We start from the raw sequence: 56,222 nt of genomic DNA, 5'->3' as shown, positions 1-56,222 counted from the left end.
CGGTGGCGGGTATCGCCGCAGCCGCGCTCGCCCTGACCGGCTGCGTCCAGAGCCAGCGCGACGATGACGGCGGTGGCGACGGATCCGACGCCGCGGTCGACTCGACCTTCACCTTCGCCTCGTCGTCCGACCCGGCGGGCCTCGACCCCGCCTTCGCGAGCGACGGCGAGACCTTCCGCATCTCGCGCCAGATCTTCGAGGGCCTCATCGGCGTCGAGCCGGGCAGCGCCGACCCCGCCCCGCTGCTGGCCGAGGAGTGGGAGCAGAACGACGAGGGCACCGCGTTCACGTTCTCCCTCAAGGAGGGCGTCACGTTCCACGACGGCACGGCCTTCGACGCCGAGGCTGTCTGCGCCAACTTCGACCGCTGGTACGCGTGGACCGGCGTGGCCGCGACCGAGAGCCTCTCGTACTACTACAACAGCCTCTTCGGCATCCCCGGCTCGGCCGACAACCCCCTCTACGATTCCTGCAGCGCCGATGACGAGCTGACGGCGACGGTGACCCTCACTCGCCCGTGGGCGGGCTTCATCGCCGCCCTGTCGCTGCCCGCCTTCGCCATGCAGAGCCCGACGGCGCTGGAGGAGTACGCCGCCGACGAGGTCGGCGGCACCGAGGACGCGCCCGTCTACAGCGAGTACGCGGAGGCGCACCCGGTCGGCACCGGTCCGTTCCGGTTCGAGTCCTGGGCGCCCGGCGACCAGGTCGTCCTCTCGGCCTACGACGACTACTGGGGCGAGCAGGGCCAGGTGCAGGAGGTCGTCTTCCGCGTCATCGACGACCCCACCGCGCGCCGCCAGGCGCTCGAGTCCGGCTCCATCGACGGCTACGACCTCGTCGCCCCGTCCGACACGGCGGCGCTCGAGGAGGCCGGCTACACGGTCATGCAGCGCGACCCGTTCACGATCCTGTATCTCGCCTTCAACCAGGCGGTCCCGGAGCTGCAGGACCCGCTCGTGCGCGAGGCGATCTCGCACGCGATCGACAAGGAGGCACTGGTCGAGCAGGTGCTGCCGGAGGGCACCGAGGTGGCGTCGCAGTTCATCCCGCCGGTCGTGAACGGCTGGAACGACAGCGTCACCACCTACGACTACGACCCCGAGCGGGCGCAGGAGCTGCTCGCCGAGGCGGGCCTGGAGGACGGGCTCACGCTCACGTTCAACTACCCCGTGAACGTCTCGCGGCCCTACATGCCGAACCCCGACCAGATCTTCGCCGCGCTGGCCAGCCAGCTCGAGGAGGTCGGCATCACGGTGGAGCCGGTGGAGAACGAGTGGGTCGACTACCTGGACCTCATCCAGGGCAGCGAGAACCACGGCATCCACCTGCTCGGCTGGACCGGCGACTACAACGACACCGACAACTTCGTCGGCGTCTTCTTCGGCCGCCAGTCGCTCGAGTGGGGCTTCGACAACCCCGAGCTGTTCTCGGCGCTCGACGAGGCGCGGCAGATCGCCGATCCGGACGAGGCCACGGCCGCGTACGAGGAGATCAACGCGCAGATCGCCGACTTCATCCCGGGCGTGCCGCTCGCGCACCCGGCGCCGTCTCTCGCGTTCGACGAGCGCGTCACGTCGTACCCCGCGAGCCCGGTGAACGACGAGGTGTACAACCTGGTCGAGCTCAGCGAGTAATCCCCGACGACAGACGGGTGCCGCGGGGTCGGCATGACCCCGCGGCACCCGTTCGCCGCCCCAGACTCACCGCAGGAGCACCGTGCTACGCACCATCGGCAAGAGGATCTTGCTTCTCGTCCCCACCCTGTTCGGCCTGACGATCCTGCTGTTCGCCTGGGTGCGCTCGTTGCCCGGAGGGCCGGCGGCCGCCCTCCTGGGAGAGCGGGCGACGCCCGACGCGGTCGCGCGCATCAACGAGGCGTACGGATTCGACAGGCCGCTCATCGAGCAGTACTTCACCTGGCTCGGCCGCCTGCTGCAGGGCGACTTCGGCGCCTCGATCAGCTCTCGGAGGCCGGTGCTCGAAGAGTTCGCGAACCGGTTCCCGGCGACGCTCGAGCTCTCGATCGCGGCGTTGCTGATCGCCGTCGCGATCGGCATCCCGGTCGGCTACTGGGCCGCCCGCAACTACGGTCGCGCCGCCGACCACGTCTCGGTCGCCGCCAGCCTCGTCGGCATCACGATCCCCGTGTTCTTCCTGGCCTACATCCTGAAGTTCGTCTTCGCGGTGCAGCTGGGATGGCTGCCGTCGGACGGCCGTCAGGACAACATCCAGGCGACGCGGGTCACCGGGTTCTACGTGCTCGACGGGCTGCTGACGGGTGAGCTCGACGCGTCCTGGAACGCGATCCTGCATCTGATCCTGCCCGCGATGGCGCTGTCGACCATCCCACTGGCGATCATCGTGCGCATCACGCGCGCGTCGGTGCTCGAGGTGATGAACGCCGACTACGTGCGCACGGGACGCGCGAAGGGCCTGCCGAAGCCGCAGATCCGCGACCGCTTCGTGCTGCGCAACGCGATGCTGCCCGTGGTGACGACGATCGGGCTGCAGGCCGGCCTGCTGATATCCGGCGCCGTCCTCACCGAGACCGTCTTCGCCTTCCACGGCGTGGGCGAGTTCCTCGCGACCGCGATCTTCCAGCGGGACTTCCCCGTGCTGCAGGGCTTCGTGCTGTTCATCGCCGTCGCGTACGCCGCGATCAACCTGATCGTCGACATCTCGTACAGCTTCATCGACCCGAGAGTGAGGATCCAGTGAGCGCTCCGGTCCTTCCCCCCGCCGGCGGCCTGGGCGGCGACGCCACGTCCGTCGACCACGCGGCCCTCGAGGCGCGCCGCAGCGGCGGATTCTGGCACGACGTGCTGCGCCGGCTTCGCCGCAACCCGACGGCCTGGATCGGCGCCGTCATCGTGGTGCTGTTCGTCCTCGTCGCGGCGCTCGCGCCCGTGCTGGCGCCCTACGGCGACCTGTCCGCGCCCGGACGCGAGCACATCCGTCCCACCTCGCTGCCGGGGATCGGCGAGCTGCCGGAGTTCCCGCTCGGCATCGACCGCTTCGGCGGGGACGTCCTGTCGAAGCTGATCTGGGGCGCGCAGGCGTCGCTCGTGATCGGCATCGTGTCCACCCTGTTCGGGCTCGCCGGCGGCATGTTGCTGGGCGCCCTCGCCGGAACGTTCGGCGGGTGGGTCGACAACGTGGTGATGCGCATCGTCGACATCCTGCTGTCGGTGCCGAACCTGCTGCTGGCGGTCTCCATCGCCGCGGTGCTCGGGCGCACGCAGCTCGCCGTGATGATCGCGATCGGCGCCGCGCAGGTCCCGATCTTCGCGCGGCTCCTGAGGTCGTCGATGCTGCAGCAGCGCGAGACCGACTATGTGCTCGCGGCGGGCACCCTCGGGCTCGGCCGCGGACGCATCACGATGACGCACGTCCTGCCGAACTCGGTCGGCCCCGTCATCGTGCAGGGCACGCTGACGCTCGCGACCGCCGTGATCGACGCCGCCGCCCTGTCGTTCCTGGGCCTCGGCGGCGGCCGCCCCGAGACGGCCGAGTGGGGGCGCATGCTCACCTACGCGCAGTCGGAGCTCGCGATCGCGCCCCAGCTCGCCTTCCTGCCGGGTCTGTGCATCATGATCACGGCGCTCGGCTTCACCCTGTTGGGCGAGGCGCTCCGGGAGGCGATGGATCCGCGCACGCGGGCACGCTGACGGCGTCGGCTCGGCCGGCCCCGGCCCCGGCGACGCGGGCCGGCCGCCGGCCCGCGAAGCGGCTCAGGAGGCGATGTCCAGCTCGTTGCCGGGGATCGACGCGAGAAGGTTGCGCGTGTAGGGGTCGCGCGGGTTGGTGAAGATCTCCTCGCTGGTCGCCGCCTCCACGAGACGGCCGTTCTTCATCACGCACACGTAGTCGCTGATGAGACGCACGACCGCGAGGTCGTGCGAGATGAACAGGTAGCTCAGTCCGTACTCGGCCTGCAGGTCGCCGAGCAGCCGCAGGATCTGGTCCTGGACGAGCACGTCGAGGGCGGACACGGGCTCGTCGCACACCAGTACCTCGGGCGACAGAGCAAGGGCTCGGGCGATCGCGACGCGCTGCCGCTGCCCGCCGGACAGCTCCGACGGGTAGCGGCGCGCGGTGTCCGCGGGCAGTGCGACCTGGTCCAGCAGCTCGCGCACCCGCTTCTGTCGCTCGACGCGCGACCCCCTCCCGTAGAACGCGAGCGGCTCCTCGACGATGCGCTCGATCGTGAACATGGGGTTGAGCGACGAGTACGGGTCCTGGAAGACCGGCTGCACCTTCTGGCGGAACTCGCGCTGCTCGGCGCGGCTGAGCGAGAAGACGTCCTTGCCCTCGAACCGCACGGTGCCGGAGGTCGGCTCGACGGCCTTCAGCAGCATGCGCGCGGTCGTGGTCTTCCCCGAGCCCGACTCCCCCACGATCGAGACGGTCGCCCCGCGCGGCACGGCGAGCGACACGTCGTCGACGGCGAGGAACGGCTCGCGCTGGCCGCGGATCCGGTACTCCTTGGTCACGTTCTCGAACTCGACGACGTGGTCGGGTGCAGCATCGGAGTCGGGCGCCGCTACGGGGCGATCGGCCGTCGTCGTGCGGAAGTCCTCCGGGCGCAGCCTCGCGGCCGCCACGGACGGGGCCGCCTGCACGAGCGACTGCGTGTAGGGGTGCTGCGGGTCCTCGAGGATCTGCCGGGCGGGCCCCTGCTCGACGACGCGCCCGCGGTGCATGACGACCACGTGCTGGGCGCGCTCGGCCGCCAGCCCGAGATCGTGCGTGATCATCAGCACGGCCGTGCCGAGCTCGCGCGTCATCTGGTCGAGCTGGTCGAGGATGGTGCGCTGCACCGTGACGTCGAGGGCGCTCGTCGGCTCGTCGGCGATCAGCAGGCGCGGGCGGCACGCCAGCCCGATCGCGATCAGGGCGCGCTGGCGCATCCCGCCGGAGAACTCGTGCGGATACTGCCGCGCCCGACGGGCGGCGTCCGGCAGGCCCGCCGCCGCGAGCGTCTCGACGACCTTCTCGTCGACGTCCTTGCGGGTGGCCAGCCCATGGGCGAGCAACGTCTCCCCGACCTGCGTGCCGATCCTCGACACCGGGTTGAGGTTCGACATCGGGTCCTGCGGCACGAGACCGATCTGACGCCCGCGGATCCCGCGCAGCTTCGCATCGGACGCGCCGACGAGCTCCTGGCCGTCGAACCGCACGCTGCCGCCCGTCACCCGGCCGTTGCCCGGCAGCAGCCCGATGACGGACATCGCCGTGGTGGACTTGCCGGAGCCGGACTCGCCCACGATCGCGACGGTCTGCCCGGCGCGGAGCGTCAGGCTCGCCTCGTGCACGGCCGTCACCGGTCCGTCCTGCGTGGAGAACTCGACCCGCAGACCCGAGATCTCGAGCAGCGGCACGTCTTCCGCGGTGTCCGTCATTCCCCCATCCTGCCGCGCGCGGCCCCTCCGCGCGCCTCCCATCCCGATCCGTAACCGGTACGTAACGCACGACGGTGCACACCACCCTCTGTCAAGCGCGCGACGTCCTCAGGGCCGATCCGGGAGGATGGAGGCATGACGACTCCCCCTCTCGGACTGCTGCTCGACGTCGACGGGCCCCTGGCCAGCACCGTGACCCGGTCTCTGCGCGTGCCGTCGATCGCCGACGACCTGGTGGCGATCGCCCGAGCGGGCTGCCCCGTCGTGTTCAACACGGGCCGGTCCGACGCGTTCCTCGCCGAGCAGGTCGTCCCAGTGCTCGTCGCCGCCGGTCTTCCGAGCGATGCTCCCGTGTGGGGCATCGGTGAGAAGGGAGCCACATGGTTTCCGGTCGTCGACGGCGCGATCGGCGAGGTGCAGGAGGACGACGCGCTGCGCGTCCCGGAGCGGCTGGTGCGGGCCTGCCGCCGCATCGCCGACCGTCATCGCGACCTGATGTTCTGGGACGAAACGAAGCGCACGATGGTGTCCCTCGAGCAGAACGTCGAGGCCGACAACGCGACCTACCTCGACCGTCAGCCCGCGGTCACGGCCGAACTCGACGCGGCGATCTCCGACCTCGCGCTCGGCGACGAGTTCCACACCGTGCCATCGATCATCTCGGTCGACCTGGAGCACCGAGACGCGGGCAAGGCCATCGGTGCGTCGCGGGCCGTCCGCCTCGTCGGCGAGCGGATGGGCGTGCCACGCCGCTGGTTCACCGCCGGGGACTCGACCGGAGACTACGACATGGCCGCCTGGCTCCACGACGCCGGCTATGACGCGACGCATCTGGACGTCCGTCCGGACGGCGACCAGCCGAACACCCCCTACGCGGTCCTGCGCGAGATCCCCACGTTCGCCGAGGGGCACGCCGAGGACGACATCACCGCCGCGTACCTGGCCCAGTGGCGCGCGGAGGTCGCGGTCTGATCCCGCCGGTTCGCGGATGAGCAGGGTCCGGACGCTCCTTCCCTCGGTCTGGCGCGGGCTGACCTACGGCCCTCGCGTCGCGCTCGCGCTGCGCACCGCCGTCGCCGCGGGCGTGGCCTGGTACCTCGCGCCCTCCGTGCCGTTCGCCGAGAACGAGTACTCCTACTACGCGCCTCTCGGCGTCCTGGTGAGCATGTACCCGACTCTCGCGCGCTCGGCCCGCTCCGGTATGCAAGCGCTCGTCGGTCTCGCCCTCGGGATCGTCCTCGGCTTCGGCGGGATCGGCCTGGTCTGGCTCGGCGCTCCCGGCATCGTCGCCCTCGCTGTCGTCGTCGGGGTCGGCGTGTGGCTCGGGGGCATCGAGCCGCTGCAGGTGGGCCGCGAGTGGATCGCCATGGCAGGCCTGTTCGTCCTGCTCCTCGGAGGCCCGACGCCGGACGACTTCTCGGTGTCGTACCTGGTCACGATGGCCTTCGGCGTCGCCGTGGGCCTCGTCGCCAACCTTCTGCTGGTCCCGCCGCTGCGTCTGCAGCGCGCGGCGGCACGGCTCTCGGAGCTGCGCGACGCCCTCGCGCGTCATCTGCACGACATCGCCGAGGCCGTCGAGAGCGGCAGCCTCATGGCGGACGACCTCGACGCCGCGGCACTCGAGCTGGACGGCACCATCGCCCAGGTGGCGGAGGCCGTGCGCGACGCGGATGAGAGCAGCCGCGCCAACCCGCGGGCGCGACGGCACGTCGACGACCGGGACCTCAACCAGCAACGGCTCCGCGCGCTCCGCAGCGCCGTGTTCTCCGCCCGCGATCTCGCCGACATGCTCGCTCGCGCCGATGCCGAGCACAGGGCGTCGCTCCCGGAGGGCGCGTGGTCGCGACTCGCGGAGGCGATCCGCGGCGTCGCCGACCTGACGGCGCAGCCGCCCGGCGACGAGGGCACCGCCGAGCGGCTGCGGCACGCCGAGGCCGCCCTGGACCGCTACACGTCCACGTTCGACGCGCACGCACAGCCGTCGCAGCTCATCGACGACCTCGCGATCGCCGTCTGCGTGCGCCGGATGATCGACGCGGCACGTCCGTTCGCGTGAGAGGTCGCTACGCGACGCCGGCGGCGACCGGCACGACGACCCGCTCTGCGCCCGCGTAGACGTTCATCGTCTCGCCCCGGAGGAAGCCCACGAGCGTGAGGCCCTGCTCCGTCGCCAGCTCCACCGCGAGCGAGGACGGCGCCGACACGGCCGCCAGCACGGGGATCCCCGCCATGATCGCCTTCTGGGCGAGCTCGAAGCTCGCCCGGCCGGACACCATCAGCACGTGGCGGCGCAGCGGCAGCCGGTCGTTCAGCACGGCCCACCCGACGACCTTGTCGACGGCGTTGTGACGCCCCACGTCCTCGCGCAGCACGACGAGCTCGCCCGTCTCCGCATCGAAGAGGCCCGCCGCATGGAGCCCGCCGGTCTTCTCGAACACGTCCTGGTGGGCGCGCAGCTCGTCGGGCAGCGCGGCGAGCATCTCGGCGGTGACACGCACGTCGTCGACCGACACGTCGTGGGCCGACACCGTCGCGACCGCTTCGATGCTGGCCTTTCCGCACATCCCGCACGAGCTCGTCGTGTAGAAGTTCCGCGCCAGGTCGGTGCTGGGCGGCTCCACCCCGGGGCCGAGCGCGACGTCCAGCACGTTGTACGTGTTATCGGCACCGCCGGTGCCCGGTCCGCCGCAGTGGATCGCGGACCGGAAGTCGCCGCCGGTGCGGACGACGCCCTCCGACACCAGGAACCCGGCGGCGAGCTCGACGTCGTGGCCGGGGGTGCGCATCGTCACGGCGAGAGGCTCGCCCGCGATGCGGATCTCCAGCGGCTCCTCGACCGCGAGCGTGTCGGGGCGACGAGAGGTCCGTCCCGACAGCGCGATCTTGACGACCGGACGCCTCTGCGTGATGCGGCCCATGATGATCCGATCCCTCCGGTGCTCGTCAGACGGAGGCGACGCGCTTCTCGAGTCGCACGACCACGGCCTTCGACGTCGGCGTGCCGCTGACGTCGGCGGTCGAGTCGAGCGGCACCAGCACGTTCGTCTCGGGGTAGTAGGCGGCGGCGTTGCGGCGCGGGGTGTCGTACGGCACGAGCCGGAACTCCTCGGCCCGACGCTCCTCGATCCCCGAGGGGCCGTTCCACTCCGAGACGAGGTCGACGATGTCGCCCTCCGCGAACCCGAGCTCGCGGATGTCCTCGGAGTTGATCAGCACCACCCGGCGCCCGTCGTGGATGCCGCGGTACCGGTCGTCCTTGCCGTAGATCGTGGTGTTGTACTGGTCGTGCGAGCGCAGCGTCTGCAGCAGCAGCCGCCCCTCGGGGATCACGGGGTACTCGAGCGGGTTCGCCGTGAAATTGGCTTTGCCGTTCTCGGTCGTGAAACGCCGCTCGTCGCGGGGACCGTTGGGCAGGAAGAACGTGCGCCCCTTGTCGATCCGCTCGTCGTAGTCCTCGAAGCCGGGGATCACCCTCGAGATGTGCCCCCGGATGGCCGCGTAGTCGCTCTCCAGCCCGTGCCAATCGGCACGCGGCGCGTCGTCGCGGTCGGCGAACACCAGCTCGCAGAGGCGGGCGAGGATCGCCACCTCGCTCAGGATGTCCTCCGACGGTGGTGCGAGGCGGCCGCGGGAGCCGTGCACGGCGCCCATGGAGTCCTCGACCGTCACGCGCTGGTCCCGGCCGCCGCGCCGGTCGCGATCCGTGCGACCCAGCGTGGGCAGGATGATCGCGCGACGCCCGTGCACGACGTGCGAGCGGTTCAGCTTGGTGGAGACCTGCACCGTGAGGCCGACGTTCGCCATGCCCTGCTCGACCACGCGCGTGTCGGGGGTGGCGCTGACGAAGTTGCCGCCCATCGCCATGAACACCTTCACCTTGCCGTCGCGCATCGCGCGGATCGCCTCGACCGTGTCGTAGCCGTGCTTCCGGGGCGAGGCGAACTCGAACTCGCGGTCGAGGGCCTCGAGGAACGCCTCGGCCGGCTTCTCGTAGATGCCGACGGTGCGGTCGCCCTGGACGTTCGAGTGCCCGCGGACGGGGCAGACGCCCGCGCCCGGGCGGCCCATGTTGCCCTGCAGGAGCAGGACGTTCACGACGTCGCGCAGCATGGGCACCGAGTGCTTGTGCTGCGTGAGCCCCATGGCCCAGCACACGATGGTCGACTTCGACGTCCGGACCTGCTCGCCGATCTCGCGCAGACGCTCCTCGCTCATCCCGGTGGCCTCTTCGAGGGCCGCCCACGGGACGTCCCCGACCTGCGCGGCGTACTCGGCGAAGCCCGCCGTGTGGGCGTCGATGAAGTCGTGGTCGAGCACGCCGCCGTCGCGCGCCTCCGCCTCCAGCAGGTGCTTGCCGATGGCCTGGAACAGCGCCTGGTCGCCGCCGAGGCGGATCTGCACGAAGTCGTCCGCCAGCTTCGTGCCGCCGAGCAGCACGCCACGCGGCGTCTGAGGGTTGCGGAACTGGAACAGGCCGGCCTCGGGCAGCGGGTTGACCGCGATGATCCGCGCGCCCTTGTCCTTCGCCTTCTCGAGCGCGCTGAGCATGCGCGGGTGGTTCGTGCCGGGGTTCTGGCCCGCGACGATCAGCAGATCGGCCTCGTGGATGTCGGTGATCGACACCGTGCCCTTCCCGATGCCGAGCGTCTGGTTCAGCGCGGATCCGCTCGACTCATGGCACATGTTCGAGCAGTCGGGCATGTTGTTCGTGCCGAGCCCCCGCACCAGCAGCTGATAGAGGAACGCCGCCTCGTTCGACGTGCGACCCGAGGTGTAGAACACGGCCTCGTTCGGGTCGTCGAGCCCGCGCAGGGCGGTCGCGACCTCGGCGAGAGCCGCCTCCCAGCTGATCGGGCGGTAGTGCGTCCCGCCCTCTTCGAGGACCATCGGCTCGGTCAGCCGGCCCTGCTGCCCGAGCCAGTAGTCGTCGTGCTCCTCCAGCTCGGCGACGCTGTGCTGGGCGAAGAACGAGGCGCCCACCCGGCGGAGGGTGGCCTCCTCGGCCACCGCCTTCGCGCCGTTCTCGCAGAACTCCGCGGCATGGCGCCGGTCCTCTTCGGGCCAGGCGCAGCCGGGACAGTCGAATCCGGACTTCTGGTTCACGCGCAGCAGCGTCTGGGCGCTGCGCACCACACCCATCTGCTCGACGGAGATCTTGAGCGCGTGCAGCACGGCGGGCACGCCCACGGCATAGTGCTCGCGCTCGTCGACGCGCAGTCTCGTCTCGTCGATGTCCTCGGTCGGGGGCTTCGTCGCCATGCCGCCATGGTAGACCCGCTCGCAGCCGGGCGCTCCGCGACGGCCCGCCGAGTGGAATCCGCGATCGACCCATCCGATCCCGCGGGGGCTCCGAAACACCTGGGACACGGAAAGCCCGTGCAGAAACGGAGACATCGCATGCGTACCTCACCCAACCGGATCGTCGGCACGGTCTTCGGGGCCGTCTACCTGCTCGTCGGGCTGCTCGGATTCGCGGTCACCGGCGGCGTCGGCTTCATCGCCACGGACGGCGGACTGCTGCTCGGCCTGTTCCAGGTGAACCCGCTGCACAACATCGCTCACCTCCTCATCGGCGGCGCGCTGCTCGTGGCAGGGCTGAGCGGGATCCGCCCGGCGAAGGCGACCAACGGCGTCGTCGGCGCCGCCTACCTGCTGCTCGGCATCGCGGGCTTCTTCCTCGCCGGCACGGCGCTGAACATCCTCGCGCTGAACACCGCCGACCACTTCCTGCACCTCGCCAGTGCGATCGTGCTGCTGGGCACCGCCCTCGCCGCGGATCGCGCAGAGGCCGGGCGCACCTCGATCGCGTGATGCTGACGCGCATCTGGCCCGCCCTCGCCGCTTGGGGGGCGGGCCTCCTGCATCTCGCGGTGGCGGCGGGCTGCCCGCCGCCCGTCCTGCTCGCCCTCGCGGCGCTCGGACTGGCGGAGCTCGCGTGGGGCGCGGTCGTCCTGCATCGCGGCCGCCTGGTGATGCCGCGCGTCGTGCTGGGCGCAGCGGTGGCCGGCGTCCTCGTCTCCACGGCGGTCGCGCTCGGCGGAGGGATGGGGCTCATCCCGCTCGCGGCGATCATCGCGCTGCTGCTGTACATCGCTGCGGCGGCGGGCCTGGTGCTGCGGGACATCGCGAAGGGCCGCCCGGGCCGCCGGTCGCGTCCCCTCGTCGGCCTGCTGCTGGGAGCCTGCATGGTCGCGGCCATCACCACGCCGGCCCTCGCGCTCACCGGCCCGGGAGAGCTCGCGGTGCCGCACGGGGAGCTCTCCGGGCATCACGGCCACTGACGTCGCGCCGGACGCGCCAAGAGCCGGCCGGACGACGGGCATGTCGCCTCGTCGTCCGGCCGGCTCTTGTCGTGTCGTGTCAGCTCATCGGGATGGCGACCAGCGGGTCCGTGGTCGGCTGTCCCGTCGGCGACCCGCCGGCCGCCTCGACGGTGAGCGCCACGACGTCTCCCGCGGACACCGAGCCGTCCACCAGGGCGACCACGTCTCCACCGCCGTCGATCACTCCCGCCGACACCGCGCCGGTGTCGTTCACGACCCACAGCTCATAGGCCTGGTCGCTCGCCAGCGCGGGAAGCCCGTCGAAGACCAGCACGGCCTCCCCCGCCTCCGCCGACCAGTGCAGCGTCGCAGTGGAGCCGGACGGCAGGGCGCCGTCGGCCGCCTGTGCGTCCGACGCGCTCTCGATGCGCTCGAGCGCGACCACCGACTCGGGGCGGCTCAGCTGCGCGCCGATGCCGACGCCCGCTCCGACCGCGAGCAGCGCGGCCACGGAGGCGGCCAGCACGAACCAGCGCTGACGCGCCTTCGGATGCGTGCGTCCGCTCTCGGCGCCTCCCTCACCCGCTACGGGCGGATGCGCGTCGTCGACGACGGGCTCTTCCGCCGGCCTCTCGCCTTCGGCGACAGCAGCCTCGGCCGCGATACGGCGCAGGAGGTCGTCGCGGATGCCCGGGGGCGGCGGGACCTCGTCCGCGAGCTCGGCCAGATGCGCCGACGTCTCCGCGTACGAGGCGGCCAGCTCCTCCCGGCCGGTTCCCGGCTCGGCGAGCGCAGCCCGGTAGCGGGCCTCGTCCTCGGGGCTCAGCGCGCCGAGGGCGTGACCCGCGGCGAGCTCGTCGAACTCCTCGTCGTTCATGCCGTCACCCCCAGCTGGTCGCGCAGGCGTGACAGGCCGTCACGCATCCTCGATTTCACCGTTCCGAGCGGAGCGCCGACCATCGCGGCGATCTCGCTCTGGCTGTAACCGCCGTAGTAGGACAGCACGACGGCCTCCCGCTGCGGCTGCGGGAGGAGCTTGAGGGCGTCCGTCACTCTTCGCGCCTCCATCCGCAACTCCACTCCTTCTGCGACTCCTTCTGACACCGCCGCGAGCTCTCGGGCTCCTGCACGCCTGTCGCGTTCGGTGCTCGCCTGCGAGGCGCGCACCCGGTCGACGGCACGGCGGTGGGCGATCGTGAGGATCCACGACCGTCCCTGTCCTCTGTTCGGAGCGAAACGCCCGGCGGATTGCCACACCTCGAGAAAAACCTCCTGCAGCACTTCCTCGCTCTGCGAGCGGTCGACCAGCACGCGGAGGATCAGGCCGAACACCCGGGACGACATGGCGTCGTAGAGCCGGGCGAAGGACTGTTGGTCGCCGCCGGCAGCGGCCACCAGCAGAAGCGCGATGTGGTCGACAGGGCCCGTGCCGTCATCCGACACGTCCAAGCCGTCGATCACCATGCCCTCAAGCATGCCGCACGACGGGGCCGGAACCGCGCAGTGACGGCGCTGCGGCGCCCCATCCGACCGCGAGGACCCCGGTGGTGACGAGGAGCACGACCTCCGCTCCCCCTGTGTTCGCGCGCGAGAACGCGTCGCGCTCGGCGGAGGCTGTCCGGCGCCCGTCCCCACGGATTCGAAAAAGATCCGATCCGATTCGGGCAGGGCGCCGAATGAGACATGAGCGCCACCCGGCGCCGCGCCTCGCACTAGGGGTGAAGAACACACACAGGAGACGTCACCATGCGCAAGAAGCTTCAGCTCACCGGCACGATCGCTCTCGCCTTCGCCGCCACGATCGCCCTCAGCGCCTGTACCTCCGGCGACACGATGGAGGACGACAGCACCACCACGCCCGAGTCGTCCGCCGCCACGGAGGAGTCCACCGAGGGCACGACCGAGGAGCCGATGGCCGACCCCGCGGCGAACCTCGTGGGCCCCGGCTGCGAGGAGTACGCCGAGATGGTGCCGGACGGCGCCGGCTCGATCCAGGGCATGTCCGAGGACCCGGTCGCCGTGGCCGCCTCGAACAACCCCATGCTCACGTCGCTGGTCGCCGCGGTCTCGGGCGAGGTGAACCCGGACGTGAACCTCGTGGACACGCTCAACGGAGACGAGTTCACCGTGTTCGCGCCGGTCGACGACGCGTTCGCGAAGATCGACGACGCCACGATGGAGACCCTCTCCACGGACGCCGACCTGCTGACCTCGATCCTGACGTACCACGTGGTGCCCGGCCAGATCGAGCCGGCGGACATCGAGGGGACGCACACCACCGTCGAGGGCTCCGACCTCGAGGTGACCGGCAGCGGCGACGAGTGGATGGTCGATGACGCGCAGATCGTCTGCGGCGGCGTGCAGACCGCCAACGCGACGGTGTACCTCATCGACTCGGTGCTGATGCCGTCGAGCTGACGGCACGACGCCGACGCGACCCGGGAGGCGGGGAGGGAGGAGCCATCGGCTCCCCTCCCCGCCTCCCGGCCGTTCGCCTGCGGGCCCCGGCGCTCGGCTCAGTCGACCGGACGCGGGTCGCGGATCGCCAGCCCCGACGCGACAGCGGCGGCCGCGAACAGGGCCGCGGTCGCGAGCGCTGCCCGATGGAACCCGGCGAGATCCAGGTCGCCTCCCGCGATCACCGCGATGACGGCGACGGCCAGCAGCCCGGCGACGCGGGCGATCGCGTTGTTCACCGCGGACGCGATCCCCGAACGGTCGGCGTCGATCGCGCCGAGAACGGCACTCGTGAGCGGCGTCACGGTGAGCGTCAGCCCGACGCCCATCACCAGCACGCCAGGCAGCACCTGCCACCAATAGTCGAAGGGCTGGCCGACCAGCAGCAGCAGCGCCGCGCCCGCCGCCATCGCCGACGGTCCCAGAGTCATGAACAGGCGGGGCCCCCGCCGCGCCGCCCACGCGCCCACCCGTGAGCTGCCGAGCACCATCATCACCGTCATCGGCAACGAGGCCAGGCCCGCCAGCGTCGCACCGAGCCCCGCCTCCTGCTGCAGGTAGACGACGAGCGCGAAGCCGCTCAGCGACAGCGCGGCGTACACGAAGGTCGTCGCGAGGTTGCCGGCCCAGAAGTTCCGGGCGCGGAACAGGTCGAGCGGCATGATCGGCTGGGCGGAGCGCCGCTGGCGGACGAGGAACACCGTGAACAGCACCGCGCCGGCGCCCAGCGAGGCCAGCACGACCGGATCGCCCCATCCCAGCCGCGGTCCCTCGATGAGCGCCGTGACGATGCCGCCGAGGCCGAGTGCGCACAGCACGCTCGCGACGAGGTCGGGGCGTGCGCCCGGCCGCCTCACGTCGGGAGTGCGCAGGCCCGACAGCAGCCACAGCGTGGCGCCGATCGGCACGACGTTGATCACGAAGGCCCAGCGCCACGATGCCAGGTCGATGAACAGCCCGCCCACGAGCGGCGCGGCGAGCATCGCGCCGCTGGTCGCCGCGGTCCACAGCCCGATGGCGCGGGCGCGGTCGGCCGCGACGAAGTGCGAGCTGATGAGCGCGAGCGAGCTGGGCACGAGCAGCGCTCCGGCGACTCCCTGCACGGCGCGGGCGGCGATCAGCAGCTCGATGCCGGGTGCCACCGCTATCGCCGCCGAGGACACCAGGAAGCCGATCAGCCCGACGCGCATGACCGGGAGGCGCCCGTACAGGTCGCTGAGGGAGCCCGCCACGAGGATCAGCGCTCCCAGCGTCACCAGATAGGCGTTCACCACCCATTGCTGACCCGCGAGCCCACCGCCGAGCTCCGCCCGGATCGCGGGCAGCGCGACGTTGACGATGCTCGAGTCGAGGAAGGCGACGGACGACGCGAGGATCGCGACGGCGAGCACGCGTCGGCCGGTCGCCGCGCCCGGTTCGTCCGTCACCCCTGCACGATAGCCCCGCGCGGCGTCGGCCGGGTCGTGCCGTCCGGACGTCAGTCGACCACGCCCGGACCGAAGGCCCCGGGAACCGCCTCGGCATGCAGCCGGCCGAGCGTGTCCGCCTGTACGCGCGCCTGGTCGGCGAGGTCCTCGAACAGGCCCGGCGGGAGGCCGAGGTCGGGAGCCAGCGTGAGAAGCGTCTGCCAGCCGCCGAGCTTGCCGATCACCGCGCTGCGCATGACCTCGATCTCCAGGACCGGGGTCATGGGCGATACGAGCGGCCGACCGTTCGTCTTCAGCCGGCCGGCTTTCTCCGCGATCCATGCCGCCGCCTGACGGTACGGGCGGCGGCGCAGTTCGAGGCTCGCGATGAGGCTCTTCAGGAACGTGCGCTCCTCGCGCAGCTCCCGCGCGATCCGCGCCAGGTCCGGCCCCAGCTCGGTGTCCTCGTACGCCTTCGCCATCCGCGCCATCCGGTCGACGCCCGCGGTGGAGCCGGTGAGGTGGTCGGACAGATACAGCCCGAGGATGTCTCGCTCGATCCGCGCCGGCACTCGGTGGCCGTCGGCCTCCGCGGATCCCGACGCCGCGCCATCGGGCCCGGCGGGCTGCACGAGGGCGTCGGGCTCGACGGCGCCCGGCGGCAGCTGATCCTGCGGCCACGTGCGGCGCGGACGCAGCGGTGCGCTCGCGGCGCCGGTCCCGTCCGCCATGGCGGTGAGCAGCTCGCGCAGGGTCTCTTCCGCCCCGTGTCGCGGGGTCCAGCCCAGCTCGCTGCGCGTGCGCGAGGTGTCGAGGAGCGGCGCCGCCATCGCCATGTCGAGCCAGCCCGCGTCCGCGGCGATCAGATGCGCGCGCCAGGCCACGTGCACGAGCGGCCTCAGCACCCCGGCCGGCACGGCGAGGTGGCGCCCGTGGTCGAGCACGGCGGCGAGGTCCGGGCCGCGGAGCACCGGCTCGCCGGCCACGTTGAACGCCCCCGTCGCCCGCTGCAGGACCACCCGGCGATAGGCGTCGGCGAGGTCGGCCCCGTGCACCACCTGGAGCCGCAGCCCGGCGGGCAGCGGCAGCAGCGGGAGGCGGCCGGGACGGAGCAGCGCGGGCGGCAGCAGCGCTCCGATGAACAGCCGCACGATCTCGGCGCCCGCATCGGCGTCGAAGACCAGCGCCGGTCGCACGCGTGCCACCGCGAGGCCGCGCGCCTCGGCCTCGTCCAGTACGCGTTCCTGCGCGGCCTTGTCGACCGAGTAGTGCGCGGTCGGGACCCCGCCCGTCGGCCATGACTCGTCGCGCGGCTCGTCGTCCTCCACCCCGGTGTACGCGCCCACCGACGACGCGCACACGAGATGTCCCACACCGGCGCGGAGGCAGGCCTCCGCCACCCGCCTGGTGCCCTCGACGTTCGCACGGCGGATCAGCTCGCGCTGCCGGTTCGGCTGGATCATCCACGCCAGGTGCACGACCGTGTCGACGCCCTCGAGCGCCGCGGCGAGCCGCGCCACGATACGCTCTTCGCCGCGCTCGTCGGCCGCGGGGGCCGCCAGGTCGACCCGCTCCCAGCGCGCCCTGTCGTACGGCGCCTCCGAGACGTCCGGGAGCCGCCGGGCGATCCCGAGGACGTCGCCGTCCCAGTCGTCCGCCCGCAGTGCATGGAGCAGGGCGGTGCCGACGTTGCCGGTCGCGCCCACGATCGCGATCCTCCGGGGCGCCGTGCCGCGGCCCGATCCGTCCTCATCGCTCATCGGTTCCTCCGGTGTCGAGACCTGTGAGGTCGTCCTCCCCCCGATCCTCGCGCCTCGTCCGTGAATCGCACATGGGGTTGCGGGACCGCCTCGCGGCCGGTTAGAGCGCACGGTAGTCCGGGCTCGGCGTACGATCGCACGCGGTCGGTCCATCGGTGTCCGACCTGCGATGTCGTACCCCGGGTGCATGATGACGATCGTGACGGACCAGGAACTCGCCGAGAGCGCCCGAGCGGACCAAACTGGCAGATGCTGGTGGTGCGGAGGCATCGCGGACAGCCGCGAACACAAGCACAAGCGCAGTGCTCTGAGGCGTATGCAGGACGGCGGCGGCATGTACCTCGGCGTCGACGGACAGGCGCCGTATCGAGTCCGCGGGCCGAACAGCCCAGCCGTCAAGTTCAAGAAGATCCTCTGCAGGAAGTGCAACAACGTGCGGAGCCAACCGTTCGACGCCGCTTACGACGAGTACTGGAAGTACGTGCAGACCAACAGCCCCATGCTGAATCGGGCAACAGTGGTCGACTGGACTGCCGTCTACGGCGACCAGTGGGCTGAGAAGACCCGCGCACTCGGTCGATACGCCATCAAGAACTTCGGTTGCTGGATGGCGGAGAGCGGCTTTAGACCTCCCGAGGCGTTCGTGACGTTCCTGAACGGCGGAGAGCTCGCTGACACCCGAGTGGTGCTTGCTAGGAAAGAGTCGATATCGCTCATGGAAAGAGCATTGCGCCTCGACGGCACACGCGCCCGTGACGCTGGAATGGGCGTCTACGGCGCGCTCGGAATGGTCAGCAGGAGCCGTCTGCAGCTGACCGCTTGGGATCAAATCTCGTACGTGAGCGATATTTGCATGCACATCACCTGGCGAGAAGACGCGGGCGTGGGCGATGTGTTCTGGCGTTTGCCCTTCGCTCCCTTGGAGGTCATGCCTGCTTCTATGAGCCAGAAGATGCTGGCCGTCAAGATCGGCGCCCGAGCACTGATCCGCCGGGTTCAACGCAGCCATCGCTGAGCAGCGCGGTCCGGGAGGACACATCTTGATCGGAAGCAATGAAGTCCTCGGTGAAGCGAGGGCTTCCGGTGAGGCCAAGGGCAACCGAACCGACACCTGACAGCAGCTCGAGAAACCTTCGTGTCCCGCAGAGGCAGCCGAAGCTGCGGCCGTGCCAACGTGCTCGATTACGGGAGCAGATCGAGCATCTGAGGCCGCGCCTTCATCGCGTGAATCACGAGTTCGTTGCCGCTGTCGAAGACGAGCACAACCGTCTCCAACATGCGGCCATGAGTGTCGAACCCAAGACGCAACTGCCTTGCGGGGCTGTCGTCATCGAGGTCTTCGATCCAGGTCGCCCATGTCGCAGCCTGGATCGCGTCCTCGGGACGTATCCCGTGCTTGCGAGCCGACGCATGGACTCTCATGCCGACGTCAGGGCCTCGCGGATGACCTCCGAGCGGGACTTGCCCTCACGTTCGGCACGCGCGTCGAGCGCGGCGATCTCCTCCGCAGTCAGACGCAACGCGACCACCTGCGAAGGCTCAGCACCGCGACCCGGTCGCCCACGGCCGCGCTTCTTCAGGGTCGCGACGTCGTATCCGACCTCAGCCTCGTCCGCCCAGGCCTCGATCTGCTCCTCGGTGACAGGAGTGCCGTTGATCGTCTCGCGCTTGGTCATGGCTTTATGTTATACGAAAATGCGGGAAAGCCTGCCCCGGTCAGAGCGCACGCGGCCGACGGTCACCCGTCGCGGACGGAGAGGCTCGTCGCGGGATCGCTCTCCAGCACCATCGATGCATCGGTGATGCGGGCGGGGAGCGCGGCGTCGACGGCGTCGGCCATCCCCGCGAGGTCGGCCTCGATCCGGACGGCCACCTGCACCCGCGCACCGGAGATCCACACGTACGCGATGCGGTCGCGCAGCTCCTCGTCGAGGCTGGACAGCAGAAGCCGCGCGTCCTCCCCGTCGGAGTCCCCGAGGCGGACCACGTCGCTCGCGAACCGCACGGACGTCCCGGGCCCGAGGGCGACGCCCGCGGCGACGCGCCGGGCGGCTGACAGGTCCGACTCGTCCCGGAGCGCCACGACGACGACCGGTTCGTTTCGAGCGCGCAGACCGGCGAGGGGAACCTCCGCCGTCAGCGCGTCCCACAGCCGCAGGGCGTCGCCGCGCGCGGCCGTCGACCCTCTCAGGTCGACGTCGCCGTCCTCCGCGCGCACCGTCGCCGTGTCCGGCAGCCCGGGCGCGACCTCGTCCCGCAGCGCCGGCAGGTCGCGAGCCAGCTCGACCGCCTCTGCGGTGCCGCTCCCCACGAGCACCAGCGAGGAGTCGCCGACCGTCGCCGAGATCACGCGGGCGTCCGCGCGGAGCGCGAGGAGCAGCCCGACCGCCTCGTCATCGTGACCCTCGTCGCCGGTCACCTCCATCTCGAAGCCGTCCACGACAAGCGAGACACGACCCTGCATGCGATCGCCGTTCTCCCGGGTGTAGTCGCCGATGCGACCGACGAGCGCCGCGAAGTCCTCGTCCGCCAGCGCCTCGCGGGCGACGACCTCGCCGCTCACTCCGCCGGTGAACGGCTGGTTGTCGTGGCTGGTCAGCTTCATGGACTCCACCGAGGGGTCGTCGGCGAACGCCCGCTGGAACGCGGCCGACTCCCCGTCGCCCGTGCAGCCCGCAGCGAGGAGCAGGGTCGCGCTCAGCAGGGCGGCCATGAGTGCCGCGCGCACCCGCCTTGCACGCCTGCCCCCGGTCACGCCGCGATTCTCGCGATCGCGCGGGCCGCTCCAACCGCTGCGGAGGCATTTCGCACTCCGGCAGAAGCTTGTGGCAGCGTGGTCAGAACACACCTCGCGACGACGGCCCCCTGCCCGTTGAGCTAACCGGTGCAGCCACTGCACATCACCACAGCGGAAAACGAAAAATCCCCGGCGAGCCGGGGATTCCTGGTGGATCTGAGGGGACTCGAACCCCTGACCCCCTGCATGCCATGCAGGTGCGCTACCAGCTGCGCCACAGACCCAGGTGCTGTCCGGTAGAAGCCCCGGACAACTCCATAAGCTTACAACACGTCCGAGCCGAGGTGAAATCGCCTCACTCGGCCGGGCGCGTCGCGCTCACCTCGACGGGGATCACCGGGCAGTCCTTCCAGAGGCGCTCGAGCGCGTAGAACGCCCGCTCCTCCTGATGGAAGACGTGCACGACGAGGTCGCCGAAATCGAGCAGCACCCACCGCGACTCGGCGCGTCCCTCGCGGCGCAGGCGCTTGTGCCCGGCCTCGTGCAGCTTGTCCTCGATCTCGTCCGCGATGGCGGCGACGTTGCGCTCGCTGCGGCCGGTGACCAGCAGGAACACGTCGACGAGCGGCAGCGGCTCCGACACGTCGAGGGCGACGAGATCCTCGCCGCCCTTCGCGTCCGCCGCCTCCGCGGCGATCTTCAGCATGTCGATCGATTCAGCAGTGGCCATCAGCCCAGGACTCCCGTCGTGAATGCGGCGACCACCACGCCGATGAGTGCGATGCCCAGGGCGCCCGCCGTGATGCCGAGGATCAGGGTCAGGCGGTGCGTCTTCTCCGGTGCCGGCGGGCGGATCACCTCCGACGGGCTCTTCGACGTGCTCACCGCGTCGCTCGCGGCGATCGGCGTAGGCGAGGACGACAGGGGCAGCTCGCCGTCGAGCAGGACGACGTCGACCTCCTTGCCGTCCGTGGTGCCCGCGGCGTGGCCGCGGGAGCCGAAGCCCTCCGGCAGCGCGTGCGTGCTGGTGAGCAGGATCTCCCCGGTCGCGTCGATCGGCGCCGACAGCGGGATCGTCCCGGGATCGGCCTGGAGGATCAGCGTGCTGGCCGCCGTCGCGGTGCCGCTCGAGTCGGCGGCCTGCGACAGGATCTCCTCGAACGAGCCGGGCTGCGACGAGCGCTCGGGCTCGGCCCGCAGCACCGTCGACCCGAACGTCGGCGCCACGGTGGGACGCTCCTCCGGCTCCTCGTCCGCCACGGCGTCGTCCTCGACGTACACGGTCTCGACGGGCGCGTCCGAGAGCTCCTCCTCCGCGCGCTCGGCCAGGGTCTCCCCCTCCGACCCCGCGACGGGCTCCACCACGGGCTCGAAGACGAGCTCGTGCACGGTTGCGTCCTCGGACGCCGTCTCCTCGGCGTCCTCGGCGTGGTCGGAGGGCTCGGCCTCCACGACCTCGTAGACCACCGACGTCTCGTTCTCGGCGACGGCGACGGCCTCCTCGGCCGGCGCCTCGTCGGCGGGCGCGTCGTCCGACTGGACGATCGACAGCTGGTTCGTGCGCAGGCGCTCCCTCTCGCGCACCTGTCGGCGCGTCAGAGGCCGACCGAAGGCGTCGGCGTCGTCCACGGACTCGGCCGATCCGTCGTCCTCGGCCGCGTGCTCTTCCGGCCCCGCCTCAGGCGTCGCGTCGCCCCGGTGTCCTTCGGGGTCGCCCTCGGTCTCCTCGGGCTCCGCCTCGAAATCGACGTCGGGCTCTGCCTCAGCGGCGGCCTCGGACTCGACGTCGGCCGCGTCCGTCTCCGGTGCGGGAGGCGCCTCCTGCGTGACGGCGTCCACCCCCTCGGCCTCGCGCGCGGCATTCGCCGCCTCGGCCTCCTCGGGCGTGATGACCGGGTTCTGGCCGGTCATCTTCAGCTCTCGCAGCCGGCGTCGAGTGAGCGGCGGCGTCGGCTCTTCCGGTGTGCTCATGCCTTGCTCCGATACAGATGATGCTTCGCGATGTACTGGACGACGCCGTCGGGCACCAGGTACCAGACGGGAAATCCGCGTCGTACCCGGTCGCGGCAGTCGGTTGACGAGATCGCCAGCGCCGGGACCTCCAGCTGGCTGACGTCCGTGCTCGGCAGGCTCTCGACGTCCAGCACGTGGCCGGGGCGGGAGACCGCGACGAAATGGGCGAGATCCCACAGCTCATCGTGGTCTCTCCAGCTGAGAATCTGCGCCACGGCGTCTGCGCCGCTGATGAAGAACAGGTCCGCGTCCGGACGCGAGGCCTTCAGGTCGCGCAGCGTGTCGACGGTGTAGGTCGGGCCGTCGCGGTCGACATCGACCCTGCTCACGGTGAAGCGCGGGTTCGAGGCGGTGGCGATCACGGTCATCTCGTATCGCTGCTCCGCCGGTGAGACGTGCTCCTTCTGCCAAGGCTGCCCCGTCGGGACGAACACGACCTCGTCGAGGTCGAACGACTGGGCGACCTCGCTCGCGGCGACCAGGTGGCCATGGTGGATGGGATCGAACGTCCCGCCCATCACCCCGATCCGCGGCGGCCTCGGCTGCACCGTCACAAGGCCGACCTAGTGGCCGTGGCCGGTCTCGTGCTCGGCGTGCGCCTCGACCTTGTCGGGCCGACGGTTGGAGACGTTGCGGTACGACGCCGTCACCGCTGCGAGCAGCCCGAATGTGACGGCCGCGATGATCCCGAACGGCAGCGACGCCAGCATCGGGTTGCCGTGGTGTTCGGTCTCAGCGGCGGCGGCGACAATCGCTGCGGCGAAGTGCATTCGTGCTCCGTTCAGGTTGTGACACGGGTCGTACAGCAGCCCCGGTCAGGCGTGCCGGTCCAGCTTATCGCTCAGACGCGCACCTGACCGGCGCCACGGCCGAGCCACTTGGTGCTCGTCAGCTCTGGCAGGCCCATCGGGCCGCGAGCGTGGAGCTTCTGCGTCGAGATCCCCACCTCTGCGCCGAAGCCGAACTCTCCTCCGTCGGTGAAGCGCGTCGAGGCGTTGACGAGCACCACCGCGGAGTCGACCTCGGCGAGGAATCGGTCGGCGTTGCGCACGTCCGTCGTCACGATCGCCTCGGTGTGGCCCGTCGAGTATCGGCGGATGTGGTCGATCGCGTCGTCCAGCGTGTCCACGACCCGCATCGCGATGTCGAGGCTGAGGTACTCCGTCGCCCAGTCGTCCTCGGTGGCCGGGACGACGTCCGAGGCGAGACGGGCGACCGCCTCGTCGCCGTGCACCGTCACGCCCTGGCCCTGCAGGGCGGCGGCGACGGGAGCGACGAGCCGTTCGGCGGCGTCACGCAGGACCAGCACCGTCTCGGCCGCGTTGCACACGCTCGGGCGCTGCGCCTTGGCGTTCACGACGATGTCGCGCGCCCAGTCGTCAGGCGCGGACGAGTCCAGCACCACGTGCACGTTGCCGGCTCCGGTCTCGATGACCGGCACGGTGGACTCGGTGACGACCGTCTCGATGAGCCCTGCGCTGCCCCGCGGCACCAGCACGTCGACGAGGCCGCGGCCGTGCATCAGCGCCTTGGCGCCGTCCCGCCCGAACGCGTCGACGCTCTGGATCGCATCCGGCGAGATCCCGCGGGCCTCCAACGCGTCGCGCATCACGCCGACCAGCACGGTGTTGGACGACAGCGCGGCGCTCCCGCCGCGCAGCACGACGGCGTTGCCCGACCGCAGCGCGATCGCGGCGATGTCGACGGTCACGTTCGGCCGCGCCTCGTAGATCGCGCCGACGACCCCGAAAGGCACGCGCACCTGCTGCAGGTCGACGCCGTTCGGCATCCGGTGACCACGCACCACCTGCCCGACCGGGTCCGGCAGCGCGGCGATCTCCCTCACCGCGTCAGCTAGGCCCGCCACCCGCCGCGCATCGAGCCGCAGCCGATCCAGCAGACCCGCGCCGATGCCGTCTCGTTCACCGCGCGCCAGGTCGTCGGCGTTGGCGGCGATGATCTCGTCGGAGTGCTCGAGCAGCGCGTCGGCGATCGCGTGCAGCGCGTCCGTCTTCTCGCCGCTCGTGAGCCGCGCGGTCACGCGCGCGGCGTCCTTCGCGAGACGCAGCCGCTCCTGAGGCGTGTCGATCGCGACCTCCTGGACGTCGACGGTGCTCATCTCGCGGTCTCCTTGCTCACTGTGCCGAATCGGAGGGGTGTTCCGTGAGTGTACCGACGGCGGCGCCCTCGGGCGAAGGGCGGAACCAGGTGCCCACGGCCGCGCCGGAGAGCGCGTCCGCCACCAGGTCGGCGCTGGTGACCAGGACTCCGATACCGGCGGACGCGGCGAGGCGGGCGGCGGAGACCTTCGTCGCCGCGCCTCCGGTGCCGACGCTGTTGACGACGGCCGAGCCGAACTCCAGGCCGGACAGGTCGGCGTCGTGGCTGACCACATCGAGGGGCTCGGCGCCGGGCTCGCTGGGCGGCCTCGTGTACAGCGAGGCGATGTCGCTCAGCAGCACCAGTGCGTCCGCCTGCACGAGCTGCGCGACCAACGCGGCCAGACGGTCGTTGTCGCCGAAGCGGATCTCCTGCGTGGCGACGGTGTCGTTCTCGTTGACGATCGGCAGCACCGAGAGGTCGAGCAGCCGCTCGATCGCACGTCGGGCGTTGCTGCGCGGTGTCGGGTTCTCGAGGTCTCCCGCCGTCAGGAGGATCTGTCCCGCGAGGACCGAGTGCCGGTCGAGGCTGTTCTGGTAGCGCCACATCAGGACGTTCTGCCCCACCGCGGCGGCCGCCTGCTGCGACGCGAGGTCGTTCGGCCGCTCACCGAGGTCGAGGAACGGGATCGCGGTCGCGATGGCGCCGGACGACACCAGGATGAGCTCCGCGCCCCGCTCGCGGACAGCGGCGATGGCGTCGACGATCAGATCGATGCGCCACGACGCCTCGCCGCTGATCGACGAGGATCCCACCTTCACGACGATCCGTCGCGCCGACCCCAGGTCGGCGCGCTCGGCGGCGGTCACGACGGATCTTCCTCGGGCTCGCCTCGGCGGGCGCGGCGCAGCTCCTCGGCCTCGGCCCGCTGGGCCGCGCGCGCGTCCTGACGGTCGTGATACTGCTCTCGCCGCTCGACGCTCGTGCGCCGGCGGTTCTGGTCGAGCCGCGGGTCCGTGCCGCGAGGAGCCTGGATGAGCTCGGCGGCCGAGCTGATCGACGGCTCCCAGTCGAAGACGATCGCGTCGCCCTCGCCGATGACGACGGTCGAGCCCGGAACGGCGCCCGCCCGGTAGAGCTCGTCCTCGACGCCCAGCTTCTCGAGCCGGTCCGCGAGGAACCCGACGGCCTCCTCGTTCTGGAAGTCGGTCTGCTGCACCCAGCGCACCGGCTTGTCGCCGAGGATGCGGTAGACGTTGCCGTACGTGCCGCCCTCGACACGCACCGTGAACTCCTTCTCGGAGCCCTTCGGGCGGATGACGACGCGCGGCTTGACCGGCTCGGCGGGCGCCGCCTTGCGGTGCTGCTCCACGATGTCGCCGAGCGCGAAGGTCAGCTCACGCAGCCCCTTGCGGGCCACCGTCGAGATCTCGAACACGCGGTAGCCGAGCGCCTCGAGGTCGGGGCGCACGAACGCCGCCAGCTCCTCGGCCTCCGGCACGTCGATCTTGTTCAGCACGACCACCTGGGGGCGCTCCAGCAGCGGCGTCTGTCCCTCGGGCACCGGGTAGGCGCCCAGCTCGGCGCGGATCACCTCGAGGTCGCTCAGCGGGTCGCGGCCGGGCTCGAGCGTCGCGCAGTCGAGCACGTGCACGAGCGCCGTGCAGCGCTCGACGTGGCGGAGGAACTCCAGGCCGAGCCCGCGCCCCTCGCTCGCGCCCTCGATGAGGCCGGGCACGTCCGCGACGGTGAAGCGCACGTCTCCCGCCTGCACGACTCCGAGGTTCGGGTGGAGCGTGGTGAACGGGTAGTCGGCGATCTTGGGGCGCGCAGCCGAGATGGTCGCGATCAGGCTCGACTTGCCGGCCGAGGGGAAGCCCACGAGCGCGACGTCCGCGACCGTCTTGAGCTCGAGGACGACGTCGCCCTCCCAGCCCGGTGTGCCCAGCAGCGCGAAGCCCGGCGCCTTCCGCTTGGGCGACGACAGCGCGGCGTTGCCGAGCCCTCCCCTGCCGCCGGGCGCGGCGACGAAGCGCATGCCCGGCTCGATCATGTCGACGAGCACCTCGCCGGACGGGTCCTTCACGACCGTGCCCACCGGCACCGGCAGCTCGAGGTCCTCTCCCTGGGCGCCCGATCGCATGTCGCCCATCCCGAAGCCGCCGTTGCCGGCTGCGCGGTGCGGCGAGTGGTGGTAGCTCAGCAGAGTGGTCGTGTTCGTGTCCGCGACCAGCACGACGTCGCCGCCGTCACCGCCGTTCGCGCCGTCCGGGCCGCCCAGCGGCTTGAACTTCTCGCGACGTACCGAGACGCAGCCGTTGCCGCCCTTGCCTGCGCGCAGGTGAAGTGTCACCTCGTCGACGAATGTGACCATGATTCCCACCGATTCTGAGAGTGCGAGCTGGAATGACGGCGGGAGGAGCCCCAGCCGGAAAAGAGAACGGGACGAGCCGAAGCCCGCCCCGTTCCATGACGCGTATGCGTGTCGCGCCTGAGAGTGCCGGAGGGGCACTCGCCAGACGGAAGTTACTCGCCGGCGACGATGTTGACGACCTTGCGGCCGCCCTTCGTGCCGAACTCCACCGCTCCTGCGGCGAGGGCGAACAGCGTGTCGTCGCCACCGCGACCGACGTTGGCGCCCGGGTGGAAGTGGGTGCCGCGCTGACGGACGATGATCTCGCCCGCGCTGACGACCTGGCCGCCGAAGCGCTTCACTCCCAGTCGCTGGGCGTTGGAGTCGCGACCGTTGCGAGTGGAGCTCGCTCCCTTTTTGTGTGCCATTACTCAGCCTCTTCCGGTGACTTACTTGATGCCGGTGATCTTGACGCGCGTGAGGTCCTGACGGTGGCCCTGGCGCTTCTTGTAACCGGTCTTGTTCTTGAACTTCTGGATGACGATCTTCGGGCCGCGCAGGTTGCCGACGACCTCCGCCGTGACCTTGACCTTGGCGAGCTTCTCAGCGTCGGTCGTCACGTTGTCGCCGTCGACGAAGAGGACGGCGGGCAGCTCGATCGTCTCGCCCGCGGCAGCCTGCACACGGTCGAGCTGAACGATGGTGCCGACCTCGACCTTCTCCTGCCGGCCGCCGGCGCGCACAACTGCGTAAACCACTTCACACCTGTTTTTCATTGGGGAAGCCACGGGCTTCCGAATCTCACGGGAAAGACTTCGCTTGCTCTCGCTGGCCGCGAGGGGCGTCTGCAAGACTTTCGTCGCGCCGCCATCGCCAGCGCGCGACACAGGGGACGCACCAAAGGACTACTCTACCCGATCGGGGCGGGTTCCGGCAAAAGCGCCGGGACGGCGCGTCGCGCGACGGCCGCGCCGCGCACCGCGGTGCTCTCGTAGGATCGGTCGGTGGCGATTCTCGTTGACGATCCTGTGTGGCCCGCGCACGGCCGGCTGTGGGCGCACCTCGTCAGCGACCACGACCTCGACGAGCTGCACGCGTTCGCGGCCGCCCACGACGTGCCGCCGCGCGCCTTCGACCGCGATCACTACGACGTGCCCGAGCACCTGGTCCCCCGGCTCGTCGAGGCGGGCGCCCGGCACGTGACGGGCAAGCAGCTCGTGCGCGCGCTGATCGCCTCGGGTCTGAGGATCACCGCGCGCGAACGCCGCGGCTGAGACGACGGAGGCCGCCGCGGGACGAGCCCGCGACGGCCTGGACCGGCGTCTCAGTCCTCGGACGACGACGTCGGCGTCACCGACACCGCGGTGCCCGTCAGGGCGGCGGTCGTCACGCGACGGCTGCGCCCGCGCCCCTGGCCGGGGGCCTTGGGCTCGGGGAGCGCGTTGAGCACGGAGTCGAGCAGCTGCTCGGTCTCGGTCTTCGGCGCCTGCGCTTCGGGCGATCGCTTCTTGCGCGGCTTCTTCGAGCGCTCCGGCGCCGAGCCGCCGTCGGACGCCGGCGGGCGCGGCCCCTCGGGCAGCTCGATCTGGAGCTCCGGCTGACCCTCGGGCCTGTCCTGCGGATGCGACAGGGTGGAGGCGGCGATCTGCGCGAGGGCCGACTTCACGCCCTCGGTGATGACGTGCGTGCCCGTTGAACCGGCCGCCGCCTGCGCCGACGCCTGTCCGCTCTGCTCGGCGCGGCCGTTCGACGAGCCGCCGCCGTTGCCGCGAGAGCGCCGTCCCGATCCGGAGCCGCTGCCGCCCCCGCCGCTCGGGCGGTGCTTCGCGACCGGGTCGTGGTGCACGATGACACCCCGACCGGCGCAGACCTCGCAGGGCTCGCTGAAGGTCTCGAGCAGGCCGAGGCCGAGCTTCTTGCGCGTCATCTGGACGAGACCCAGGGAGGTGACCTCGGCGACCTGGTGCTTGGTGCGATCGCGGCTCAGGCATTCGACGAGGCGCCGCAGCACGAGGTCGCGGTTCGACTCGAGCACCATGTCGATGAAGTCGACCACGATGATGCCGCCGATGTCACGCAGCCGCAGCTGACGGACGATCTCCTCCGCGGCCTCAAGGTTGTTCTTGGTGACCGTCTCCTCGAGGTTGCCGCCGGAGCCGACGAACTTGCCGGTGTTCACGTCGACCACCGTCATCGCCTCGGTGCGGTCGATGACCAGCGAGCCGCCCGACGGCAGCCACACCTTGCGGTCCAGCGCCTTCTCGATCTGCTCCGTGATGCGGAACGCGTCGAAGGGGTCCTGCTCTCCCTCGTAGCTCTCGATGCGGTCGAGCAGATCGGGCGCCACGCCCTCGAGGTAGCCCGTGATGGTGCGCTGCGCGTCCTCGCCCTGGATGAGCATCTTCGTGAAGTCCTCGTTGAAGACGTCGCGGACGATCTTCACGAGGAGGTCGGGCTCGCTGTGCAGCAGGACCGGGGCGTTGCCCTTCTCGACCTGCGACAGGATGTGCGCCCACTGCGAGGTGAGGCGGTTCACGTCGCGGGTCAGCTGCTCCTCGGTGGCGCCCTCGGCGGCCGTGCGGACGATCACCCCCGACGACTCGGGAAGGACCTCCTTGAGGATCTTCTTCAGGCGCGAGCGCTCGGTGTCGGGGAGCTTGCGGGAGATGCCGTTCATCGCGCCGCCGGGCACGTACACGAGGTAGCGGCCGGGCAGCGAGATCTGGCTGGTGAGCCGCGCGCCCTTGTGCCCCACCGGGTCCTTGGTGACCTGCACGAGGACCTTGTCGCCCGGCTTCAGCGCCAGCTCGATGCGGCGCGGCTGGTTGCCGGTCTCGACCGAGTCCCAGTCGACCTCACCGGAGTACAGCACGGCGTTGCGGCCGCGACCGATGTCGACGAACGCGGCCTCCATGCTCGGCAGCACGTTCTGGACACGGCCGAGATAGACGTTCCCGATCAGGGAGGCGTCCTGGCTGCGCGCCACGTAGTGCTCGACGAGCACCTTGTCCTCGAGCACCGCGATCTGCACGCGGTTGTTCTTGGACCGGACGATCATCTCGCGGTCGACGGCCTCACGACGCGCGAGGAACTCGGCCTCCGTGACCACCGGGCGGCGCCGGCCGGCCTCTCGACCGTCGCGGCGGCGCTGCTTCTTCGCCTCGAGGCGCGTCGAGCCCTTGATGCGCTGCGGCTCGGTGACGACCTCGACGACGCGCTGGCGACGGCGGCCGCCGCCCTCCTCCGCGTTCGACTGCGGCTTCTCGTCGGCGACGTCTGCTGCGCCGCCGCGGCGGCGACGTCGGCGGGACGAGCGGCCCCCCTCGGGCTCGTCGTCGACCGGCAGAGCGGGCAGCGGCGGCAGGTCCGGCGCGTAGAAGTGCAGCGCCGTCGACACCTGCGAGACGAACTCCTCCGGCAGCAGGCCCAGGCTGACGGCCGTCGGGCGAGCCGGCTCCGTCTCCTCCTGCGGCGCCTCGTCCGAGGCGACGTCGTCCGGCGCCGAAGCGTCCGTGACGCCCTGCGGCTCGTCCGCGGCGGGGGCGTCCGCCTGCGAGGCGGCCTCCTCCGACTCCGTGTCGTCCTCGGCTCCGGCATCCGCCGCGGCCGTGTCGCCGGACGTCACCGTCTCGGCCTCGTCGGCTGCCGCGTCCTCGACAGGCGCCTGCGCGGCGGGCTCGCCGGTCGCCGGCTGCTCGTCGGGCGTCGCCTCCTGCTCGGCGGAGTCCGTCGTCAGCTCGTCGGTCGCGTCCGTCCCGTCCTCCGAGAGGGTGCGGTCGTTGTGCTCGTTGTTCTGTTCGGCCATCGCTGGCGTGCTCCCTGCGGGCGGACATCCGCGCGTCGCCCGGAAATCTCGTGCGGTCCCGCATCGGCGGGCCCGCGAACTCTCACTCGGCCTGCGACAGGCTCATGGCTCTGGTCGCGCGGGGCATCCTTTGCCCCGAAGTCTTCAATCGACGCGGGTCGCGGCGCGGCCGCGGGATGCGTCACGTGCCATTATCGCATCACCCGCGCGTCTCGCGCACGCGGCACGCACGCGCGCCCGGTCGGCGCTCCGCTCCGGCAGAGGGACAATGGTCCCGTGACCGAATCACGCAACCGTCCCGTAGCGCTCGCCGTCTGGCTCGTCATCGCCGGTGCGATCGGCTGGTGGGCGGCGTTCTCCCTCACCACCGAGCGCTTCCACCTGCTGATGAACCCCGGCTCGACGGCCAGCTGCGACTTCAGCCCGCTCGTGCAGTGCGGGCTGAACCTGACGTCGCCGCAGGGCTCGGTGTTCGGCTTCCCGAACCCCGTCCTCGGGCTCACAGGGTGGGTCGCGCCGATCGTCGTCGGCATGGCGATCCTCGCGGGAGCACGGTTCTCGCGCTGGTTCTGGCTGCTGTTCCTCGCCGGCATGACGTTCGCGTTCGGATTCGTCGTGTGGCTCATCAGCCAGAGCATCTTCGTTCTCGGCACCCTCTGCCCCTGGTGCATGGTCACCTGGGTCGTGACGATCCCGTCGTTCTACGCGGTGCTGCTGCACACGCTGCGAACGGGCGCTCTGCCGGCCCCTGCCGGGGTGCGGCGCGGCGCCGGCAAGCTCATGGGCTGGCTGCCCCTGCTGGCCGTCGCGAGCTACGCCGTGGTGGCGGTGCTCGCCCAGCTGCGGCTGGACGTGCTGGGCTCGCTGTTCTGAGAACGGACGCGCCCCGGACGCCGGCAGAGCCGGGCATCCGGGGCATTGGGTCCCGTGGGCCCGGTCCTGCGACGACCGGGCCGAGGGAGGCGGTCCGGCGTCAGAACCAGATGCCGAGCTCGCGCTGCGCCGACTCGGGGCTGTCCGAGCCGTGCACGAGGTTCTGCTGCACGGCGACGCCCCAGTCGCGGCCGAAGTCGCCGCGGATGGTGCCCGGCGCCGCCGTCGTGGGGTCGGTCGTGCCCGCCAGCGAGCGGAAGCCCTCGATCACGCGGTTGCCCGCGACGCGGATCGCGACGACCGGTCCCGACATCATGAACTCGAGCAGCGGCTCGTAGAACGGCTTGCCCTCGTGCTCGGCGTAGTGCTCCGCCAGCAGGTCGCGGCTCGGCTCGATCAGCCGGATGTCGACGAGGGAGTATCCCTTCGCCTCGATGCGTGCGAGGATCGCGCCGGTCAGGCCGCGGGCGACGCCGTCCGGCTTGACGAGGACGAGGGTCTCTTCGGTGGCCATGTGCTGCTTGCACCCCAACTTCTCAATAGAACTTCTCGGTCGCCGTCGAGGTCCGACGGGCCCGCGGTCAGCTCGAACGCTCGTTGTCGGCCCGCTGAGACGCGGTCCGCTGCTCGATCCGTGCTCCTCCGATCGTCGCATACGCCCACATGCCGCCGAACACGAGCGCCACCAGCAGGATCGCCGGCACGGCGATCGCGCCCAGCGCGACCACGACCTGCAGCGCCCAGCCCAGGCCGAAGCCCCAGCGGTAGCGCAGCAGCCCGGTGGTGAGCAGCATGACCGTCGCCACGACCGCACCCGCGACGATGCCCCACCAGTCCGGCAAGGGATCCGGCAAGGCGCGCAGTCCGAAGATCGCGAGGCCGGCGAGGAACACGATGATCGCCTCGAAGCCCAGGACCACCTGGCCGAGCTTCTCGGGCAGACTGCGGTAGCGCGCGGGCCGCGGGGCGGGCTGCGCGGAGGTCACCGCGCCCACCCCGACTTCCAGTCCTCCGCCGCCGCCAGCGCCAGCGCCTCGCCGGCGAGGACCACGGAACCGGCGATCGCGACGGCGCGACGGTTGGACTCGCTCGCCCATTCCCGCGCGGCATCCGCCGCGTCGGCGAGGTGCGGGTGCACCGTGACGCGCAGCCCGGCGCTCTCGACGAGGTCGGCGAGCCCGTCGGGGTCGGTCGCGCGCTCCGACTCCGGCGCCGTCACGAACACGTGCGCGGCGATGGGGCCGAGCTCTCGGACGATGCCGATCGCGTCCTTATCGCCGAGCACACCGAGCACGAGCCCCCACTCGTCGAAGTCGAAGGCCTCCCGCAGGGCGGCGGCCAGCGCCGCGGCCCCGTGCGGGTTGTGGGCCGCGTCGACGATCACCGTCGGCTCGACGCCGAGCAGCTGCAGGCGGCCGGGCGACGTCGACTCGGCCAGGCCCTCCGTGAGGACCGATGGGGCGATCGGCTGCGTCGCCGCGCCGATCAGCGACTCCACGGCGGCGATGGCCAGCGCCGCGTTCGCCCCCTGGTGACGTCCGTAGAGCGGCAGGTACTCCTCGTCGTACAGGCCCGCGAGCCCCCGCACCGTGATGAGCTGGCCGCCGACGGCGAGCTTGTCGTCCACGAGGGCGAAGTCCGCGCCCTCGAACGCGATCTCGGCCCCCCGCTCGCCGGCGACCCGGCGCAGCACCGCCTCGGCCTCGGGCGTCTGGCGCGCCGAGACCACCCGCGCGCCGTCCTTGATGATGCCCGCCTTCACCTCGGCGATCTCGGCGATCGTCGATCCCAGGCGGTCGGCATGGTCCAGGTCGATCGGCGCGAACACGGCGACGTCCCCGTCGGCGGTGTTGGTGGAGTCCCACGCGCCGCCCATCCCGACCTCGAGCACCAGAACGTCGATCGGGGCGTCGGCGGCGGCGACGAAGGCGAGCACCGTGAGCAGCTCGAAGAAGGTCAGCGGCTCCTCCCCCCCGGCCTCGAGCTCGGCGTCGACGATCGCGACGAACGGCTCGATCTCGTCCCATGCGTCGGCGACGGCGGCATCCGCGATCGGCCGCCCGTCGATGAGGATCCGCTCCGTGAAGCGCTCGAGGTGCGGACTGGTGAACATCCCCGTGCGCAGGCCATGGGCGCGCACCAGGCTCTCGATGATGCGGCTGGTCGACGTCTTGCCGTTCGTGCCCGTCACGTGCACCACGCGGTAGGTGCGCTGCGGATCGTCGAGCAGCTCGAGCACCCTCGCCGTCCGCTCCTTCCGCGGCTGCACCCATCGCTCGCCCGCGCGGTCGAGCAGCGTCTCGTAGACGGCATCCGCTCGCGCGCGATCGCGCGGCGTGCCCTCCACGATCACCTCGTCGGGCTCGTCGGGCGTCTGTCCCTGCTCGCTCACGCGGTCGCTCCGTTCCGGCTCACGGCGACCTGGAAGTCGCCGACGTTGGCGTAGGTGCCGGCCGCGACCCGGCCGACGTGCTCGGGCAGGACGCCGTACGCGGCCCGCCAGGCCTCCGGGGACGGCTCCGCCGGCGAGTCCGTGTCCCGCACGAGCGGCTCGAACCACGTGGCGAGCGTCTCCGTCATCAGCATCGCCGTGTTCGGCTTGTCGACCGTCGCGCCCGCGACCGGGAACACGGCCGCGTCCTGCGGGCTGTCGAACAGCAGGTGCAGGCTGATGCGGTCGCTGACGTCGAAGCCGGCGGCCTTGCGAGTGTCCTGCACGGCGCGCACGATGTCGCGTGCCAGGCCCTCGGCCTCGAGCTCGGGCGTCGTCCGCGTGTCCAGCAGCACGAAGCCGCCCGTCGGCAGCAAGGCGAGCGCCTCTCCCTCGGGGCGTCCGGTGGTCTCGAGCACGAGCTCGTACTCCCCCGGCTCGAGCGCCAGGCCGCCCGCGACGACGGCGCCGTCCTGCTCCGACCAGTCGCCCTCCTTCGCGGCGCGGATCGCCTGCTGCACCTGCTTGCCGAGGCGGGGCCCCGCCGCGCGGGCGTTCACCGTCAGGCGGTGGGAGATGCCGTACTCGGCGGCGGTGTCGTCGCCCAGCGCCGCCAGCTCGACGGCCTTCACGTTCAGCTCCTCGCGCAGGATGTCCTCGAACTGGCCGAGGCCGGATCGCGCCGTGACGACCGTGAGCTTCGCCAGCGGCAGGCGCACGCGCAGCCCCTCCCTCTTGCGCAGCGCGTTCGCGACGCTGGACGCCTCGCGCACGGCGTCCATCGCCTCACGGATGTCCGCGGCGTCCGGGAAGGCGGAGGCGTCCGGCCAGTCGGTCAGATGCACGCTGCGCCCACCCGTCAGGCCCCGCCAGACGCGCTCGGAGACGAGCGGGATCAGCGGCGCGGCCACCCGTGTGAGCGTCTCGAGCACGGTGTACAGCGTGTCGAAGGCCTCCCTCGACCGCGGCTCCTCCGTCACGCCGGTCCAGAACCGGTCGCGCGAGCGGCGGATGTACCAGTTCGTCAGCACCTCGGCGAAGTCGCGCAGCCGCGCGGACGCCGTCGTCGAGTCGAGCCGTTCGAGGTCGTCCGCCACATCGCGCACCAGATCCCCGGTGAGCGCGAGGATGTAGCGGTCCAGCACGTCCGTGGAGTCGGTGCGCCAGACCGCCTCGTAGCCCGGTCGACCGGCCTCGTCGACGGCGCCGCCGACACCGACGCGGGCGGCGTTCGCATACGTGGCGAAGAAGTACCACGAGTTCCACAGCGGCAGCAGGAACTCGCGCACCCCCGCGCGGATGCCCTCCTCGGTGACGACCAGGTTCCCGCCGCGGAGCACGCTGGACGACATCAGGAACCAGCGCATCGCGTCCGAGCCGTCGCGGTCGAACACCTCGGAGACGTCCGGGTAGTTGCGCAGCGACTTGGACATCTTCTGTCCGTCGTTGCCGAGCACGATGCCGTGGCACGAGACGCCCGAGAACGCCGGGCGGTCGAACAGCGCGGTCGAGAGCACGTGCATCACGTAGAACCATCCGCGCGTCTGCCCGATGTACTCGACGATGAAGTCGGCCGGCGCGTGGGAGTCGAACCACTCGGCGTTCTCGAACGGGTAGTGCACCTGCGCGAACGGCATCGATCCGGAGTCGAACCAGACGTCGAACACGTCCTCGATACGGCGCATGGTGCTGCGGCCGGAGGGGTCGTCGGGGTTCGGGCGGGTGAGCTGGTCGATGTACGGGCGGTGCAGGTCGACCTCCCCCCGCTCGTTGCGCGGCAGCGTGCCGAAGTCGCGCTCCAGCTCCTCCAGCGAGCCGTACGCGTCGACGCGCGGGTGGTTCGGGTCGTCCGACTTCCACACCGGGATCGGCGAGCCCCAGAAGCGGTTTCGACTGATCGACCAGTCGCGCGCGCCCTCCAGCCACTTGCCGAACTGGCCGTGCTTGACGTTCTCCGGCGCCCAGGTGATCTGCTCGTTCAGCTCGAGCAGACGGTCCTTGAACTCGGTGACGCGCACGAACCAGCTCGACACGGCCTTGTAGATCAGGGGGTTCCGGCATCGCCAGCAGTGCGGGTACGAGTGCTCGTACGACTGCAGACGCAGCAGACGGCCGTTCTGGCGCAGAAGGCGCACGAGCGGCGTGTTCGCGTCCATCCACAGCTCCCCGGCCACGTCGGTGACGACGTCCAGGAAGCGCCCGTCGTCGCCCACGGACACGATGGTCGGGATGCCGGCGGCGTCGCCGACGCGCTTGTCGTCCTCGCCGTACGCCGGGGCCTGGTGGACGATGCCCGTGCCGTCGGCCGTCGTGACGTAGTCGTCGACGAGGACGCGCCATGCGTTCTGCGTGCCCCAGGCCTCGACGTCGGCGAAGTAGTCGAAGAGCCGCTCGAAGCGCACGTCGGCGAGGTCGGCGCCCGCCACGCGCACGCGGACGGCCGCCGTCGCCTCCGCCGCCGACTCATAGCCGAGGTCCTTGGCGTAGCCGCCCAGGAGGTCCTCGGCGAGCAGGAACTCCGCGCCCTCGGCGCCCTCCTTCGCCCCCTTCGGCCCCTCGGGCACCACCGCGTAGACGATGTCCGGCCCGACCGCGAGCGCCATGTTGGTCGGCAGCGTCCAGGGCGTCGTGGTCCAGGCCAGGGCGCGCACGCCCTCGACCCCGAGCGCCGCCGCCTTCTCTCCGGTCAGCGGGAACGTGACGGTCACCGACGGGTCCTGCCGCATCTTGTAGACGTCGTCGTCCATACGCAGCTCATGGTTCGACAGCGGCGTCTGGTCGCGCCAGCAGTAGGGCAGCACACGGTAGCCCTCGTACGCGAGGCCCTTGTCGTGCAGCTGCTTGAACGCCCACAGCACGCTCTCCATGAACGTGGTGTCGAGCGTCTTGTAGCCGCGCTCGAAGTCCACCCAGCGCGCCTGGCGCGTGACGTAGTCCTCCCACTCGCGCGTGTACGCCAGCACCGACTCGCGCGCCTTCGCGTTGAAGGCGTCGATGCCCATCTGCTCGATCTCGCTCTTCTCGGTGATCCCGAGCTGCTTCATCGCCTCGAGCTCGGCGGGCAGGCCGTGCGTGTCCCAGCCGAAGACGCGATCCACGCGCTTCCCGCGCATGGTCTGGAAGCGCGGGAAGAGGTCCTTGGCGTATCCGGTCAGGAGGTGCCCGTAGTGGGGCAGGCCGTTCGCGAACGGGGGGCCGTCGTAGAAGACCCACTCGTCGGCGCCGTCCCGCTGCGCGATCGACGCGCGGAAGGTGTCGTCCCGCTCCCAGAACGACAGGATCTCGCGCTCGATGTCGGGGAATCGCGGGCTCGGGACGACGGCGCTCTCGTCCGACGCGGCATCCGCGGCCGCACCGAACGACGACTTGGGGTAGGTCATGTCACTCCAGCAGTTCCAGATCGGACTGCGAGGACGACCCTGCCGACTCGACGACCTGGCCGCGGTACCACCCCGCGTTGCACCGCGCGCCCCCGTCTCCGAAGGCGGACGACGCCGCTCTCACTGCGGCTGTGACGGGCCTGCCCCGCGCGGTTCTACTGAGGCCGAGACCTGTTCTTCCGCGAGCTCCCCGGTGATGTCCGGATCGATGCCGTTCCCTCGATTCTACGGGCTGTCGGGGGCCGGGGATACCGTCGGGGCATGGCCCGTCCTCGTCAGCGTCCCGTCGCGCCCCGCGTCTCCCCGCCCGATCTGCCGTCCCACCTGGAGCAGGTGTCGCCGCGCCGCCATGGGGATGAGCATCGGGCGCGGTTCACGGCGCTCGCCGGAGCCGTCGACCTCGCGCACTCGGCGCTCGAGGAGTGCCTCTTCGAGGAGTCCGCGGTCGATGGCCTCGACCTCACGGGCGCCACGCTGATCGACGTCGACGTGCGCGACCTCCGCGCCGCATCGGTCTCCGCCCGCGACACGACCATCCGCCGCATGCGCGTCTTCGGCGGACGGCTCGGCACCCTCGACCTCAGCGGCGCGCGGATCGCCGAGCTCGAGCTGCGGGACGTCCGGATCGACTACCTCACCCTCGGCGGCGCGCGCGGCGAGGACATCCTGGTCGCCGACTGCGCGATCCGCTCCCTCGACGTGCCACAGGCGACGCTCACGCGCGTCGCGTTCGACGGGGTGTCGGCGTCCGAGGTCGACCCGCGGGGCCTGCGGGCCGCGGACGTCGACATGCGCGGGCTCGACGCCGAGTCCTTCCTCGACGTCGCGAGCCTGCGCGGCGTCACGCTCACGTCCGCGCAGGTGGAGCGCCTGGCCCCGGCGTTCGCCGCGGCCGCCGGGATCGACGTGCAGGGGTGAGAGGGATCGGCTCAGGGCGAGAGCGTGTAGACGACCTCGTCGTGGACGACGCCGCCGATGCGCCGCGCGCCCGGGAGCACGTGCGATTCGGAGAGTCCCAGACGAAGCGCGACGCGGCGACTGCGCTCATTGCCGGTCACGGTGCGGACCTCGATCCGGGTGATCCCGTCGGCGGCCAGCGAGCGGACGAGCGCCCGGCACGCGCGGCCGACGAGGCCCTGCCCCTCCGCGGCCGCGTCGACCCAGTAGCCGAGCGAGGCGCGTCCCCCGGCCGGGTCGACCGTGGCGCCCACCGAACCCACGATGACCCCGTGACGGCTGAGGAGCGCCGGCAGCGCGGCGCCCCGCGCGAACTCGGTCAGCTGCCGACGGGTCCACGACGCGACGCTCTCCCTCGTCTGCTCCGCCTGCGCCCACTCCTCCCACCGGCGGAGGCGACCCAGGTTCGCGAGGGTGAGCTCGTACGCCTCGTCCACCGTGTCGAGAGTGCGCAGCACCAGGGATGCGCCGTCGCCGAGATCGTGCGCGAACCTCATGTCTCGCGGTCGTAGCCGTACAGGTCGTCCTGCACGCCGTTGATCCAGATCTCTTCGCCGCCGTCCGGATCCGGGATGCGGATCGTGCGGCCGTAGGACTCGTCGATGACGGCGGCGTCGAAGCCGGCGGCGCGCACACGCCGGGCGAGGGCGTCGAGGTCGCCGGCGGCGAGGAACGACAGCCCGATCGAGGGCGCGTCGGCCATGTCGGCGGTCGCGACGGCGTGCAGGCCGACGGCGCCGCCGCCCGGCGCGGCGAGGTCGACCCAGCCGCCCCGATCGCCGACGATCTGCGCGCGGAGCCCGAGCGCCTCGAGGAGGCGGCGCGGCTCGTCGAGGTCGTGCGCGAACCAGATCGGCTGCATGGCGAGGTCGCCCCGCGGCGCCCGGACGCCGGCCGAGACGGTGACAGCGACCCCGTCGACCGCCGCGATGCGAAGGACGGCGCCGACGTCCGCCATCTCCTCGCGAGCCGTGTCGAACGCGGCGACGGCCTCCGCTGCCGCATCCAGGTCGGCGGCCAGCACGTGGAGGTCGACTGCTCCCGCCGGACGATCGGGCGTCGCACGATGGATCGCGAGCACGCCGTCGCCTTCGAACTCCGCCCACTCCGGCGTCGGCCGGTACGGCGGGGTCAGGCCGAGCGCCCCCGCCAGCGCATGCCACCGCTCCGGATGATCCGTGTAGCGGATCTGCTGGACCGTCGTCATCGCCCATCCCCCTCGATCTCGGCGCGCAGCACCCGTTCGACCAGCGCCGACAGGCTCGTGCCCTCGTCGATCGCCCGGTGCTTCACCTCGCGCACCAGCTCCCTGGGCAGATACACGTTGAACTGCACCTTCGCGTCGTCAGATGCTTGCATGCTAGCAACATAGCGCCAGTGCAGGAGCCGAGCAAGAGGGTCTTCCGCGCCTCTCCGAGGAGATGCACCGGATCGAGGGCGGATGCCGAGATTCGGCCCTCGACTCTGCGCATCCCCGCGACGCGGCGAGGAACATCCTCCATCCGGCAACAGCACCGAGGAGCGGATGCACGCCGTCCGCTGATCAGGCCCGCCGCGAGGCGGGAGCGAGGTGGAGACCCTGCGCGATGGCACGAAGGATCAGTTCCTGCGCCTTCTCCCAGTGGTTCATCACCTGGTCGTAGCTCATGCGCATCACGTGGTAGCCCATCAGGCGCAGCCGGGCGTCGTGCTCGATGTCGGCGTCGCGCTGCGCGCCCACATGATGCCCTCCGTCGATCTGCAGCACCAGACGCTCGCCGATCAGCACATCGACCGGGCGTCCGGCGATCACCACCTGCGGGACCACCGACACGTCCAGCCATCGAAGCCGATGACAGACGATCGACTCGGTGCCGGCATCCGCGAAGGGACGCGCGAGCGCGAGGACGTCCCGCGCCCGCGCGGGCAGCGAGTACCCGGCCATCTCCTGAACCTCGATGAGCCTCTTCCTCATCGCCGACTCCCACACCGCGACCGCCTGCTCGCGCGGCTGGCAGCTCGCGACGAGAGCGAGGACGTTCTGGATCGGGTCGACGAGCGCGCCGGGTCGGCGCGGCACGATCGGCTTGGCCCAGTGCACGTGCCCGCTGTTCGATGCGACGGCACCCGAGTGTGCGGGAGCCGCCACGTGGTGCTGTGCGGACCTCGGCACCCACAGCCCGAGGCGTGCCGCCTGCGTCACGCACGTGATGACGACGCCGACGCGCGCCGCAGCCACCAGCATCGGGTCGGCGTTCGGCAAGGCCACCCAACCGTTGCGAGGACGGATCAGCAGCCCCAGGGCGACCGCTCCGTCGATCGCGCGCCGACCCGAGCCTGCGTCGCGCAGATCGGCGACGCGCACCACGCCACCGCGCCTGCGCACCTCTTCGAGGACATCCAGGGCTCCACGATCCCGCCGCCGCACAGCCGCGCGATCATCGAGCGCGCAAGGGCGAGAACCGGCGCCGCCGGGGGCTGTGGACGACCCTCCGCACCGCGCGCATCCGAGGGCCCCGCACGCACCGCAGCGGACAAGCGCACGATCGAGGGCCGCTCCGTGCCCGTCGTCCTCATTCCCGCGCATCTCAGCGACCGTGCGCACAGTGTCCTCGGTCCTGCGCACGAGCAAGGACATGCGCGGGTTTCGCGCGCGAACCGAACGGTAGACTCGATGCGCACCGCGACACTCAGGCACGCACACACCGTGCCGCATATAGCGAGGAGATCCCCATGGCAGCCATCCCCGACAAGCCCGCACTCGAGGGCCTCGAAGACAAGTGGGGCTCCTCCTGGGAGCAGCAGGGCACGTATCTGTTCGACCGCGACGCGGCCAAGGCTGCGGGGCGCGCAGGGGTCTACTCGGTGGACACTCCCCCGCCCACGGCGTCGGGCTCCCTGCACATCGGCCACGTCTTCTCCTACACGCACACCGACGTGAAGGCGCGCTTCGAGCGCATGCGCGGCAAGACCGTCTTCTACCCGATCGGATGGGACGACAACGGGCTGCCCACCGAGCGGCGCGTGCAGAACTACTACGGCGTGCGCTGCGACCCGCAGCGCGCCTACGACCCCGACTTCACCCCGCCGTTCGAGGGCAACGCGAAGAGCCTCAAGGCCGCCGACCAGATCCCCGTCAGCCGCCGCAACTTCATCGAGCTGTGCGAGAGGCTCACCGTCGAGGACGAGAAGACGTTCGAGGAGCTGTGGCGCGACCTCGGCCTCTCCGTCGACTGGACGCAGACCTACCGCACCATCTCGGACGAGACCATCCGCACCAGCCAGCTCGCGTTCCTGCGCTCGGCAGACCGCGGCGAGGCGTACCGCGCTCTGGCGCCGACGCTGTGGGACGTGGACTTCCGCAGCGCGATCGCGCAGGCCGAGCTCGAGGACCGCGAGCAGCAGGCCTCGTACCACCGCGTCGCCTTCGCCAAGACCGACGGCACGGGCGACATCGAGATCATGACCACCCGTCCCGAGCTGCTCGCCGCGTGCGTGGCCCTTGTGGCGCACCCGGACGACGAGCGCTACCAGCCGTACTTCGGCAAGACCGTGACCACGCCCGTGTTCGGCGTCGAGGTGCCCGTCCTCGCCCATCCCCTCGCGCAGCAGGACAAGGGCTCCGGCATCGCGATGGTCTGCACCTTCGGCGACGTGACCGACATGATCTGGTGGCGCGAGCTGGACCTCCCGATCCGGACGATCATCGGCCTCGACGGTCGCGTGGTCGCCGAGGCGCCGGACGCGATCGCCTCGGACGACGGCAAGGCGGCGTACGCCGAGCTCGTCGGCCTGACCGTCTTCAGCGCGAAGAAGAAGATGGTCGAGCTGCTGGAGTCCTCGGGGCGTCTGCTCGAGGTGGGCAAGCCGTTCATGCACCCCGTGAAGTTCTTCGAGAAGGGCGACCGCCCCCTCGAGATCGTCTCGACCCGCCAGTGGTACCTGACGAACGGTGCCCGCGACGAGAGCCTCAAGGAGCGGCTGCTCGAGCTCGGCCGCCAGATCGAGTGGCACCCCGAGTTCATGCGCGTGCGCTACGAGAACTGGGTGAACGGCCTCTCCGGCGACTGGCTCGTGTCGCGGCAGCGCTTCTTCGGCGTGCCGATCCCGGTCTGGTACGTCCTCGACGAGAACGGCGAGCAGGGCGACGTCATCTTCGCCGACGCCGCGCGGCTGCCGGTGGACCCGTCCACCGACGCGCCCGCGGGCTACACCGAGGACCAGCGCGGCGTGCCGGGCGGCTTCGTCGGCGAGACCGACGTGCTCGACACCTGGGCCACCTCGTCCCTGACACCGCAGATCGTCGGCGGCTGGCAGCGGGACGAGGAGCTGTGGCACCTCGTGGCGCCGTTCGACGTGCGCCCGCAGGGCCAGGACATCATCCGCACCTGGCTGTTCTCGACGCTGCTGCGCAGCGCGCTCGAGGACGACCGCGCGCCGTGGTCGAACGCCTCCATCTCGGGCTTCATCGTCGACCCGGATCGCAAGAAGATGTCGAAGTCGAAGGGCAACGTCGTCACGCCCGCCGACATCCTCGCCAAGCACGGCTCCGACGCCGTGCGCTACTGGGCCGCATCGAGCCGACTGGGCACGGACGCCGCCTTCGACCCGCAGAACCCGACCCAGATCAAGATCGGCCGACGTCTCGCCATCAAGGTGCTCAACGCCGCGAAGTTCGTGCTCGGCTTCACCGTGCCCGACGGCGCCGAGGTGACGGACCCGCTCGACCGTTCGATGCTCGCGACGCTCGACCGGGTGGTCGCCGACGCCACGAAGGCGCTCGAGGCCTACGACCACGCGCGCGCTCTCGAAGTGACCGAGTCGTTCTTCTGGACGTTCTGCGACGACTACCTCGAGCTCGTCAAGGAGCGCGCGTACGACCAGGACAACCCCGGCCAGGCCTCCGCCGCGCTCGCCCTGCGGAGCGCACTCGAGACCCTGGTGCGCCTGTTCGCCCCCGTCCTCGCCTTCGCGGCCGAGGAGACGTGGTCGTGGTTCCGTGAGGGCTCGGTGCACACCGCGCAGTGGCCCGTCCCGTCGGGCATCGACGGCGACGCCGCAGTGCTCACGGCGGCGAGCGAGGCCTTGATCGGCATCCGCCGCGCCAAGACGGAGGCCAAGGCCTCGCAGAAGACGCCGGTCGCGTTCGCCGCGATCGCCGCGCCGCCGCAGACCGCCCAGGCACTGCGACTGGCCGCCGCGGACCTCAAGGCCGTGGGACGCATCGCGGAGCTCGAGATCGCCGAGGGCGACGCGTTCGCCGTCGCGCGCATCGACCTCGCGGAGGTGGACGCGTGATGCAGCTCGGAACGCGCTGGACGGCGGGCGCGCAGCCGCCCGCCTCCGTCCCCGCCGGGCTCCGGGAGACGATCGCCCGGGTCGAGGCCGACCTGCCGGAGGGACCGAAGCCGGGCTGGACCCTGACCTGGCTGGAGGGCCGGCCGATCGCCGAGCTCGACACGGGCGTCACGGTGACGCTCGCGGCAGACGGAGGAGCCGTCGTCGGCCACGTCGACGGGATGGACGACCACGAGCGCTGACCGGACGCACCGGCCCCGCGGAGTCGAGGCGGTCGCTCGCTAGGGTGAGGCACATGACCGTGGCGCCCGAGTTCAACCCGCTGCTCGCTCCCTCGCCGCTGCCCTACGGCGTGCCCGACTACGCGGCGATCGGTCCCGAGCACTACCTGCCGGCGTTCGAGGCCGCCTTCGCCGAGCACCGCGCGGAGGTCGCGGCGATCGCGGGACAGGACGAGCCGCCCACCTTCGACAACACGATGCTCGCTCTCGAGAGCGCGGGCGCGCTGCTGCAACGGGTCGCGCTGACCTTCTATGCCGTGAGCTCGGCGGACGCGACGGATGCGATCCAGCGGATCGACGAGCAGGTGGCGCCGCTCATGGCTGCGCACACCGATGCCATCGAGCTCGACGCCCGCCTCTACGAGCGCGTGCGATCACTGCACGATCGACTGGATCGGCTCGACCTGGGGCCGGAGGAGCGGCATCTCGTTCGCCGCCGGTTCCGCGAGATGACGCACGCCGGTGCGGCGTTGGATGAGGACGCGAAGCGGCGTCTCACCGACCTGAACCAGCGTCTGTCGTCCCTGACCACGCAGTTCGAGAAGAACCTGCTCGCCGACACCAACGCGCTCGCGGTGGTGTTCGACGACCCCGGCGAGCTCGACGGCCTCACGAGCGGCGAGCTCTCGGCGGCGGCCGAGGCGGCCGCGGCACGCGGCCTCGACGGCAGGCTGCTGGTGACGCTCACCCTCTTCTCGGGACACCCGTATCTCGCGCAGCTGACGCGCCGCGACTCGCGGGAGCACATCATGACGGCGTCGCTCTCGCGCGGCGGCCGAGGCGATGCGCACGACAATCGCGGGGTGCTGCTCGACATCGTGCGGCTGCGCGCGGAGCGGGCGGAGCTGCTCGGATACGTCTCGCACGCCGCGTACGTGACCGCCGACCAGACCGCTGGGAGACCCGAGGCCGTCCGGTCGCTGCTGCGCGAGCTCGCGCCGCCCGCCGCCCGCAACGCACGCGCCGAGAAGGGCGCCCTGCAGCGGCTCGCCGACGCGTCCGAGCCCGGCCCGACGCCTCTCGTCGCGCAAGACTGGGCCTTCTGGGCCGAGCGGGAACGCACGGAGCGGTTCGACGTCGACACCGCCGCGCTGCGGCCGTGGTTCGAGGCGGAGCGAGTGCTCCGCGAGGGGGTCTTCCGGACGGCCACGCTGCTGTACGGCATCGCGTTCCGGGAGCGCGCCGACATCGTCGCCTACCATCCCGATGCCCGCGTGTTCGAGGTCTTCGACGAGGACGGCACCGCCCTCGGTCTGTACGTCCTCGACCTCTACACCCGCGACTCGAAACGTGGCGGGGCCTGGATGAACTCCCTCGTCACCCAGTCGCGGCTGCGCGGCACCCGCCCCGTCGTCGTCAACAACCTGAACGTGCCGAGACCAGCGGCAGGCGAGCCCACTCTGCTGACACTGGATCAGGTGACGACGCTCTTCCACGAGTTCGGCCATGCGCTCCACGGTCTGTTCGCGACGGTGACGTTCCCGCACTTCGCGGGTACCGCGGTGCACCGCGACTTCGTCGAGTTCCCGAGCCAGGTCAACGAGATGTGGCTCCTGTGGCCGGAGGTGCTCGCGGCGTACGCGGTTCACCACGAGACCGGCGAGCCCCTGCCGGCCGACGTCGTCGAGCGCCTCCGCGCGAGCGAGGCGTTCGGGCAGGGCTTCGCGACCAGCGAGTACCTCGCCGCGGCGTGGCTCGATCAGGCCTGGCACGGCCTGTCGCTCGCCGAGGCGCAACGGGTCACCGACGTCGCCGCCTTCGAGGCGGCGGCTCTCGCAGACATCGGCCTCGACGACCCGGCCATCCCCCCGCGCTACTCGTCGACCTACTTCGCGCACGTCTTCTCGGGAGGGTATAGCGCCGGCTATTACTCGTACATCTGGGCGGAGGTGCTCGATGCGGACGCCGTCGAGTGGTTCCGCGACAACGGCGGTCTGACCCGCGCGAACGGCGACCGTTTCCGGCAGCGACTGCTCGGCGTGGGCGGCTCGAAGGACCCGCTCGAGGCGTACCGCGACTTCCGCGGCCGCGACGCGCGCATCGCCCCTCTGCTCACGCGCCGCGGGCTGGAGTGACGGCGGCCGCGCACCGCGTGGTCAGTGGAACGGGGCGGCGTCGTCGCCCGCGTGCGGCTCGTCTCGCGCAGGCGGAGCGGGGAACGCCCGGTGGAGGGCCGCCACGACGACCTCGTCTCGTGCCCCGGCGGCGTCGATCCGCGACAGCAGCGCAGGGGGCAGGTCGACCACGACTCGAGTCGCGTGGTCCGGGCGCTCCCTCAGGATCGCGCCGATGACGGGCGAGACGATCGTCCCCAGCACGCAGAGGATCACGACCACCCAGAGCGTTCGCAGGTACCCATCGCCCGGCGACATGTCGTCGACGACGATCGGTAGGCCGCCCAGGAACGCGTAACCGGCGATGGTCACGAGCGTCGCCAGGACGACCGTGCGGACTGCCGGGTGCGGACGCGCGAGGAACCGCGAGATCAGAGCGGCGTGCGCCAGCGCGACCGACAGCAGAGCCGAGACCCAGAGGGACCGCCAGGTGCCGTCCCACCGATACGCGTCCGGCGCCCAAATGAGGACGACTCCGAGGAAGAACGCGACCACGGCGACCGGGAGCCCCGCGATCCCGATCCACTGAAGCGGGCGCCCGAACGTGACGAGGTCGCAGAGCACCAGCACGCCGAGTGCGCCGAGCATCGCCGTGGTGCCCATCACCTTGAACTCGAGCTCGCCGCCCGCACCGGTGAGGATGACGGTGATCCCGATCACCGCCGCGACAGACAACGATCCCACGATCGCCCAGATCGCGACACGACGGAAGAGCTTCAGGCCGTCCATTCGTCGGTGCTGAGGCGCTCGGACGACCGGGCTAGGCGCTCTTCTTCTTCTGGGCCAGCACGAGCGTGGGCTCGCCGCCCTCGTCGACGGCCGCGCGGGTGACGATCACCTTGTCGACGTCCTCGGCCGACGGGATCTCGAACATGATCGGGCCGAGCACGTCCTCGAGGATCGCGCGCAGGCCTCGCGCACCCGTCTTGCGGGCGACGGCGAGGTCGGCGATCGCGCGGAGCGCGCCGTCCTCGAACTCGAGCTGCACGCCGTCGAGCTCGAACATCCGCTGGTACTGCTTCACCAGCGCGTTGCGCGGGACCGTGAGGATCTCCATGAGCGCGTCCTGGTCGAGCGGCTGCACCGACGCGATCACGGGCAGGCGGCCGATGAACTCGGGGATCAGCCCGAACTTGTGCAGATCCTCCGGCAGCACCTCGCTGAACAGCGCACTGTCGTCGCCCTTGTCGTGCAGCGGCGCGCCGAAACCGACGCCGTGCTTGCCCACGCGCGAGGAGATGATGTCCTCCAGGCCCGCGAACGCGCCCGCGACGATGAACAGCACGTTCGTCGTGTCGATCTGGATGAACTCCTGATGCGGGTGCTTGCGGCCGCCCTGCGGGGGCACGGAGGCGACGGTGCCCTCGAGGATCTTCAGCAGAGCCTGCTGCACGCCCTCGCCGGAGACGTCGCGGGTGATCGACGGGTTCTCCGCCTTGCGAGCGATCTTGTCGACCTCGTCGATGTAGATGATGCCCGTCTCGGCGCGCTTCACGTCGAAGTCGGCGGCCTGCAGCAGCTTCAGCAGGATGTTCTCGACGTCCTCGCCGACATAGCCCGCCTCGGTGAGGGCGGTGGCGTCGGCGACCGCGAAGGGCACGTTCAGGCGCTTCGCGAGCGTCTGCGCGAGGTAGGTCTTGCCGCAGCCCGTGGGACCGAGCATCAGGATGTTGCTCTTGGCGACCTCGACGTCCTCGGCCTTCTGGTCGGCCGGCTTGAGCTCGCCGCGCGCACGCACGCGCTTGTAGTGGTTGTAGACCGCGACCGCCAGAGCACGCTTGGCCGGGTCCTGCCCCACCACGTACTCCTCGAGGAACTGGAAGATCTCGCGAGGCTTCGGCAGATCGAACTCGGCGACCTCGCCGGCGCCGGCGGACTCCGCCATGCGCTCCTCGATGATCTCGTTGCACAGCTCGACGCATTCGTCGCAGATGTACACGCCGGGTCCGGCGATCAGCTGCTGCACCTGCTTCTGGCTCTTTCCGCAGAAGGAGCACTTGAACAGGTCGGCACTCTCACCGATGCGAGCCATGCGTGTGTCCTCCTCGGGCTTTCCGTTCGAGTCCCATCGAGCCTAACCGCTGCGGCCGACACCGGGACGGCGGCACACGCCGGTTTCGGTGACAGTCAGGTCACAGGGCCGTGACCCGGACGTGCGGATGCCCCGGGCACGAGCCCGGGGCATCCTTTCCGTCCGCGCTACTTCGTGAGCTGCTGCGGCTGGCGCTTGCGGGTCGTGAGCACCTGGTCGACCAGGCCGTACTCGACCGCCTCGGCGCCACCGAGGATCTTGTCGCGGTCGATGTCCTTGTGGACCTCCTCGACCGACTTGTTGGAGTGCTTGGAGAGCGTCTCCTCGAGCCACGTGCGCATGCGCAGGATCTCGGCCGCCTGGATCTCGATGTCCGAGGCCTGGCCGTGACCCGCCTCGCCGACCGCCGGCTGGTGGATCAGCACACGGGCGTTCGGGAGGGCGAGGCGCTTGCCCGGCGCGCCGGCTGCGAGCAGCACGGCGGCGGCCGAGGCCGCCTGGCCGAGCACCACCGTCTGGATCTGGGGCGAGATGTACTGCATCGTGTCGTAGATCGCCGTCATCGCCGTGAACGAGCCGCCCGGCGAGTTGATGTACATGATGATGTCGCGATCCGGGTCCTGGCTCTCGAGCACGAGCAGCTGGGCCATGACGTCGTCCGCCGACGCGTCGTCGACCTGCACGCCGAGGAAGATCACGCGGTCCTCGAACAGCTTGTTGTACGGGTCCTGGCGCTTGTAGCCGTAGGCCGTGCGCTCCTCGAACTGCGGCAGGATGTAGCGGCTGCCGGGCATCTGCAGGCCCTGGGGCGAGGTGGCGCCGGTGTAGGGGGTGTGCATCTTCGTACGTCCTTCTCTGGGGCTCAGTTCGCGGAGCGGTCGGTGCCGCCGCCGCCGGCGACGTCGGCCGCGTGCTCACGGATGTGGTCGACGAAGCCGTACTGCAGGGCCTCCTCGGCGGAGAACCAGCGGTCGCGGTCGCCGTCCTCGTTGATCTGCTCGACGGACTTGCCGGTCTGCGCGGCGGTGATCTCGGCGAGACGGCGCTTCATGTCGAGGATCAGCTGCGCCTGCGTCTGGATGTCGCTGGAGGTGCCGCCGAAGCCGCCGTGCGGCTGGTGCAGCAGCACACGGGCGTTCGGCGTGATGTAGCGCTTGCCCTTCGTGCCGCTGGTGAGCAGCAGCTGGCCCATCGAGGCCGCCATGCCGATGCCGACGGTGACGATGTCGTTCGGCACGAACTGCATGGTGTCGTAGATGGCCATGCCGGCCGTGATCGACCCGCCGGGCGAGTTGATGTAGAGGTAGATGTCCTTCTCGGAGTCCTCGGCGGCGAGCAACAGGATCTTGGCGCAGATCTCGTTCGCGTTCTCGTCGCGCACCTCCGAGCCAAGCCAGATGATGCGGTCCTTGAGCAGCCTGTCGAAGGCACTCTGTGCCATCAGCGGTTCGGGCATTCTCACTCCATTCGGTGCGGCGTCGATACGACCCTACCGGCGGCGTATCCGGCCCCCGGGCGTTGTTCGCCGTGGGCATACGCTCGCGGCCCGGACCCCCTCCCGTAACCTGCGCGCACCCGGATCGGCAAGCCCTTTCGCGCCGGAGGCGCGGCGGGTTACGTTCACCCCAGCGAGCTGTCCCGGCTCCCCTCTCGAGAACGGCAGGAACACATGGAGACGTGGCCCGGACGGCCCTACCCCCTCGGCGCGACCTACGACGGCGACGGCACGAACTTCGCGCTCTTCAGCGAGGTCGCCACGTCGGTCGAGCTCTGCCTCTTCGACGACGCGGGCAACGAGACGAAGGTCGAGCTCCTGGAGGTCGACGCCAACGTGTGGCACGCGTATCTTCCCGACGTCGGCCCGGGCCAGCAGTACGGCTACCGCGTCCATGGCCCCTTCGATCCCGCGGCCGGGCACCGGTGCGACCCGAGCAAGCTCCTGGTCGACCCGTACGCCAAGGCCCTCTCGGGCGGCATCGACTGGGACCCGTCGCTGTTCGACCACCACTTCGACGACCCGGACGTGCGCAACGAGGACGACTCCGCCGCGCACACCATCCGGTCGGTCGTCATCAACCCGTACTTCGACTGGCGCGGCGACCGTCGGCCGAACACGCCGTACAGCCGGACGTTCATCTACGAGGCCCATGTGAAGGGTCTCACCGAGCTGCACCCCGAGATCCCCGAGGAGCAGCGCGGCACGTATGCGGGTGTCGCCCACCCCGCCGTCGTGGCGCACCTCAAGCGCCTCGGCGTGACCGCCATCGAGCTCATGCCGGTGCACCAGTTCATCCACGACTCGGTGCTGCTCGAGAAGGGACTCCGCAACTACTGGGGCTACAACACGCTCGGATTCCTGGCGCCCCACAACGAGTACTCCTCCAGCGGCGACCGCGGCGAGCAGGTGCAGGAGTTCAAGGCGATGGTCCGCGCGCTGCACGCCGCCGGCATCGAGGTCATCCTCGACGTGGTCTACAACCACACCGCCGAGGGCAACCACCTAGGCCCCACGCTGTCGTTCAAGGGCATCGACAACGCCGCGTACTACCGGCTCGTCGAAGACGACCAGCGCTTCTACATGGACTACACGGGCACCGGCAACACGCTCAACGTCCGCAACCCGCACTCGCTGCAGCTCATCCTCGACTCGCTGCGCTACTGGGTGACCGAGATGCACGTCGACGGCTTCCGCTTCGACCTGGCGGCCGCACTGGCGCGCGAGTTCTACGAGGTCGACAGGCTGTCGAGCTTCTTCGAGCTCGTGCAGCAGGACCCGGTGGTGTCGCAGGTGAAGCTGATCGCCGAGCCGTGGGACGTGGGGCCGGGCGGCTACCAGGTCGGCAACTTCCCGCCGCAGTGGACCGAGTGGAACGGCAAGTTCCGCGACACCGTGCGCGACTTCTGGCGCGGTGAGCCGGCGACGCTCGGCGAGTTCGCCTCGCGTTTCACCGGATCCGCCGACCTGTACGAGAACTCGGCCCGACGGCCGTTCGCGTCGATCAACTTCGTCACGGCCCACGACGGGTTCACGCTGCGCGACCTCGTCTCCTACAACGAGAAGCACAACGACGCCAACGGCGAGGACGGCCGCGACGGCGAGTCGCACAACCGCTCCTACAACCTCGGCGCCGAGGGGCCGACCGACGACCCGGAGATCCTCGAGCTGCGCGCGCGGCAGCAGCGCAACCTCATCACGACCCTGGTGCTGTCGCAGGGCGTGCCGATGCTCCTGCACGGAGACGAGCTGGGGCGCACGCAGGACGGCAACAACAACGGCTACGCGCAGGACTCGCCGCTCACCTGGGTGCACTGGGACGACGCCGACGACCCGCTCATCGAGTTCACCGCCCGCGTCTCGCGGCTGCGGCGGGACCACCCGACGTTCCGGCGCTGGGTCTTCTTCGACGGCCGGACGGTGCGCCGCGGAGAGGGCGACCCGCTGCCTGACATCGTCTGGCTGACGCCCGACGGCTCCCCGATGGACGACGGCGACTGGCAGACCAGCTATGCCCGCACGCTCGGCATCTTCCTCAACGGACAGGGGATCCGCGAGAGAGGCCCGCGCGGCGAGCGGATCGTCGACCGCAACTTCCTGCTGTTCTTCAACGCGCACAGCGAGCCGGTGGACGTCGTGCTGCCGTCGGACGAGTTCGCCGGCGCCTGGGAGGTCGTCCTCAACACCGCGGACGGCGCCGACCCTGCGCCGCACGAGGCGGGCTCGACCGTCGCGGTGGAGTCCAGGTCGATCCTCGTTCTGCGCGAGTGGCAGGAGCAGGAGGCCGACATCGAGTGGTCGCCCGCGGCCTCGGTGCGACGGATGATCGAGCGCGGCGGAGCGGCATGACCGGCCGCGTGCCCCGCACGACGTACCGGCTGCAGATCCGCCGCGAGTTCGACCTCGACGCCGCGACGGAGCAGCTCGACTACCTCAAGGCGCTCGGCGTCGACACGGTGTACCTCTCGCCCCTGCTGGCCAGCGAGCCCGGCTCGAACCACGGCTACGACGTGGTCGACCATTCCCTCGTCGATCCCGACCGCGGCGGCGCCGAGGGCCTGGCGCGGTTCTCGACGGCGGCGCGGGCGGCGGGCCTCGGCGTGCTCGCCGACATCGTGCCGAACCACGTGGGCGTCGAGACGCCGCGCCTGAACCCCTGGTGGTGGGACGTGCTCGCGAACGGCCGCTCCTCCCGCTTCGCCGATTCCTTCGACATCGACTGGGACGCGGGCGGCGGCCGGATCCGGATCCCCGTCCTCGGCGACGAGGACGCCGCGCGCGACGACCTCGGGCTGCGTGTCGAGGACGGCGAGCTGCGCTACTACGAGCACGCCTTCCCCCTCGCTCCGGGGACCGCGGACGACGGCGCCTCCCCCGCCGTCGTGCACGACCGGCAGCATTACGAGCTGATCGGGTGGCGTCGGGGCGACGGCGAGCTGAACTACCGGCGCTTCTTCGCGGTGTCGAGCCTCGCCGCCGTGCGCGTGGAGGACCCGGCCGTCTTCGACGCGAGTCATGCGGAGATCCTCCGCTGGCTGGACGAGGGACTCGTCGACGGGCTCCGCATCGACCATCCCGACGGGCTGACCGACCCCGGCGGCTACCTCGCCCGCCTGGCCGAGGCCACGGGCGGCGCCTACGTGCTGGTCGAGAAGATCCTGGAGCCCGGCGAGCCGCTCCCCGCGCACTGGGCCACCGCCGGCACGACGGGGTACGACGCCCTCGGCGACATCGACCGCGTCCTCGTCGACCCTGCCGGGCGCACCGCGCTCGACGACCTCGAGGCCGAGCTGCGCGCCGACTCGCCGCAGCACGGACCGCCCGACTGGGCGCAGATGGTGCTCGACGGCAAGCGGGCGGTCGCGGACGGTCTGCTGCAGGCCGAGGTGAGGCGACTCGCCCGGCTCGTGCCCGAGGTGGAGGGCGCGGAGGACGCGCTCGCGGAGCTGCTCGCCTGCTTCCCCGTGTACCGGTCGTATCTGCCGGCGCGCATCGCGCACCTGCACGAGGCCGCCCACCTGGCGACGTCCCGGCGTCACGATCTCGCGGGCGCCGTCGAGCGTCTGCTCCCCCGGCTCTCCGATCCGGACGATCCCGCTGCCGTCCGCTTCCAGCAGACGTCCGGCGCCGTCATGGCGAAGGGCGTGGAGGACACGGCGTTCTACCGGCACGGGCGGCTGGTGTCGCTCAACGAGGTCGGCGGCGATCCGTCGGAGTTCGCCGTCGACGTGGCCGAGTTCCATCGCCGGCAGCAGGCTCGCCTCGCGTCGTGGCCGCTGTCGATGACCACGCTGTCGACGCACGACACGAAGCGCGGCGAGGACACTCGCGCGCGCATCGACGCGCTGGCCGAGGTGCCGGGGCTGTGGCGCAGCACCCTGCACACCCTCCGCTCGCGCGTGCCGCTCGGCGACGGGCCGTTCGAGTCGCTGCTGTGGCAGTCGCTCCTCGGCGCCTGGCCGCTGTCGCGCGAGCGCGCCCATGCCTACGCTGAGAAGGCGTCGCGGGAGGCGGGCACCCGGACCACCTGGGCCGCGCCCGACGAGGGGTTCGAACGCTCTCTCCACGCCCTGGTGGACGCGGCGTTCGACGACGAGGTCGCCCGCACGGCCCTCGAGGAGTGCGTCGGGTTCGTGCAGGCCGCGGGATGGTCCAACTCGCTGTCCGCTAAGCTGCTGCAGCTGGCGGCGCCCGGCGTCCCCGACGTCTATCAGGGCTCCGAGCTCTGGAACCGCTCGCTGGTCGATCCGGACAACCGCCTGCCCGTCGACTATGAAGAGCGCCGGTCGGTGCTCCGTCGCATCGACGACGGCGCGCTGCCTCCGGTCGACGAGACCGCGGCGGCCAAGCTGCTCGTCACCTCACGAGTGCTGCGCGCGCGCCGCGATCGCCCCGAGCTCTTCACCCGCTACGCCGGGCTGGACGTCGTCGGGCCGGCCGCGGACCACGCCGTCGCCTTCGACAGGGGCGGCGCGGTCGCCATCGCCACGCGCCTGCCGCTCGGGCTCGAACGCCGGGGCGGCTGGGGCGACGCGCAGGTGCTCGTGCCCCCCGGGCGCTACGTCGACGCGATCACCGGCCGCGCGGTGGAGGGGGACGCGATCGCGCTCGCTGACACACTGGACCGCTACCCCGTCGCGCTGCTGCTGAGAGAGGACGTCTGATGGGCTTCGAGGTCTGGGCCCCGCTGCCCGCTTCCGTGCGGCTGCTGGTCGACGGCGAGACGCACGAGATGACCCGCGACGAGGGCGGCTGGTGGCGGGCGGACACCGAGCCGCAGCCCGGACAGCGGTACGGCTACCTTTTGGACGACCGGAGCGATCCGGTGCCCGACCCCCGCTCGCTGCGCCAGCCCGAGGGCGTGCACGCCCTCAGCCAGGTGCAGGACCGCGCGTTCGAGTGGACCGACGACCGCTGGACCGGCCGCCAGCTCGCGGGCTCGGTCATCTACGAGCTGCACGTCGGCACGTTCACGCCGGCGGGGACGCTCGACTCCGCCATCGAACGCCTCCCGCACCTCGTGGAGCTCGGCGTCGACCTCGTCGAGCTGCTGCCCGTGAACTCGTTCAACGGCACCTGGAACTGGGGATACGACGGAGTGCTGTGGTACGCCGTCGACGAGTCGTACGGCGGGCCGGACGCGTATCGGCGGTTCGTCGACGCCTGCCACGCCGCGGGTCTCGGCGTGATTCAGGACGTGGTCTACAACCACCTCGGCCCGAGCGGCAACTACCTGCCGCTCTTCGCGCCGTACCTGCACGAGGACAGCGCGAACACGTGGGGATCGTCCCTCGACCTGGGGCGGCCGGAGGTGCGTGCCCACATCCTGGAGAACGCGCTGATGTGGCTGGACGACTTCCACGTCGACGGGCTGAGGCTCGACGCCGTGCACGCGCTGGTCGACGACTCCCCCACCCACCTGCTGCAGGAGCTGGCGGAGAGGGTGGACGGGCTGAGCGCCCACCTCCGCCGCCCGCTGACGCTCATCGCCGAGTCCGACATGAACGACCCGCGGCTGATCACGCCCCGCGAGGGCGGCGGGTACGGCCTGCACGCGCAGTGGAGCGACGACTACCACCACGCCGTCCATGTGGCGCTGACGGGCGAGACCGCCGGCTACTACGCCGACTTCGCCTCCCTCGAGGCGCTCGCGAAGACCGCCACGCGCGGGTTCTTCCACGACGGCACCTGGTCGTCCTTCCGCGGGCGGGAGCACGGGCGCCCGGTGCCGTCCGAGACGCCGACCTGGCGGCTCGTCGCGTACGCGCAGGACCACGACCAGATCGGCAACCGCGCGACGGGCGACCGGCTGTCCCAGACGCTCGACGACGATCTCCTGGCCGTCGCCGCGGTGCTCGCGCTCACCGGGCCGTTCACGCCCATGCTGTTCATGGGCGAGGAGTGGGGCGCGTCGACACCCTGGCAGTTCTTCACCGCCCACCCCGAGCCCGAGCTCGGCGCGGCCACCGCGGAGGGCCGGATCGCCGAGTTCGAGCGGATGGGCTGGGACCCGTCGGTCGTGCCCGATCCGCAGGACCCGGAGACGTTCCGCCGGTCCAAGCTCGACTGGGACGAGCCGTACGGCGGCGAGTCGCGGCACTCGCGGCTGCTGGACCTGCATCGCGACCTGATCGCGTTGCGGCGCCGGGAGCCGGAGCTCACCGACCCCCGCTTCGACCGGCTGTCGGCGGAGTGGAGCGACGATCCGCGCTGGATCCGCATCCGGCGGGGAGCGCTCGAGATCGTCGTGAACCTCGCCGACGTGCCGCTGCCGATCGACTCGCCGCGTGAGGTGCTGTTCGCCTCGCGGCCGTTCGGAGACGACGGCGTCCCGCCCCGTTCGGCGGCCGTCATCCGCCCGTGAGCGTCGGTCAGTCGTCGACGAGCTCGGCCGCGTAGCCGGAGACAGAGCGCGTGTAGAGGGTCAGGTGCGGCGCCAGCGCTGACAGCGCGACCGACGCGGCACGCACCGGTTCCCCGGCCGAGACCAGGGTCAGCGCCGTGAACGCCGCCAGCTCGTCGCGCAGCGCCGTCGAGCCGCGGAGCCGCTCGGCCTCCAGCAGCTCGAGCGCCTCGTCGACCTTGCCGAGGTTGCGGATCGTGCTGGCGAGCTGGATCGTCGCTCGCGTGCGCCGGGCGTCGTCCAGCCCGCGCTCGATCGCGCGGCGGTACAGCGGCTCTGCCTCGGTCTCGTGCCCGGCGCTGTCGCGCGCCCCGGCCCGCTCGAACAGCGCTACGGGGTGGTCCTCCCCCAGCTCGCCCGCGAGCGCGTCGATGCGGATGACGCGCTCGTCGTCGCTGAGCCCGCGGTCCTGCCACACCGCGTCGACGCGATGCTGCCAGCCGTCGAAGGCGTCACCGCCCATGGTCGCTCCTCCTGATGATGGCGAAGGGGACGGACGCACGCGGCGTCCGTCCCCTTCGAGGTCAGCGGTCGATCACTCGGCCGCGGGCTCCTCGGTCTTCTTCTTGCGCGTGGTCTTCTTCGGCTTCTCCTCCGCCGGGGTCTCCTCCGCCGGGGCCTCTTCCGCGGCCGGGGTCTCCGGGGCGGCCTCGGCGTCCTCGTCGGCGTCCGCCTCGACGGCG

52 protein-coding genes and 1 tRNA gene (2 of these 53 only partly in view) are annotated in these 56,222 nt (G+C 71.2%); 18 read left to right on the top strand and 35 right to left on the bottom strand.

The features are described from left to right. From K5S26_RS08540 to K5S26_RS08530, 3 genes are all read left to right on the top strand, one after another. On the top strand, window positions 1-1,634 hold the 3' portion of the coding sequence (locus tag K5S26_RS08540; protein ID WP_221857560.1) for an ABC transporter substrate-binding protein. It extends 34 nt beyond the left edge of the window; 1,634 of the gene's 1,668 nt are visible here — the last part of the coding sequence; its start codon lies beyond the left edge, outside the window; the stop codon is at window positions 1,632-1,634. An 82-nt stretch (window positions 1,635-1,716) separates the two neighbouring features. After that, entirely contained in the window at window positions 1,717-2,718 is a 1,002-nt protein-coding gene (locus K5S26_RS08535; protein WP_221857559.1) for an ABC transporter permease, read from the top strand. Then, complete coding sequence (locus K5S26_RS08530; protein WP_221857558.1) at window positions 2,715-3,668, top strand: ABC transporter permease; 954 nt, start codon at window positions 2,715-2,717, stop codon at window positions 3,666-3,668. Before K5S26_RS08535 ends, K5S26_RS08530 begins: the two co-directional genes overlap by 4 nt. Before the next feature lie 63 nt (window positions 3,669-3,731). On the opposite strand, the gene K5S26_RS08525 is transcribed toward K5S26_RS08530, so the two are convergent. Then, window positions 3,732-5,402 carry an ABC transporter ATP-binding protein gene (locus K5S26_RS08525; protein WP_221857557.1) on the bottom strand — a complete coding sequence of 557 codons (1,671 nt, stop codon included), beginning with the start codon at window positions 5,400-5,402 and terminating at the stop codon, window positions 3,732-3,734. Between the two features lie 135 nt (window positions 5,403-5,537). Here K5S26_RS08525 and K5S26_RS08520 point away from each other — a divergent pair, with 135 nt between their 5' ends. Next, a complete protein-coding gene (locus tag K5S26_RS08520; RefSeq protein ID WP_221857556.1) occupies window positions 5,538-6,374 on the top strand; it encodes a Cof-type HAD-IIB family hydrolase in 837 nt (278 codons plus the stop codon). Between the two features lie 16 nt (window positions 6,375-6,390). Further along, complete coding sequence (locus tag K5S26_RS08515) at window positions 6,391-7,458, top strand: FUSC family protein (protein WP_221857555.1); 1,068 nt, start codon at window positions 6,391-6,393, stop codon at window positions 7,456-7,458. Window positions 7,459-7,465: 7 nt separating this feature from the next. Here K5S26_RS08515 and fdhD read toward each other — a convergent pair whose 3' ends face one another. Both fdhD and K5S26_RS08505 read right to left on the bottom strand, forming a co-directional pair. Then, window positions 7,466-8,320 (bottom strand): formate dehydrogenase accessory sulfurtransferase FdhD, encoded by an 855-nt coding sequence (fdhD, locus tag K5S26_RS08510; protein WP_221857554.1) that lies wholly within the window; start codon window positions 8,318-8,320, stop codon window positions 7,466-7,468. A 25-nt stretch (window positions 8,321-8,345) separates the two neighbouring features. Further along, on the bottom strand, window positions 8,346-10,661 hold the full coding sequence (locus tag K5S26_RS08505) for an FdhF/YdeP family oxidoreductase (protein ID WP_221857553.1): 2,316 nt from the start codon (window positions 10,659-10,661) through the stop codon (window positions 8,346-8,348). A 138-nt stretch (window positions 10,662-10,799) separates the two neighbouring features. On the opposite strand from K5S26_RS08505, the gene K5S26_RS08500 reads away from it, so the two are divergent. Further along, on the top strand, window positions 10,800-11,213 hold the full coding sequence (locus tag K5S26_RS08500) for a DUF4383 domain-containing protein (RefSeq protein WP_221857552.1): 414 nt from the start codon (window positions 10,800-10,802) through the stop codon (window positions 11,211-11,213). Continuing rightward, a complete protein-coding gene (locus tag K5S26_RS08495) occupies window positions 11,213-11,683 on the top strand; it encodes a hypothetical protein (RefSeq protein WP_221857551.1) in 471 nt (156 codons plus the stop codon). Before K5S26_RS08500 ends, K5S26_RS08495 begins: the two co-directional genes overlap by 1 nt. Before the next feature lie 79 nt (window positions 11,684-11,762). Here K5S26_RS08495 and K5S26_RS08490 read toward each other — a convergent pair whose 3' ends face one another. Both K5S26_RS08490 and sigK read right to left on the bottom strand, forming a co-directional pair. After that, window positions 11,763-12,542 (bottom strand): anti-sigma factor, encoded by a 780-nt coding sequence (locus K5S26_RS08490; RefSeq protein WP_221857550.1) that lies wholly within the window; start codon window positions 12,540-12,542, stop codon window positions 11,763-11,765. Further along, entirely contained in the window at window positions 12,539-13,129 is a 591-nt protein-coding gene (gene sigK, locus K5S26_RS08485; RefSeq protein WP_246603782.1) for an ECF RNA polymerase sigma factor SigK, read from the bottom strand. The genes K5S26_RS08490 and sigK overlap by 4 nt, the downstream gene beginning before the upstream one ends. A 282-nt stretch (window positions 13,130-13,411) precedes the next feature. Between sigK and K5S26_RS08480 the strand changes: the two genes are divergently transcribed. Then, complete coding sequence (locus K5S26_RS08480) at window positions 13,412-14,083, top strand: fasciclin domain-containing protein (protein WP_221857548.1); 672 nt, start codon at window positions 13,412-13,414, stop codon at window positions 14,081-14,083. 98 nt (window positions 14,084-14,181) lie between these two features. On the opposite strand, the gene K5S26_RS08475 is transcribed toward K5S26_RS08480, so the two are convergent. Next, window positions 14,182-15,549, bottom strand: coding sequence for an MFS transporter (locus tag K5S26_RS08475; RefSeq protein WP_221857547.1), 1,368 nt, complete (start codon window positions 15,547-15,549; stop codon window positions 14,182-14,184). A 50-nt stretch (window positions 15,550-15,599) separates the two neighbouring features. Further along, entirely contained in the window at window positions 15,600-17,288 is a 1,689-nt protein-coding gene (locus tag K5S26_RS08470; protein WP_221857546.1) for an NAD-dependent epimerase/dehydratase family protein, read from the bottom strand. Between the two features lie 199 nt (window positions 17,289-17,487). Between K5S26_RS08470 and K5S26_RS08465 the strand changes: the two genes are divergently transcribed. After that, window positions 17,488-18,303: a hypothetical protein gene (locus K5S26_RS08465; RefSeq protein WP_221857545.1), complete on the top strand. Its 816-nt coding sequence runs from the start codon at window positions 17,488-17,490 to the stop codon at window positions 18,301-18,303. A gap of 167 nt (window positions 18,304-18,470) precedes the next feature. On the opposite strand, the gene K5S26_RS18705 is transcribed toward K5S26_RS08465, so the two are convergent. The 13 genes from K5S26_RS18705 to rplU all read right to left on the bottom strand — a co-directional run bounded on the left by K5S26_RS18705 (window position 18,471) and on the right by rplU (window position 27,249). Beyond that, window positions 18,471-18,710: a toxin gene (locus tag K5S26_RS18705; RefSeq protein WP_246603781.1), complete on the bottom strand. Its 240-nt coding sequence runs from the start codon at window positions 18,708-18,710 to the stop codon at window positions 18,471-18,473. After that, complete coding sequence (locus K5S26_RS08460; protein ID WP_221857544.1) at window positions 18,707-18,964, bottom strand: ribbon-helix-helix domain-containing protein; 258 nt, start codon at window positions 18,962-18,964, stop codon at window positions 18,707-18,709. The genes K5S26_RS18705 and K5S26_RS08460 overlap by 4 nt, the downstream gene beginning before the upstream one ends. A 62-nt stretch (window positions 18,965-19,026) precedes the next feature. Next, window positions 19,027-20,043 carry a hypothetical protein gene (locus tag K5S26_RS08455; RefSeq protein WP_221857543.1) on the bottom strand — a complete coding sequence of 339 codons (1,017 nt, stop codon included), beginning with the start codon at window positions 20,041-20,043 and terminating at the stop codon, window positions 19,027-19,029. Window positions 20,044-20,233: 190 nt separating this feature from the next. Then, window positions 20,234-20,309: transfer RNA gene (locus K5S26_RS08450), tRNA-Ala, on the bottom strand. Between the two features lie 71 nt (window positions 20,310-20,380). Further along, window positions 20,381-20,755: a ribosome silencing factor gene (gene rsfS / locus K5S26_RS08445; protein ID WP_372454393.1), complete on the bottom strand. Its 375-nt coding sequence runs from the start codon at window positions 20,753-20,755 to the stop codon at window positions 20,381-20,383. Next, on the bottom strand, window positions 20,755-21,996 hold the full coding sequence (locus K5S26_RS08440) for a hypothetical protein (RefSeq protein ID WP_221857542.1): 1,242 nt from the start codon (window positions 21,994-21,996) through the stop codon (window positions 20,755-20,757). The genes rsfS and K5S26_RS08440 overlap by 1 nt, the downstream gene beginning before the upstream one ends. Further along, window positions 21,993-22,592: a nicotinate-nucleotide adenylyltransferase gene (gene nadD, locus K5S26_RS08435; protein WP_308122846.1), complete on the bottom strand. Its 600-nt coding sequence runs from the start codon at window positions 22,590-22,592 to the stop codon at window positions 21,993-21,995. Before nadD ends, K5S26_RS08440 begins: the two co-directional genes overlap by 4 nt. 9 nt (window positions 22,593-22,601) lie before the next feature. Next, complete coding sequence (locus K5S26_RS08430; RefSeq protein WP_221857540.1) at window positions 22,602-22,808, bottom strand: hypothetical protein; 207 nt, start codon at window positions 22,806-22,808, stop codon at window positions 22,602-22,604. A 71-nt stretch (window positions 22,809-22,879) separates the two neighbouring features. Then, window positions 22,880-24,157, bottom strand: a complete 1,278-nt coding sequence (locus K5S26_RS08425) for a glutamate-5-semialdehyde dehydrogenase (protein ID WP_221857539.1) — start codon at window positions 24,155-24,157, stop codon at window positions 22,880-22,882. 16 nt (window positions 24,158-24,173) lie between these two features. Next, a complete protein-coding gene (gene proB / locus K5S26_RS08420) occupies window positions 24,174-25,007 on the bottom strand; it encodes a glutamate 5-kinase (RefSeq protein ID WP_221857538.1) in 834 nt (277 codons plus the stop codon). After that, on the bottom strand, window positions 25,004-26,512 hold the full coding sequence (gene obgE, locus K5S26_RS08415) for a GTPase ObgE (RefSeq protein WP_221857537.1): 1,509 nt from the start codon (window positions 26,510-26,512) through the stop codon (window positions 25,004-25,006). The genes proB and obgE overlap by 4 nt, the downstream gene beginning before the upstream one ends. A 152-nt stretch (window positions 26,513-26,664) precedes the next feature. Then, entirely contained in the window at window positions 26,665-26,919 is a 255-nt protein-coding gene (gene rpmA / locus K5S26_RS08410) for a 50S ribosomal protein L27 (RefSeq protein ID WP_221857536.1), read from the bottom strand. 21 nt (window positions 26,920-26,940) lie between these two features. Beyond that, a complete protein-coding gene (gene rplU, locus K5S26_RS08405; protein WP_221857535.1) occupies window positions 26,941-27,249 on the bottom strand; it encodes a 50S ribosomal protein L21 in 309 nt (102 codons plus the stop codon). Between the two features lie 246 nt (window positions 27,250-27,495). Here rplU and K5S26_RS08400 point away from each other — a divergent pair, with 246 nt between their 5' ends. Beyond that, window positions 27,496-27,765, top strand: a complete 270-nt coding sequence (locus K5S26_RS08400) for a DUF4031 domain-containing protein (protein WP_221857534.1) — start codon at window positions 27,496-27,498, stop codon at window positions 27,763-27,765. Between the two features lie 50 nt (window positions 27,766-27,815). On the opposite strand, the gene K5S26_RS08395 is transcribed toward K5S26_RS08400, so the two are convergent. Beyond that, window positions 27,816-30,296, bottom strand: a complete 2,481-nt coding sequence (locus tag K5S26_RS08395; protein WP_221857533.1) for an Rne/Rng family ribonuclease — start codon at window positions 30,294-30,296, stop codon at window positions 27,816-27,818. A gap of 276 nt (window positions 30,297-30,572) precedes the next feature. Between K5S26_RS08395 and K5S26_RS08390 the strand changes: the two genes are divergently transcribed. After that, a complete protein-coding gene (locus tag K5S26_RS08390) occupies window positions 30,573-31,169 on the top strand; it encodes a vitamin K epoxide reductase family protein (RefSeq protein ID WP_221857532.1) in 597 nt (198 codons plus the stop codon). Window positions 31,170-31,269: 100 nt separating this feature from the next. On the opposite strand, the gene ndk is transcribed toward K5S26_RS08390, so the two are convergent. The 4 genes from ndk to ileS form a co-directional block, all read right to left on the bottom strand. Next, window positions 31,270-31,683, bottom strand: a complete 414-nt coding sequence (gene ndk, locus K5S26_RS08385; protein WP_221857531.1) for a nucleoside-diphosphate kinase — start codon at window positions 31,681-31,683, stop codon at window positions 31,270-31,272. A 67-nt stretch (window positions 31,684-31,750) separates the two neighbouring features. Then, entirely contained in the window at window positions 31,751-32,155 is a 405-nt protein-coding gene (locus K5S26_RS18700) for a DUF4233 domain-containing protein (RefSeq protein ID WP_308122845.1), read from the bottom strand. Continuing rightward, entirely contained in the window at window positions 32,152-33,516 is a 1,365-nt protein-coding gene (locus K5S26_RS08375) for a bifunctional folylpolyglutamate synthase/dihydrofolate synthase (RefSeq protein ID WP_221857749.1), read from the bottom strand. Before K5S26_RS08375 ends, K5S26_RS18700 begins: the two co-directional genes overlap by 4 nt. A 41-nt stretch (window positions 33,517-33,557) precedes the next feature. Next, a complete protein-coding gene (gene ileS, locus K5S26_RS08370) occupies window positions 33,558-36,980 on the bottom strand; it encodes an isoleucine--tRNA ligase (RefSeq protein WP_221857529.1) in 3,423 nt (1,140 codons plus the stop codon). Between the two features lie 261 nt (window positions 36,981-37,241). Between ileS and K5S26_RS08365 the strand changes: the two genes are divergently transcribed. Then, on the top strand, window positions 37,242-37,898 hold the full coding sequence (locus K5S26_RS08365) for a pentapeptide repeat-containing protein (protein WP_221857528.1): 657 nt from the start codon (window positions 37,242-37,244) through the stop codon (window positions 37,896-37,898). Between the two features lie 11 nt (window positions 37,899-37,909). On the opposite strand, the gene K5S26_RS08360 is transcribed toward K5S26_RS08365, so the two are convergent. From K5S26_RS08360 to K5S26_RS08345, 4 genes are all read right to left on the bottom strand, one after another. Beyond that, window positions 37,910-38,434, bottom strand: coding sequence for a GNAT family N-acetyltransferase (locus K5S26_RS08360; RefSeq protein ID WP_221857527.1), 525 nt, complete (start codon window positions 38,432-38,434; stop codon window positions 37,910-37,912). Beyond that, window positions 38,431-39,144 (bottom strand): VOC family protein, encoded by a 714-nt coding sequence (locus K5S26_RS08355; RefSeq protein ID WP_221857526.1) that lies wholly within the window; start codon window positions 39,142-39,144, stop codon window positions 38,431-38,433. Before K5S26_RS08355 ends, K5S26_RS08360 begins: the two co-directional genes overlap by 4 nt. Further along, the gene (locus K5S26_RS08350; protein ID WP_221857525.1) at window positions 39,141-39,296 is read right to left on the bottom strand and encodes a ribbon-helix-helix protein, CopG family; all 156 of its coding nucleotides are present in this window, start codon (window positions 39,294-39,296) and stop codon (window positions 39,141-39,143) included. The genes K5S26_RS08355 and K5S26_RS08350 overlap by 4 nt, the downstream gene beginning before the upstream one ends. Window positions 39,297-39,480: 184 nt before the next feature. Continuing rightward, the gene (locus tag K5S26_RS08345) at window positions 39,481-40,284 is read right to left on the bottom strand and encodes an endonuclease domain-containing protein (protein ID WP_308122844.1); all 804 of its coding nucleotides are present in this window, start codon (window positions 40,282-40,284) and stop codon (window positions 39,481-39,483) included. Window positions 40,285-40,649: 365 nt separating this feature from the next. On the opposite strand from K5S26_RS08345, the gene valS reads away from it, so the two are divergent. The 3 genes from valS to K5S26_RS08330 are packed head-to-tail and all read left to right on the top strand — an operon-like array spanning window position 40,650 to window position 45,570. Beyond that, window positions 40,650-43,214: a valine--tRNA ligase gene (gene valS, locus K5S26_RS08340; RefSeq protein ID WP_221857523.1), complete on the top strand. Its 2,565-nt coding sequence runs from the start codon at window positions 40,650-40,652 to the stop codon at window positions 43,212-43,214. Beyond that, on the top strand, window positions 43,214-43,456 hold the full coding sequence (locus tag K5S26_RS08335; RefSeq protein WP_221857748.1) for a hypothetical protein: 243 nt from the start codon (window positions 43,214-43,216) through the stop codon (window positions 43,454-43,456). The genes valS and K5S26_RS08335 overlap by 1 nt, the downstream gene beginning before the upstream one ends. 53 nt (window positions 43,457-43,509) lie before the next feature. Then, window positions 43,510-45,570: a M3 family metallopeptidase gene (locus tag K5S26_RS08330; protein ID WP_221857522.1), complete on the top strand. Its 2,061-nt coding sequence runs from the start codon at window positions 43,510-43,512 to the stop codon at window positions 45,568-45,570. Window positions 45,571-45,591: 21 nt separating this feature from the next. On the opposite strand, the gene K5S26_RS08325 is transcribed toward K5S26_RS08330, so the two are convergent. The 4 genes from K5S26_RS08325 to K5S26_RS08310 form a co-directional block, all read right to left on the bottom strand. Then, the gene (locus K5S26_RS08325; protein ID WP_221857521.1) at window positions 45,592-46,338 is read right to left on the bottom strand and encodes a hypothetical protein; all 747 of its coding nucleotides are present in this window, start codon (window positions 46,336-46,338) and stop codon (window positions 45,592-45,594) included. 31 nt (window positions 46,339-46,369) lie between these two features. Then, window positions 46,370-47,641 (bottom strand): ATP-dependent Clp protease ATP-binding subunit ClpX, encoded by a 1,272-nt coding sequence (clpX, locus tag K5S26_RS08320; protein ID WP_221857520.1) that lies wholly within the window; start codon window positions 47,639-47,641, stop codon window positions 46,370-46,372. A gap of 167 nt (window positions 47,642-47,808) precedes the next feature. Continuing rightward, window positions 47,809-48,480: an ATP-dependent Clp protease proteolytic subunit gene (locus tag K5S26_RS08315; RefSeq protein WP_221857519.1), complete on the bottom strand. Its 672-nt coding sequence runs from the start codon at window positions 48,478-48,480 to the stop codon at window positions 47,809-47,811. 23 nt (window positions 48,481-48,503) lie between these two features. Next, entirely contained in the window at window positions 48,504-49,097 is a 594-nt protein-coding gene (locus tag K5S26_RS08310) for an ATP-dependent Clp protease proteolytic subunit (protein WP_221857518.1), read from the bottom strand. A gap of 213 nt (window positions 49,098-49,310) precedes the next feature. Here K5S26_RS08310 and glgX point away from each other — a divergent pair, with 213 nt between their 5' ends. From glgX to treZ, 3 genes are read left to right on the top strand one after another with little or no spacing between them, the layout of a single operon-like run. Then, complete coding sequence (gene glgX, locus K5S26_RS08305) at window positions 49,311-51,485, top strand: glycogen debranching protein GlgX (protein WP_221857517.1); 2,175 nt, start codon at window positions 49,311-49,313, stop codon at window positions 51,483-51,485. Next, window positions 51,482-53,800 (top strand): malto-oligosyltrehalose synthase, encoded by a 2,319-nt coding sequence (gene treY, locus K5S26_RS08300; protein ID WP_221857516.1) that lies wholly within the window; start codon window positions 51,482-51,484, stop codon window positions 53,798-53,800. The genes glgX and treY overlap by 4 nt, the downstream gene beginning before the upstream one ends. Beyond that, the gene (treZ, locus tag K5S26_RS08295) at window positions 53,800-55,500 is read left to right on the top strand and encodes a malto-oligosyltrehalose trehalohydrolase (RefSeq protein WP_221857515.1); all 1,701 of its coding nucleotides are present in this window, start codon (window positions 53,800-53,802) and stop codon (window positions 55,498-55,500) included. The genes treY and treZ overlap by 1 nt, the downstream gene beginning before the upstream one ends. 7 nt (window positions 55,501-55,507) lie before the next feature. On the opposite strand, the gene K5S26_RS08290 is transcribed toward treZ, so the two are convergent. Next, window positions 55,508-56,002: a tetratricopeptide repeat protein gene (locus K5S26_RS08290; protein WP_221857514.1), complete on the bottom strand. Its 495-nt coding sequence runs from the start codon at window positions 56,000-56,002 to the stop codon at window positions 55,508-55,510. A 72-nt stretch (window positions 56,003-56,074) separates the two neighbouring features. Continuing rightward, window positions 56,075-56,222, bottom strand: the end of a protein-coding gene (gene tig, locus K5S26_RS08285; RefSeq protein WP_221857513.1) for a trigger factor. 1,286 nt of this gene lie beyond the right edge of the window; 148 of the gene's 1,434 nt are visible here — the last part of the coding sequence; its start codon lies beyond the right edge, outside the window; its stop codon occupies window positions 56,075-56,077.

The organism is Microbacterium marinilacus (assembly GCF_019753765.1).
In the GTDB taxonomy this organism is placed as follows: domain Bacteria; phylum Actinomycetota; class Actinomycetes; order Actinomycetales; family Microbacteriaceae; genus Microbacterium; species Microbacterium marinilacus.
This window is presented reverse-complemented; position numbering and strand designations above follow the sequence as displayed.

Excerpts from the sequence above, each read along its gene's own strand:
- K5S26_RS08525 (WP_221857557.1), bottom strand. The coding sequence starts at position 5,402 with ATGACGGACACCGCGGAAGACGTGCCGCTGCTCGAGATCTCGGGTCTG.
- K5S26_RS08520 (WP_221857556.1), top strand. The coding sequence starts at position 5,538 with ATGACGACTCCCCCTCTCGGACTGCTGCTCGACGTCGACGGGCCCCTG.
- K5S26_RS08515 (WP_221857555.1), top strand. The coding sequence starts at position 6,391 with ATGAGCAGGGTCCGGACGCTCCTTCCCTCGGTCTGGCGCGGGCTGACC.
- fdhD (WP_221857554.1), bottom strand. The coding sequence starts at position 8,320 with ATGGGCCGCATCACGCAGAGGCGTCCGGTCGTCAAGATCGCGCTGTCG.
- K5S26_RS08505 (WP_221857553.1), bottom strand. The coding sequence starts at position 10,661 with ATGGCGACGAAGCCCCCGACCGAGGACATCGACGAGACGAGACTGCGC.
- K5S26_RS08500 (WP_221857552.1), top strand. The coding sequence starts at position 10,800 with ATGCGTACCTCACCCAACCGGATCGTCGGCACGGTCTTCGGGGCCGTC.
- K5S26_RS08495 (WP_221857551.1), top strand. The coding sequence starts at position 11,213 with ATGCTGACGCGCATCTGGCCCGCCCTCGCCGCTTGGGGGGCGGGCCTC.
- K5S26_RS08490 (WP_221857550.1), bottom strand. The coding sequence starts at position 12,542 with ATGAACGACGAGGAGTTCGACGAGCTCGCCGCGGGTCACGCCCTCGGC.
- sigK (WP_246603782.1), bottom strand. The coding sequence starts at position 13,129 with ATGGTGATCGACGGCTTGGACGTGTCGGATGACGGCACGGGCCCTGTC.
- K5S26_RS08480 (WP_221857548.1), top strand. The coding sequence starts at position 13,412 with ATGCGCAAGAAGCTTCAGCTCACCGGCACGATCGCTCTCGCCTTCGCC.
- K5S26_RS08470 (WP_221857546.1), bottom strand. The coding sequence starts at position 17,288 with ATGAGCGATGAGGACGGATCGGGCCGCGGCACGGCGCCCCGGAGGATC.
- K5S26_RS18705 (WP_246603781.1), bottom strand. The coding sequence starts at position 18,710 with ATGAGAGTCCATGCGTCGGCTCGCAAGCACGGGATACGTCCCGAGGAC.
- K5S26_RS08460 (WP_221857544.1), bottom strand. The coding sequence starts at position 18,964 with ATGACCAAGCGCGAGACGATCAACGGCACTCCTGTCACCGAGGAGCAG.
- rsfS (WP_372454393.1), bottom strand. The coding sequence starts at position 20,755 with ATGGCCACTGCTGAATCGATCGACATGCTGAAGATCGCCGCGGAGGCG.
- K5S26_RS08440 (WP_221857542.1), bottom strand. The coding sequence starts at position 21,996 with ATGAGCACACCGGAAGAGCCGACGCCGCCGCTCACTCGACGCCGGCTG.
- K5S26_RS08430 (WP_221857540.1), bottom strand. The coding sequence starts at position 22,808 with ATGCACTTCGCCGCAGCGATTGTCGCCGCCGCCGCTGAGACCGAACAC.
- K5S26_RS08425 (WP_221857539.1), bottom strand. The coding sequence starts at position 24,157 with ATGAGCACCGTCGACGTCCAGGAGGTCGCGATCGACACGCCTCAGGAG.
- obgE (WP_221857537.1), bottom strand. The coding sequence starts at position 26,512 with ATGGTCACATTCGTCGACGAGGTGACACTTCACCTGCGCGCAGGCAAG.
- rpmA (WP_221857536.1), bottom strand. The coding sequence starts at position 26,919 with ATGGCACACAAAAAGGGAGCGAGCTCCACTCGCAACGGTCGCGACTCC.
- K5S26_RS08395 (WP_221857533.1), bottom strand. The coding sequence starts at position 30,296 with ATGGCCGAACAGAACAACGAGCACAACGACCGCACCCTCTCGGAGGAC.
- ndk (WP_221857531.1), bottom strand. The coding sequence starts at position 31,683 with ATGGCCACCGAAGAGACCCTCGTCCTCGTCAAGCCGGACGGCGTCGCC.
- ileS (WP_221857529.1), bottom strand. The coding sequence starts at position 36,980 with ATGACCTACCCCAAGTCGTCGTTCGGTGCGGCCGCGGATGCCGCGTCG.
- K5S26_RS08365 (WP_221857528.1), top strand. The coding sequence starts at position 37,242 with ATGGCCCGTCCTCGTCAGCGTCCCGTCGCGCCCCGCGTCTCCCCGCCC.
- K5S26_RS08360 (WP_221857527.1), bottom strand. The coding sequence starts at position 38,434 with ATGAGGTTCGCGCACGATCTCGGCGACGGCGCATCCCTGGTGCTGCGC.
- K5S26_RS08355 (WP_221857526.1), bottom strand. The coding sequence starts at position 39,144 with ATGACGACGGTCCAGCAGATCCGCTACACGGATCATCCGGAGCGGTGG.
- K5S26_RS08350 (WP_221857525.1), bottom strand. The coding sequence starts at position 39,296 with ATGCAAGCATCTGACGACGCGAAGGTGCAGTTCAACGTGTATCTGCCC.
- valS (WP_221857523.1), top strand. The coding sequence starts at position 40,650 with ATGGCAGCCATCCCCGACAAGCCCGCACTCGAGGGCCTCGAAGACAAG.
- K5S26_RS08335 (WP_221857748.1), top strand. The coding sequence starts at position 43,214 with ATGCAGCTCGGAACGCGCTGGACGGCGGGCGCGCAGCCGCCCGCCTCC.
- K5S26_RS08330 (WP_221857522.1), top strand. The coding sequence starts at position 43,510 with ATGACCGTGGCGCCCGAGTTCAACCCGCTGCTCGCTCCCTCGCCGCTG.
- K5S26_RS08325 (WP_221857521.1), bottom strand. The coding sequence starts at position 46,338 with ATGGACGGCCTGAAGCTCTTCCGTCGTGTCGCGATCTGGGCGATCGTG.
- clpX (WP_221857520.1), bottom strand. The coding sequence starts at position 47,641 with ATGGCTCGCATCGGTGAGAGTGCCGACCTGTTCAAGTGCTCCTTCTGC.
- K5S26_RS08315 (WP_221857519.1), bottom strand. The coding sequence starts at position 48,480 with ATGCACACCCCCTACACCGGCGCCACCTCGCCCCAGGGCCTGCAGATG.
- K5S26_RS08310 (WP_221857518.1), bottom strand. The coding sequence starts at position 49,097 with ATGCCCGAACCGCTGATGGCACAGAGTGCCTTCGACAGGCTGCTCAAG.
- glgX (WP_221857517.1), top strand. The coding sequence starts at position 49,311 with ATGGAGACGTGGCCCGGACGGCCCTACCCCCTCGGCGCGACCTACGAC.
- treY (WP_221857516.1), top strand. The coding sequence starts at position 51,482 with ATGACCGGCCGCGTGCCCCGCACGACGTACCGGCTGCAGATCCGCCGC.
- treZ (WP_221857515.1), top strand. The coding sequence starts at position 53,800 with ATGGGCTTCGAGGTCTGGGCCCCGCTGCCCGCTTCCGTGCGGCTGCTG.
- K5S26_RS08290 (WP_221857514.1), bottom strand. The coding sequence starts at position 56,002 with ATGGGCGGTGACGCCTTCGACGGCTGGCAGCATCGCGTCGACGCGGTG.